Genomic DNA, 56332 nt, shown 5'->3' with positions numbered 1-56332 from the left:
GACAGCATCACCACGGATTATTCGGAAGCGCTGCTGGAGTTTATTACCCCGGTCTTTGCCAGCGCACACGAGGCCATCGCCTATTTGGATGTGGCGCATCGTTATACCTACAGCCAGCTCAACGGTGAGATGATCTGGCCCAATTCCATGCCGTGTATTTTGCAGGGTGAAATGAGCATTCCCATTGCCGATTATGGGCGCTCTAACATTGGCCAGCTAAAGCATGTCTATCGTCACGGTTTATGGCACCGCTATGGCCGCATGATGCAATGCATCGCCGGTATTCATTACAACTTCTCGCTGCCAGATAAGCTGTGGCCGTTATTGCAGCAGCAGGAAGAAAACCAACAACCGCTGCAGGATTATATTTCCAGCCGTTATTTTGGCTTGATTCGTAACTTCCGTCGTTATTCCTGGCTGTTGTCGTATTTGTTTGGTGCCTCACCGGCCTTGTGTGAAAGCTTTCTGGATGGCAAACAGCACGACCTCCAGCGCCTGCATCAACACACCTTGTACGCGCCTTACGCCACCTCATTGCGCATGAGTGACCTGGGCTATCAAAACGATGCGCAATCGGATTTGATCGTCTGTTACAACCGCCTCGATAGTTATATCGATACCCTCGGCAAGGCCGTCAGTATTCCGGTTGAGCGCTATGACGCCATTGGCTTACAGACCACAGACGGCGTCTACAAGCAGCTCAACAGCAACCTGCTGCAAATCGAAAACGAGTATTACAGTGATATTCGTCCAAAGCGCGTTGGAAAAAATGGTGAAAAACCGCTGCAAGCGCTGGATAAATACGGCGTTGAATACATCGAAGTGCGCAGCACCGACCTCAACCCCTTCCTGCCACTGGGGCTGGATGTACCGCAAATGCACTTTATGGATGTATTCCTGACCTGGTGTTTGCTGCAACCTAGCCCAGATATCGATATGGACGAATATCGGCGCATTCGCCGCAATCAGCAAACCGCCTTGATGGAAGGGCGTAAGCCGGGGCTGCAACTGGAAAGCGCTGGTGGTGAACGTAACCTAGTCGATTGGGGTCGCGAGGTATTGGAAGGCATGCGAGGACTGGCTGAGCAGATGGACGCCGCCAATGGCCACAGTTTCCATATCGACAGCCTTAATCAGCAGTTATTAAAGCTGGCCGATAGCGAACTGACGCCATCCGCTAAGGTGTTGGCCGCTTTGCGTGAGCAGTCACTCGAGTTCAGTGAATTCACCCGCCAGCAGGCCTTACAGCATCGAAAAACCCTTTCCGAGCCGTTGGCGGCCGAAGTACGCCAGCGCTGGCAACAACAAGCCGAGCAATCTTGGGAAAAGCAGTACGCTATCGAAGCGGCCGACGACCGCCCATTTGCGCAGTTTTTAGCCGAGTATCAAAAGCGTTAAAGCCCTAGGGGCCTGCTTAAGTACCCTAACAGGCCCTTAGTTCTGTACCACAAAGTTATTGAAATAGAGGTCATCGACATAGGGTGACCCTTCCAGCAGTACCATCAGTGCCCGCACTTCATCTAACGCCACCTTGCGCAGCGATTCTCGGCCCTGAGCGGTATTCATCACATCACCGTCTTGAGCACTGAGTAACATCACCAGGTTATTGCGAATATAGGGTTTATGGTGGCTGACGCGCGACGCGGCATCGGTACTACTGACCCGCAGCGCCACTTCCGTACGCAGGTATTTCATGCGACCTTCACTGCCGTAGTTGAGCACAAAGGCCGGCTCCAAATGAATGTACTTAGTGACCTTGTTCTCTGCTGGTGCTTCTTCTTCCGGCTCGTCTTCTGCCCAGCTGGCAGCAGCCCCCATCAGACTGATCAGCATCCATCCAATCATGGCAGCGCGGAACATATTGGCTCTCCTATGAACTAACTCACCGTGGTCACGTGTGTGGTTTGAGTCCTAATTTTAGCCTATCGCTATCAGCACGGTTGCCATACCCTGTTATTTCGCTGCCACAAGCCCTAAACTCGCGACGCAACTCGCCATTGGACGGATATCGTTTTATGCCTTCACACCCTGTTGTTCAGTTTTTTCAATCACCGCTCTGGCTAGGGCGCGCCGGCCTGTTAGGCTTCATCACTTGCGCCACCTTGCTGGCAACGGCGTATTACTTTGAATACTACCTCTACATGGACCCTTGCCCATTGTGCATGGTTCAGCGGTTGGCCTTTTTGCTGATTGGGCTGGGCTGTTTGGCGGTATTTTTGGCCCGTCATCGCCCTGGCTGGCGTTTGGCAACGCTGACCTTTACCTTGGCGGCGTCAGTATTTGGCCTGTGGAGCGCCGATCACCATATCTGGATTCAAAATCTTCCGGCAGACGAGGTGCCCGACTGCGGCCCGAGCTTTGACTACCTGATGGATACCCTGCCACTGTCTGAACTGTTAAAAATCATGTTACAGGGCGACGGTAATTGCGCAGAGATTTCCTGGAGCTTGTGGGGGCTAAGCATGCCGGAATGGACACGCTTGTGGTACGCCGGCTTTGTCGCTGTCGTTGGCGCTGCTTTGGCACTCAATCTTCGCCGCCGTTAAAGCACCAGATTTTGCCACAGTCGTGAGCGCCCTTTGGCTGTTCGTTAAAGCGCAGTGAGCACAACACCCTTAACTGAGTTTTGTCGCAGTCGTAGTCGCCCTTTGGCTGTTCAAGCTTCGTCATCGTTAAAGCGCAGTGAGCACAACACCCTTAACTGCCTGGCGCAGACCAGCGGTTAAGGGGCGCGACAGAATAAGCCAGTCATTGCTCAGATCAACAAAATCCCTTTCTGTACTTGCACCTACATTTCTCTGCCACATATATTGATGCCATGCGCGGACACACTGCTCCGCAGATTCACGGCCGGCAATGAGGCACGTTATGTTAGAGAATTGCAAAACCGCACAAGAACGCTGGGGCGGCGTTCACCGTTTAATCGACAAGTGGCTGAACGATCGCCAGCAACTGATCGTACAGTACTATGGGCTCAGTTCCTGCCAGCCGCTCGCCAATGACTATAATCTGGGCGAGGCCATCACCCGTTTATGTGAGTCCATCGTTGATTATTGCTCAGTCGGACACTTTGAAATTTACGAGCAGCTAATTAACGAAGCCAAAGAGTATGACGATGGCGGCCTTGATGTAGCGCGTGAGCTGGTACCTCGCTTAGACGAGCTGACCACACGTTGTGTCGATTTTAATGACACCTATGATCAGCATTGCTGTCTCGATGATCTGGCAAAATTGCCGCAGGATTTATCCAGCATTGGCGAAGTACTGGAAGAGCGCTTCGAACTGGAAGATCAATTAATCGAGAAACTGCACAATATTCATCGTGAGACTGCGACCGAATAAATCTCTGCCCGCAGCTTGCGACTCAATACGATAGGGATGGAGTATGTTGAGCAACAGGGCAATTCAAGCTAAACGGCCATCACACTCAGGTGGCCGCTGTTCTTTTTCTTCATTCCCTGTTGTTCTGCTGTTTACCAGCACCCTGCTGATTGGCTGTCAGCAAGGCCAACCACCCACTGCCAGCCAGGAAGTGGCCCGCCAGGGCGCCTATTCCATTCGCTTTTCCCATGACGGCAACAGCGCAATGGTCGGCAGTCTGCATCACGGCGGCAGCCTGTGGACTTTGCAACCGTTTGAGCGCCGCTACGATTGGAACCATGTGGCCGAAGGCTACAGCAACCTGACCAGCTCAGCGTTTTCTGCTAACGATCGCTATGTCGCTACCACAGACTTGCGCACCATAGTGTTATGGCAAGTCGACAGCGGCGAAGCCGTTTGGTTTTGGAATGCTCCGGGAGACATTGAAGACATCGCCGTAGGCAACAATGGCGACTTTGCTTTGCTGGCCATGCAAGACTACACCGCCACGCTATTCGATATAAAAAATGGCGGCATCCTGCGCCGTCTGGCCCATGACGGCATCGTTTACGACGTCAGCCTCAGCGACCAGGGACTACTGGCCGCCAGTGCCAGTGATGATTTACAGGCACGGGTATGGAATCTGCAAACGGGCGAGGTTCAGCAGCAGTTTGAGCACCCTAATCAGGTACGTACTGCTCAGCTATCAGGCGATGGTCGCTTGCTATTTACGTCGGCCATGAGCAGCCCTGGCAAACTATGGGACGTAGCCTCGGGTCGGCTACTGCACGAATTGGGCAATACCCGCGGCTATTTTAGTGCTGCGCGTTTTAATAACGGCGCCAGCCAACTATTAACCGGCACCACATCAGGACAAATCACCTTGTGGGACGTCAGCAGCGGCCAACAATTAAAGCAATGGCATGCGCAGCAGCGTAGCGGTTGGATCAACCGCAGCGTGGTGATTGAAGATGTCGCCTTTAACAATGGCAGTTACTTTGCAGCCGGGGCCAATGGTTTAGTGTTTACCCTGCAGTAAAGGCAGCCTAAGGAATTTCCTTCAGCTGTTGGTTACGTTCATTCATCAGATTCTGCACATTTTCGGCCTTTTCCATCATATCCTTCACGCTTTCAGGGTCGACCGTCATTGGTAGTGGTAAGGTTTTTTGCGGTACTGCCGCCTTGCTGTCGGACTTCTCTACGTCTTTTTTAGCCACTGCAACAGGCTGCAAGATATTGGCGGCGGTGTCGATCTTCACCTCATGTAAGGTGACTCCCTCTGGTGGCTCATCGCCAAAATGCCATTGGCCATTATCGTCTTGCCACTTGTAATAGGTCTGCCGGGTTTCGTCGGTAGATATCACGTTAATCGGTACATAGGTCTGGTTATTACCGGAGTTCAAATAACGACTCATCAGATAAGGGCCCATTAAAGCAGCGGCGACGGTCAAAACCATAAATCCCAAACGCACCTTACTCTTCATTTTCATTGACCGAATCCCACAATTACCACCATGGCGCAGTATAACCTATGCTGTACTGGCTGGAAGCACAGCGGCTATGTTCGCCGCTGAGCACAATCCCCTGAACAGCCAGGTGATGTATGACGGAACCGTCTGATGCTGAAATATTTCGCCCCGATGCCAGAGTAATTGGTTATACCGCGCCCGTTAGGGTGATGGTGGCCAATGCTAAAGGCGGCTGTGGAAAAACGACACTGGCAACCAACCTAGCCAGTTTCTTTGCTAAGCACTATCAAACCGCCTTAGTCGATTACGACCCACAGGGCTCCGCCATCGATTGGCTGGCGGTACGCAACCCACATTTACCAACGATTGAAGGCATTGCCGCGTTTAAAAAACACCAGCCCCATCTCAGTACTCGCTGCTGGAGTCTGCGCGTCGCTGCCAATACCACCCGAGTGGTGATGGACACACCTGCAGGTCTACACGGACAAGCCCTAGCCGATATGATTCAACATTGTGATGTATTGGTAATTCCAGTGATTCCTTCTGCCATCGATATTCGTGCCGCCACCGGTTTTATTCGTGACGTCATGCTGTCACATCCCTACCGCATGCATCCACGTCCACTGGCTGTCGTTGCCAACCGCGTGCGCAAAAATACCTTGGTGTACGCCAAACTAGAGCGATTTTTACATAGTTTAAAAATTCCTTTTCTGACGTCACTGCGTGATACCCAGTTTTATGTGCGCGCCAGTGAACATGGTCACGGTATTGTCGACTTAGAAGACGCCAAAGAGCGTGATGGTGCCGATTGGCAACCCTTATTAACTTGGCTTGATGGTACTGCACAGAAATTAGTAGCAGCCAACGACAGCACGGATGCGCTATCCTCTGCCGCAACATGGCAGGATTCCTGATTCGTCCATAGAGGAATGCTGCCCTTTTCGTATAATGCCCACATCGTTTATCGACAGCACAGAGGTATCACTATGGCCGCCGCGAAGAAGACGACCGCCAGAAAAACAACTGCTCGCAAGACAACTGCCCGCAAACCGAAAGCGGCTGCTTTAACGCCAGTACAACAACTGGAAAAGGATATCGCCGCACTGCAAAGCAAGCTGGAAAAGGCTCGGGACAAGCAGTTAAGTGATACCGAAAAAGCCGTTGCTAAGGCAGAAACTGCCAAACAGCGAGCGATGGAAAAGGTTAAAAAAGCCACCGAAGCACGGCAAAAAGCCAGCGCCAAGGTCAAGCTTAAAAAGACCGCCGCCAGCGAACGCCAGCTGGACAATGCCCGCCAACGCTGGGAACTGGCGAAGGCAGAAAAAGACGCCGCACAACAAGTGCTGGTTGATGCCAAGGCTGAATTGGCCACTTTGAAAGCCGAAGAAAAACAACGTACCGCTGTATTAAAAGCCATTGCAGTCATTGAGCGCGAGCAAGAGCGTAAAGACAAAGCCAAAGCTTCACCCGCTCGTTCAGCCAGCACAGCCAAAGCCCCAGCCAAAAAAGTGGCGGCGGCAAAACCTGCGGTGAAAAAGGCAAGCAGCACTGCTAAGCCTGCGGTCAAAAAAGCAGCCAGCAAAACGACAGCGGCCACAGCAAAAACGGCAAGCAAAAAAGTAACAACTGCCAGCACAGCAGCTCCAGCGAAAAAAGCAGTGAAATCTACGGCTAAAAAACCGATTGCTGCTGCCAAAGCCCCAGCGAAAAAAACCACGGCCGCTAAACCTAAGGCCAGTACCGCTAAGCCAGCGGCCAAAAAGGTAGCTAGCGCCAAGAAAACCACCGCGACACCGGCAGCGGCCAAAGCGACGACTAAAACAGCAGCCAAGCCTGCGGCCAGCAAAACTGCCGCAACAAAAACCGCTAGCAAAGTTGCTGCAAAGCCTGCGGCGAAAAAGACCGCTACGAAACCAGCAGCTAAGAAGACCGCCACTAAGGCAGCTGCAAAACCCGCTGCTAAAAAGACCGCTACCAAACCAGCCGCTAAGTCAGCACCAAGTCAATTAGAGCAAGCCACTCAGGCGCCAAGCACGGCTGACAACAATAACGCTCAGCAAGCGGCGCTCAGCAGCCAGCCAGCTGTTGTAGAAAGCACTGTGGTTCAGCCCACGCTGATTCCCGAAGTCGCACCGAGTACGGAAAGCGCTGCTATTGAGTCAGCGGCTAAACCAGCCCAGGTAGAAATGCCAAAGCCTGCAAGCGTCGACCAGTCTGCCAACAACGAACAGCCAGCCACGGCGGATAAACCTGCACAGACCAGTTCTGAGCCGGCCAGTGCTGAAGTCACGCCAAAACATGACGGCAGTGGCTCAATCGCCAGTTTGTTTGGCGACGACGAATAAGTCGTTAATACGCTTTACCGCCAGGTCATCATTGGCCTGGCAGCCCACCTGCCCCGCAACACCCAGCTCGCCATCAAACGTTTCTGAGCACAGTAACCACTGCCATAAATACGCCAGCCCTTGCTGCTCGGCTTCAATTTCCAGCTGTTGCAGGCGCGATCTAAGCGCTAATGATTTGTCCAGCTGACGCCGTATCCGCCGCAGAGGCACGACTGTTTGCTCACGCCACTGCAGGTAGTGTTCTGGCAATGCTTGCTGAGGCCAGCCTTGGCCACGGCTGTGCTGGAATAACTGAGTTAATAACAACAATACGTCGGCGCCGTGCTCGTCTTGCAGCTGCAACAAGGCCTGCTGAACTGGATCATGACGATAAATACCGACTGCGTACTGCCACAGTGGGTTATCCAGCGTATCTGTGGCACACTTCGGCGGCATTTTTTTCATCTCCACGGTTATGATCGAATTTAATCAGGTTACCCTGCTGCGCGGCGTGCAAACACTGCTCGATGGCGCCAGCTTACGTATTCACGATGGCCAAAAGCTGGCCTTAATCGGCGCCAACGGTGCCGGCAAATCCAGCTTGTTTGCCTTACTTAATGGCGAACTCAGCCTCGATGGCGGTGATTTACTGCTGCCGAGCAAGTGGCGCATTGCCCATATGGCCCAAGAAGTCGAGGCCAGCGAGCGCAGCGCTCTCGATTACGCCATCGACGGTGACCAGGATTATCGCCGCATTGAACAGGGCATTGCCAACGCCAGCGATGACAATGAGTTGGCCAAATGGCTCGACCAGATGGACCACCATCAGGGCTATGAAGTCACGCCAAGGGCCGAGCAACTGCTGCATGGCTTGGGCTTTAGCCAAAGCGACTTGCTACGCCCAGTCAAAGACTTTTCTGGTGGCTGGCGTATTCGCCTGAATCTGGCTCAGGCTTTGATGATGCCCTCAGACTTGCTGCTGCTCGATGAGCCTACCAACCACTTGGATTTAGAAGCCACCGTCTGGCTTGAACAGTGGTTAAAGAACTACCGCGGCACCTTGCTGTTTATTTCCCACGACCGCGATTTTATCGACGGTGTCGCCGATCATATTGTGCACCTGCACCAGCAAGCGCTGACGGTGTATCCGGGCAACTATTCTGCCTACGAGCGCATTCGTGCGGAAAAACTCGCACAGCAGCAAACCCTGTATGAAAAGCAGCAAACCCGTGTGGCAGAAATTGAAAAATTTGTCGCCCGCTTTCGTGCCAAGGCCAGTAAAGCCAAACAAGCTCAAAGCCGGTTAAAAGAGCTGCAGCGCATGGAGCTGATCGCACCAGCCCATGTCGATTCGCCCTTCCGGTTTGAATTCCCATGTTATGACAAGATGTCGAGCCCGCTGCTGGCCATTGATCACGCCAGCCTCGGCTACGACGGCAAAGCCATCTTGCCAGAGTGCAAATTATCGTTAGAGCCGGGACATCGCATTGGTTTACTGGGCCCCAATGGTGCCGGTAAATCGACCCTGCTCAAAACCCTGTGCCAGGAAATCCCGATGCTCAGCGGTGAGCGCAGCGAAGGCGAGCACCTGCGCTTGGGCTATTTTGCCCAGCACCAGCTGGAATCCCTCGATACCAGCGCCTCTGGTGTGACCATTTTGCAACGTCTTAAACCCCAGGCCAGTGAGCAGGAAATTCGTAATTTTCTCGGCGGCTTTGGCTTTCATGGCGATAAAGCGCTGGAAGTCATTGCGCCGTTTTCCGGCGGCGAAAAAGCCCGTATGGCGCTGGCCTGTGTCGCTTGGCAAACGCCTAACCTGCTGATTCTCGATGAGCCGACCAACCATTTGGATATCGAGATGCGCGAGGCCCTCACCCTAGCGCTGCAAAACTTTGCCGGCGCCATTGTCATCGTTAGCCACGATCGCCATTTGCTTAAAGCCACGGTGGACGAATACTGGCTGGTCGACCATGGCCAGGTGCAAGCCTTTGACGGCGACCTGGACGACTATCACCACTATATGCAACAGCGTGATCAGGCCCAGGGCGATGACCATAGCCCAGCGCCTGCAGCAAAATCGCCCAGCGTCGATCGCAAAGAGCAAAAACGCTTGGAGGCCGAACGCCGACAGCGACTAGCGCCGATCCGCAAGCAACAGCAAGCGGCTGAAAAGCAGATGGAAAAGCTCAGCAGCCGGCTGGCCGATATTGAATCCCAGCTGGCCGATAACGGCCTGTACGACGCTGAGCGTAAGGATGAACTCAATCGTTTGCTGCAAGAGCAAGGTCAGATTAAGGGCGAGCTGGAAGAAGTGGAAATGCAGTGGATGGAACTAACAGAGCAGTTAGAGGCTGAGTAGTGCGTTTTTCTTCAGGCAACCACCTCTACTTGAGGGGCCTTCTCCTGTAGTGGTTCAATAAATCCGGACGCCTGTACGAGCAGCCGGGATGGCTGCGAGAGCAAAAGGAGCACATGGACGTGCTCTTTTTGCGTTACAGCGACCGTCCGAATGCAAACGCAGGAGAACAGGCCTGCACAGTGCAAAGCGGGGAGTTTGCCCGGCCGGCGTGAGGGGCAAGGCCCCTCAAAGAGGGCTATGGATTACTTGCCTAAGCCACCTTCCCCCGCGGCCAACCAATCAACACGGAAATCAGCGCCATCAGGCCCAATAACCAGCAATACACTACTGTGGTCACCAGCTGTAGTGGCGACACACCCGCGATAGACGCCGCCAACAGCATTTGCGCGCCATAGGGCAAAATGCCCTGCACCACACACGAAACGATATCCATCAAGCTGGCGCTGCGCTTAGCATCAACGCCATAGCGCTCGGCAATATCCTTGGCCAGTGAACCAGAAATCAATATTGCTACTGTATTATTGGCCGTACAGGCGTTAGACAACGCCACCGCTAAGCTGATGCTCAGTTCACCGGCACGACGATGGGCCTTGGGCTGCTCGCTGCTGCGACTTAACCGATCAATCATATTCGCCAGCCAGGCCAAACCGCCGCCGGCCTTCATCATGGCGCCAAGGCCGCCAATCAGCAGAGATAAAATCAGGATTTCCTGCATACCTGTGTAGCCGGCATAAATATCCTTCGACCATTGGGCAACGCTGTAGTCGGCCACCTGGGTCAGGCCCACCACACCCGCCAAGACGATACCGGTGAGCAATACCACCAACACATTGAGGCCAGCGACCGCCAGAATCAGCACCGCCAAATACGGCAGCACCTTAATAAAACTGGCATCGTCACCTGGAGTAACCTGAGTATCACTGCCCTGGAAAAACAGCCAAACCAGGGTCAACAGCGCTGCCGGCAATGCGATGCGCAAGTTGAGTCGGAACTTATCCGCCATCGAGCAGCCCTGGGTACGAGTAGCGGCAATGGTGGTATCGGAAATAATCGACAAGTTATCGCCGAACATGGCACCGCCCATCACAGTCCCCACCGTCAGCAATAATGGCAGGTCCGTGGCTTCGGTCAGGCCCACGGCAATAGGAGCCACAGCAGCGATGGTCCCCATGGAAGTGCCCATCGCCGTGGCCATAAAGGCCGTCATGACAAATAGGCCCGGCAACAGCAACGACGATGGAATCAGCGCCAGCCCCCAGTTGACGGTGGCGTCAACGCCGCCCACCGCCTTAGCGACGCTGGCAAAACCGCCGGCCAGTAGGAAAATCAGCAGCATGGTGACCAGAGTGTGATCGCCACAACCCTTAATAAAGGTTTCAACCCGTTCATTAAGGCTGCCTTTAGCCAATAGCAGCGCCAAAATGATCGCTGGCAAAATAGCGACAGGCGCCGAGATTTCATAAAACGCAAAGTCGACCCCAGCAGCCTGATAATACAATCCGCTGCCAATAAATAGGGTCAAAAACAGCAGCATGGGCAGCAGTGCCCAAGGGGAGCGCTGGGTCATGATCTTGTTCCATTCCAAAAAAGCGCCGTATTCTAAGCCTTGCCCATGGAATGAATAATACTTTTTCGTTATTTGCTAATGCAGACAACAGCTATCAGAGCAAAGGATGCAATATACAGACTCAATCACATTGATTGATATAACTCACTGTGCTTAAAGCCCGGTGTTTGTTTTCATAGATGCAAGCATTAACCACAGCAAGGAGCGACCCATGAGCAAGACTTTTATCGGCTTGAAACAAGAAGACGTACAAGCCCTGGCGCAGCAGCTCAACGAGCTTCTGGCTAACTATCAAATTCTGTATATGAACGTGCGCGGCTTCCATTGGAACATCAAAGGCGAGCACTTCTTTGAACTGCACGTGAAGTTTGAAGAGCTGTACAACGACTTATTGTTGAAAGTGGACGAAGTCGCGGAGCGGGTACTGACTTTGGGTCACCAGCCATTGCACGCCTTTAGCGATTACATCGAGCTGTCGTCGATTGCTGAGCGCAAGCAGGTTAGCGATGGTCGTGAAGCGGTCGAAAGTATCGTCGATGGCCTAGCACAGCTGGTGTCACGTCAACGTACGGTACTGGCAGCAGCCTCCGACGCCGACGATGAAGGTACTGCTGCGCTGATGAGTGATTATATTTCTCAGCAAGAAAAACTGCTGTGGATGTACCGCTCGTACTTGGGCCACTAGTCTAGCAACGCTTTCACCCTTACTTGCAAGCCGCCTGCGGGCGGCTTGTTTGGCTATAGCGGCTCGTTGACAATGCTGCGACAGCAGCAGTGGCGCCTAAAGAGTTGGATCTCTTTTTTATGGCCCTGCACTGCATAAAATCGACACACTTTTATACAATGATGGCCACTGGTTAGCTCGGATTGAATGCGTATCTCACCACAAAGTAGTTACGCACCATGTAGGGAAATTTCTTGAACACCTCGTTTCCTCGGGGTGACTCATCGACCAAGTAATTAACAACTGTTCACTGCTACTCTTTGCTATCCATTTGAAACGGTTCCATGCCACACGAGCGACTGACACCACGGCACTGCATAAATATCTTTCCAAATGCCGGAATACCAAGCCAAAACGATCTTTTGGCTTATAGCAGACCCTGTGGTAGCTTTTTCCCACGCAGCTTCTCGGGCTTACAGGAATAAGCATGGACTACAACACCTTCGAACCCAGTGAAGACTTAGACCCCTTTATCAACTTCTATTGGACACTCGAAGTGCCATCGGAGGAGAGCCCACAGAAGCAGATCATTGTGCCCGATGGTGGTATTGAGCTGGCGTTTATTCTTGGTGATGACATTAAACGTTATATATCCGACACTGAGTTCGTCTTGCAGCCTCGTGCTATGGTGCTTGGCCAGACCAATAAGCCATTTTATATTCAGCCAACTGGCTACGTTCATAGCTTCGCCGCAAGCTTTACCCCTTTTGGATTTTCACTCTTTACCGATATACCGCTAAAAGCCCTTAGAAATAAAGAAACCCCCATTGCCGAAGTCTTTGGGCAGCAAGCTGCCGCACGCCTGGAGCAAGCCATTATCGATGCGCCGACCACAGCCGATCGAATTGAAGTGATCGAGACATTTTTGCTAGGGAGGCTAAGTAGCCAGAAGCTGATTGAAGGCGTGGTTCATAAAACTGTGCAGCTTATCTCTGCGTGCCATGGAGAGTTGTCGATTGACGACGCTGCCCACCAGGATGCTAGCCAAATGCGCCAGTTAGAGCGAAAGTTCTTACAACAGGTCGGCATGAGCCCAAAGAAGCTATGCAAGCTGGTACGCATGCAAGCCGCATTAAAGCTAGTGCTAAATCAAGAAGGTAGCCTGACGGACATAGCCTATCAAAGTAACTACTACGATCAATCACACTTTATTAAGGACTTCAAAGACTTTACTGGGGTATCGCCCAGCAAGTTCTTACTCGATAAGAGCACAGCGCTTTCAACGGCTTTTTACAAATAACTGCACCAACAAGTTGTGATTGTCGTTTTTTTACAATTGGCTCCTGGAGGTTTGCACTAGGTTTAGTGTCTTCGATGATGAACTCATCTATCCAAACTAAAAACAGGTGAATACATGAACAACCTTGCCGCTATATTTGAGATTCCAGCCACCGACTTAACACGAGCCGTGGCGTTTTATAGCGCCATCTTGGACGTGCCCATTGAGGTCATGGAGATGGAAGACATAAAACTTGGCCTCTTCCCTTACGATGAGCAATCCACGGTTGGCGTTATTATGCAAGGCGAAGGCTGTGTGCCCTCTAGCTCTGGTGTGACCCTGTATCTAAACGCAGGGGATGATTTGCAGCAGGTATTATCGCACGTTGAGCCCAATGGCGGAAAAGTTGTATTAGACAAAACCCCCCATGCGGATGAAAGTGGTTTTTTTGCACTGTTTCTAGATAGCGAAGGTAACCGTCTAGGGCTACATTCGCCTAACTAGCTCCCTAGTCTAAGAACTAAAATATGCAGCCTAACGGCTGCTATTGACGTACTTATCTCCTCTACTTTCCTGCTCAAAGTGGCAGTAGCCCGTTAATAGGAATACGTTTCTCTGAGTAGCTTAAAGCGCCATTATCTTCACTCCGGCGTTACCTTTTGTCGACCACTTCGAAAGGCCTCCTTCAACCATAACAGTCTCTCGGCACCAGAATCTGCCGACAGTATTAACTTATCTATCACTTGACTTAATGCTGTCATTGAGCGTAGCCTCAAGCACCGTATTAATATTATTGTCATTATGTTGTTGTAACTTCATAAAGACTGAACGAAAGGCATCACTAAAAAGAACGTTAGTTAAACTTATCCCTAAAGGACGTATCATGAGCAAGATTCTTCCCATTACAACACTGTCATTGTTAATTGCTGCATGTGGAGGTGCGAATAACGCCCAAGCAATAGATCTGAGCGAACTTTCCAGTTCCTCTAAGGAAAACGCAGTGGCCGTTCCTAACAACACTATTGCTCATGATGCCATAACGTTTAACCTTAGATTTGATGATGCTGATGCACCTTGGACGGTAGGCTATGCTGATTATCCTGGTGACTCTCAAGATATATACGATTTATCTTCTAAAGTAGGTGGGCTTCCCCAGCCCTTACACAGTCACAACGGCTTAAATATAGCAGGAACAAATCGCAGCGATGATTTGTTTATGTTTGCCGAACAAAAGCTGTCAAATTTAGAAAGCAACCAGGACTATGAAGCAACACTGACGCTGACCTTTGCTACTAATGCTCCCTACGGATGTTTTGGTGTCGGTGGTGCACCAGGAGAAAGTGTATACATCAAGGCTGGCATTGAACAAATACGTCCCAAATCAGAGTGGTCTGGTGCAGGTTATTACCAGATGAACATTGACAAGGGCAACCAAAAAATCCCTGGAAAACGTGTAAAAACGTTGGGAGACTTCGCTAATAGCCAAGAGTGCTACGATACGGAGTCTGACTATGAAGTTAAGACTGTGACAACAGAACTACCGATAGAGTTCACTAGTACCGAAGACGGCCACGCCTGGGCCATTGTGGCGACAGACTCGGGTTTCGAGTCTAGAACCAGCATATGGTACACCAATCTGGAAATTGAAATTCACAAGAGATAATCACTCGATATATACCTTTCAAGGCCAAGGCATTGGCTCTTTATCCCAGTGCCTTGATAGAACTTAATTTCCCTTCGACTAGGGCATGAGCCTCAATTAATTCATAGGTAGAGAAACTAATCGACATCCAATTCAAAAGCAGCCTTGCCTGTACTAGTCAAGTGAATTTGCGGGGTATTGTATAAATAACCTGTTCATCCGTACACCATCCACTCCAGTGTGATCCGTACGACTCTGCCTTCCCAAAATAGAGCTTCTGATCGTTGGAGAGCCCTTCAAGATGACTAACAAAACGTTTCAGCTCCGGCAATACCCGTTGCTGAGATACTGAGAGACCTTCCATATTTTTCAGCTGACTTAATCTTCTACCAAAAACGCTGAGCAGTCTTTCTCTTGGGCATGGGCTATGAGTAGCGTCTCTCCAGACCTCACACTCGAGCGCCTCCAATTGCAGATGTTCCTTGAGCATACATTTGAGTCTGGATTCATCCATTAGTGCACTTAGCGCCCGGAATAAGGGCGCGTGTTTTTGCACGTCCCGCCACGCTTTTCTTTAGCCTTAACGGCCGCTTGTCAGGTGATGACATCAATATCTTCCTCCTGCTTCATTCGAAGCATATACTGCAGTTATGGAAACAGACGCTAGTAAATAGCCTGGTCCATAAAAAACTCCCAACCAGGTTAGGGTGGGTGTAAGGATTATTTGTTATGAGCTTTCGTCAAGGTGCCATCCGACAATATCACCAACATCATCGTAGACGTTGGAAATCACCTCACAGTCGCAGAAACCACCGTGCTCGCCAAGCCAGGGAAGAACCACCCCTGAATCTATCTGTTTAGATTTTAGAAATGTAATTGTCTCTTTGAGAGAGTGATCGCATTCTGGAGCAGATTCACGGTTTAAAAACGACAGCAAATCCTTTAAATCATCAATCGCCATTGGAATAGATGCACGAAGCTCATCTTGCTCATTCTGTTTGTACCGATCCTTTAACCTCTTTTTCTGCTCTTTATCCATACTTAAGACTCATAACGCCGCAATCATGTACGACTGGAACGGAGGTGTTGTGTGCTAGCGTAACGTAAGCACGCAACAACCAGAGTGTAAGACATCACATGCATTGTCTTATTATGCGTTTAGTGCTCCGTACCGGTGTATACCCACATTGGCTCTGTTTTACCGGCACGCTCGAAGCCTAGTGCTTTATAGAACTCTATGGCCTCACCGTCAGCAGTAAGCATTTGTTGGTGAAAGCCACTGTAAACAGATTGCATAGCCTCCATCATTTTGCGGCCTATACCGCAACCATGATTCGAGGGATGAACAAGCATGTGGGGGTAATAGACCACCAGGTGGCCATCAGAGATTGCATTGCCTACACCAACCAGTTTTCCATCAACGCGAGCTGTAACCAGTGTGTGAGAATTGCGTAATGCTGGCAATAGCTGTTCAGGCTTTTCAGCCGAAGACCATTCGTTGGCCCGGTATAACTCTACAATTTCGTCTTCTTCAATCTCGCCGTTGAGTTCAACTTTAATATTCATATCTACCTCTATTCTGATTTTTCATGACGCCTTGTAAGTTGCCCCACCAGGGGTCGACTTGACCTTTTTGTTAAGCCTACTCATACCCGCATTCATTAACAAGCATGACGCCTTCTATGTTGCTATGTTGCTATGTTGCTATGTTGCTATGTTGCTATGTTGCTGCCAGTATAGATCGTTCAACCAAACTAGATAGAGTGAGCCTGATATCAACCCAACAAACGTAAGAAAATAAATATTTGCCTTCGTGCTGTCGACACCACGAAGGCAATAGCCAGGAAGCTAATACACTTGAATAACACAGTAAACGGACACACAGCGTCCCTTACTGTGAAATGCAATTTTGCTAGCTTGCTCAGCATTAACTATATAGCCAGCCCCAATGTACAAGGTTCTACGACTTGCGTTTTACTTTGGTCAATAGTGCCGCTACTTCACGCACCACCATCTCTGGCTCATCATACTGTGGATAGTGGAAGCTTTTATCCGTTAGCACCGCTTTGCCTTGTGGGAAGGCATTGGCCCAGTCTGCATGCAGTTGCCCCCACATCACCCGGGCTTCATCGGTAAAAAATAGTAATGGCGGTGTATCATACTGTTTGATTGACGCAATTACCGTTACTGGTATATCCGCAATCTGAGGATAGTCTGGCAGCGGACGTTTGGACCAAAAGTCTAAGTACTGATTAGTCATACCGTTGGCTAAGTCATCCTGTTTGACTTGTGCGATTTCGATCTCTGCTTTTTCCAGGTCAATTTTCCTCATAATATCAACATCATGCTCGGATGCTGGCTCAATCAGCATAAGACCTGACACTTTATCTGGATATGTGGCAGAAAATACACGAGCAATATGAGCACCGTAGGAGTGTGCAATGTACACAACTGGCTTTTTTATATTGAGAATTTGTAATAGCAGGTGTGCTTCTTTCGCGTACTCTTCAGAGCTGTAATTTTTTCTAAGACGCTCTGAGCCGCCATTGCCGATACGGGAGTAGCGAATCACTCGAGCGTGCTTGGCCAATTGAGCAAAAATAGGATCCCAATCTGACATACCTGCAGACCCACCAGCTTCTAGAAATACGGTGGGCTCTCCTGTGCCAGCTATCTCATACTCTACGTTGTATCCATTGACTGCTACAAACTTGGCTTCGGCCGACACCATGGAAGATAGTAGAAAACCAAGGGCACACCAGAACTTTTTCAATTGAAATCCTTAATATAAAATCAGCCGTTGATCCCAGTGGTAGAACATCTGAGATGCCCTAGAATTCTCACGAACTCTGGAACAACGGCACACCCATTATTAGTGACGCTTTGTATACAGGTTGTACTGTGATTCAAAGAGACGTCTGTGAATAACTGACAGTTATTCGATTCTATTACAGCCAATACACCGGTGACAAAAATGTTAACAGCAAAATGTAGACGGAACGTTTCAATGAGGTGAGTAATCCCCCATACTTACAAATGTGATTGCAACATAAGCGACGGGCACCGTTTACTCACCACCCCAAATTGACAGCTCTACTACGCGAGCAAAGCACTGCCACAATATTGAGCACGTCACATCAGCCTTACCGTATTTTTTAGAATGGCGGCTATTCAGCAGGAAAATACACGTAACACGATCAAGTCATTTATGATTCCTATTGCCATTCTTTGCCAGGAGCACTATGACACCCGACGATCAGTATCAATTTGAATACCAAGTATCGCCCGATGACACGGCCAAGGCACTGAGTATCGGCGCTGGAGATGATTTCCCCGATGTATTTGCAACTTCGCGTATGGTAGCGGTGCTTGAGTTGGCCGCAGCGCGATTGATGCAATCAGAATTACAGCCAGGTGAGTTGTCGGTTGGGGTCAATGTGAATGTCGATCATATAGCGGCAACGCCCATTGGCGCCAAAGTCACAGCTTGTGCTCGCTTCACTGGCATGCAAGGGAAACTGTACGCCTTTGAGGTGGAACTACATGACGCTGCGGGACTTGCTGGTAAGGGTACGCATACTCGTGCCGTGGTCAGCACAGAGCGTTTATTGCAAGGTGCCGCTAAGCGCGGCTAAGTAACGCAACAAAGCAGCTCTACTTTTTCTCGTTATAGCGACTAACTACAGACGTGCCGTTAGTTCGTGGGCGCCTTTCCATTATTGCACTACTAGTGTGTATCAGTACGCCACACCAATACGCTGATTAAGATGCTGCGCTGCTTCCAGCTCATCCACCATGGCCTTGGCATAATCGCTCACACTAATACGGCTATCGCCGTTGTCGTCAGTGAGCAGTTGCTCACCGCCAACTCGGTAGCTGCCCTGTGGCTCACCTGGGAATATCTCTGCGGCAGGGCTAACAAACGTCCAATTGATGGCGCTGCTGCTATTGCGAAATACCTCCAGTGCTTCGCCTTGTGCCAGCGCCTCTGCACGATAAGCCTCTGGAAACTCAGGCACGCTCACTAAGGTGACGCCTGGCGCTACTTCAAGGGAGCCGGCTCCGCCAACCCACAGCAGTCGCAATGCCGATGTGTTTGGCAGCTCGGCCAACAAGCGCTGAGCAGTATCTGCCACCAACTCGTGATTGCCTGCCGCGCGGCCGCCAATGGCGGCGATCACCACATCGGCTCCTTGTACTGCACTAGCCAGATCAGCTTGAGCATTGAGCAAATCAAATTCGCGCACACTAGCGCCCTGCTCTGTGATTTTGCCCGCCTCGCGTGCGATGGCCGTGACCTGATGGCCACGTGCCAAGGCTTCGCTAACGATGTGGCTGCCTATCCAGCCACTGGCACCCAATACCGCCACCTTGATTGGGTTGCTGTTAGTGTGAGCTGCGGTGTTTTGCATACTGATATCCTCGCTTAAAACGTATTAAGTAACTGATGCTGTTACAATGCGAGCAGTCTAATAGCTCAGATATACGAGATAAATTCACAAAATTGATGTAGTTTGTATCGAGATAAGATACTAATTGAACGCCTATGGACCGACTCAACGCCCTGCGCAGTTTTATCGAAGTGGCCGATGCCGGCAGCTTTACCAAGGCAGCAGAGCAGCTGCAATTAAGCCGGTTGCAGGTGTCACGCCACGTGCAGGAGGTCGAAGCTTGGCTGCAGCAGCGCTTATTGCACCGCACCACGCGCAAAGTTAGCCTCACCAGTGCCGGCGAGGAGGCCCTGCTGCGCTGCCGTCGCATTTTAAGCGAAACCGCAGCCCTCGAGGCGGCAGCGCTGAACCGCAGCCAACAGTTAACCGGCACCGTTCGCATTGCCGCGCCCATCGGCTTAACCCAACACATGCTGCTAGACGCCGTGACTCAGTTTAGCGAGCAGCACCCCGAGGTGAGGTTCGATATTTTGGCGTCGGATTCATTTAGCCAACTGGTCGATGAGCGGGTAGATATTGCACTGCGTTATACCGAACTGCCTGATGAGCAATTAATTGCCCGCAAACTGCTGAGCATAGAGTCGGTGATTTGTGCTTCGCCCGAATATCTGCAGCACTGTGCGCCGCTAGTCATACCGAACGATCTACGCCAGCACAATTGTTTTGTTCATTTGAAGGCCAGTCAGTGGAGTTTTGTTAAAGACAACCAACTACAAACCATTGAAGTAAGCGGCAACCTAAGTACCAATGATGTCATTACTTTGATGCGAGCCGCCTTAAAAGGCCAGGGTATTGTTCGACTGCCCTGCGATATTGCCAACCCCTTGATAGCTTCCGGCCAGCTACTGGTGTTATTGCCAGACTACCGCGTGCCAGGCAGTCATTTGTGGGCGGTGTATTTATCTCGCAGTTATCAATTGCCTGTGGTGCGGCAGTTTATCGATTTTCTAGCGCACTGTTGGCATGAGGATATTCTGCAGCCATGATGTGTAGCCGATGAACACGACGGGAGTCGCCTTGTGAGCGCTATGGTCATATCACGCACCATTCTATTTGGTGAGTGCGATCCCGCCGGTATCGTCTATACACCTCGCTTTACCGACTTTGCACTAGAGGCCACACATCAAGCGCTTACGAATATATTCGGAAAACCCAGTATCAGAATGCTCAATGACTCGGGCATAGTCACGCCAGTACGCCATAGCGAAGTTAATTATCTGCAGCCACTGCATTTTGACGATGTATTGCTGCAAGACGTTAGCGTGAGCCATATTGGCCAGCACTCCTATACATTCGCCATCAACGGGAGCGTAAATGGATCTCCAGCCTACAAGGCTAGTATTAGCTATGTTGTTTTATGCCAGCAACATTTAACTAAATCTGAATTACCCAGTTGGCTGCGTCATGCCCTACAACAACTTTTAGTTCAATCATAACACATCACTTTTTCAACCTGTTTACCGTCGTCACACAGCCATGATCTTACCGACCCAAGAAAAATTTATTAAAAGAAATACGACAACCTGACTTGCGGCCTAAAGAAGAGTCAGCTCATTCAGCCTGGACCATTAATAGAATTAACACTAGAAGTTATTGGTACTTTCTCCTTAAGTTTAAAGTACTTATCTACTTAGCTTTTGTCATTAGCTGTTTTGATTTTTATGTTGTCTTTCCTAAGCCACGACGTGGCAAATATAAGCGCCAACAACGTGGTTTATTTATGGATTTAGTTAGATGGAGATAACAATGAAAAAGATATTAACCGCAGCGGCGTTGATTGGCAGTGCCATTTTTAGCGCACAGGCCAGTGCCGATTACATGGAGTGTCTCATCGATACACGAGACCGAGATCAGTACACCCCAAACCATTGCTTCGGCTTAGTCTATGGTGCTAGTGAAGCTACTGCGGTCTTTCGTGTTGTTGGCAATGGCTCAAACATTGACAGTGTGCAATGGTCGGGTGCGGCTAAATCATGCGGCACATCTGGAAGAACGTGCACTATTGATATCAGGCCATTTCGCGGCCATAGAGCTGAAGCTTTGATCCTTTACAGCAATGGTACTTGGAGCAAAGTATCTGCCACGGCTTTTTTTGAAGACGGTCGCTAGCAAACTAGTAGGCTGAGCAGCCAAGTATTCGCGGGCTGCTCAGCCATCAAAATACAATGCCGATTCTACAATCAACTACTTCGGCTCAGCCTTCTTTTGCTGTGCAATTTCTGCCAGGTTTTGCTGATAAAAATCACTGAGATACTGATACAACTGCGGATGCTTTTTCTTTAGCATCACAGGGCGTTCAAAAAAGTATTCTGAGGTTACGGCAAAAAACTCCGCCGAGTTGGTGGCTCCATATTGATTGATATTGGTCTTACCATCCTCTACTTCTGCTACCTTATGGCGTACAAATTCAAACCATGGCGCACAATATTGATATTCTCGCACACGCTCAGGAAAACCATCACATTGACCGTCTGCCATATCTAGAATATGCACAAATTCATGAATTCCGACATTCTGTTTATCGTTGTCGTTTGCAAAACCCAAGCGCAAATGTGGTTTACTCAGTGCCATTTTTCCACTCATTGGGCCATGCCCGACCATGCCACTGATACGCGAATCTGGCTGACCACACTCGAATCTGTCGTTAAACGTACCTGGCAACAAAAATACCGCAGCCACATTAAGATAGGGCCAGTCGGCAAAGCCCCATACCGGTATCACGGCACTGGCAGCCACTAACAGGCGATCCAAGTCGTCTACTTCTACCTGAACGCCGCCTTCAACTGGAGTCGATAGTAAAAAACCGGTGCAGCACTGCTCAAACTTGAGTTTATCAGCAGGGTTTAACGCACGATAAAAGCTGACGTGCTGCTCTAACAGCTCACTCCAGTGTGTCGGCCAATCAAACTCTACTGCAGGCTGCTCTAGCCCAAGCCAGTATTTAAATCGCTGCCACAGAGACATATAAACTTCCTTTAACACAGTGAGCAATACCATAACCTAGTGAGGTTATAGGTCACAACAGTAGGAGCAGACTGGTGTTTGTCGATTCAATAGAGCTTTGCTATTGCAGCAACGTCATTACACAAACCTTGAAGCTGATCGATATCAGTATCTGCTAACTGGATGGTTAGCTCAACTACCGTTAATAATGAATAGTTAAAGAAGAATTCTGGAATTAATTTGAGCTATTCAAACGACATTGGTGATTTTATAAAAACGCCAGGGTAAGCAAAGCCTACCCTGGTATAAAGGCAGAATTAGCAGCTTGGGCCTTTTACCGCCGCATTACTGGTTGAACGCAAGCGCTCAATCATAGCTTGGCGTGCTTTTTCAGTATTGATACCCAAAACAACGTTTAATTTTTTACCGGTACCCGCATCAGTAAAGCTGGTTTTGCCGACCATAGGATCGAAGCTAATAGGATCGTAGCGGAATTCGCTGTTTTCCAAGCCCTCATCCAGCTGGTCTACATCAACGTAACCTTCACGAATGGTCATTTCCAGCGTATCAGGTTCCAGCAATGCAAGCGCAGCAATAATGTCCCACAGGCGAATAACGGCATCTAATGCAAAGTCACCGCTCGCTGAGCCATTGAAGCCTGGGAAGTCGCCACCTTCAAATTCGCGAATCGATTTAAATAGCTTGGAGGTGTAACAAGCTTCTGGCGTGGCACCTTCCGCTGCTAGGTCAACAATGCTGTGCGCTTCCAGCTTGGCCAAATCCGTTGAGTTGGTCGGTACCAGGTAGCTATCAATATTGTTGGCTGCCAGTAAATCAAACGATACTTTTGCACTGAGAGGGTCCAGCAGGATATTAAATTCCTGATGGGTACTGAAGTTTGTGTCAAAGCCAAAGGTTGGGTGAGAGAAAATGTTGCCGCCTTTATTGTTAGAGCGGTCTTCATCTTCTGCTGCCACAAATGGGATTTCACCCTCAAAGCCACCGCCCATCATAATAACTTTATCAATTTTGTTGAGTTGTGCCGGGCTGGCTTTTGATAATACACGAGCAAAAGTAGTCAGTTTGCCGGTATTTAATACGATCACATCGTCATTGTGACTATCTAGCTCAGCCAGAATCATATCTTCCGCCAGCTCGAACTTAAACGACATGCCATTATTGCCGTTATAGTGGTAATGCTCTTGCTCGGCACGTGGAATTAAGTGATCGGTGGCATACAGGGTTGAGCCATTGTCACGCCATGGGCCTGGCACGTACTGGCCGTACAGGTTAATCCCCATAACGTTACGACGTTCTAGGTTCCAGCTGCCATTAGTATTGGAGTTCGGCAGCTGGTAGTCGCTGATGGTGCCGACCACAGCATTACTGTCCGTTACCGCAGTCCCCTCAGCTTTAGCACCGTTGGCGCCATAATAAATTTCTTCCGGCGCATAATAAGCACCACGAATGACTTGAGTATCGCGGTTACCCAACCATTCCAAAATGTTGTAAACCGTGTTGGCACCGTGGGCGACGGTATTAAATGAATCTTCAACCACCGCCAGCTCAATTTTGTAGCGCGGATCTTTGGCCACCAGCATCAAGGCCACGGCATCATCAAAGTTATTAAAATCACCAATCCAGATGACAGGCTGGGCATCGGCGTTTTTGCTGGCAGTAAATACCTGGTTAACCGATTGTTCGGATTTTTTGTCTGAACTGCTTTTGTCGTCGCTGCCACAGCCCATTAGCAGTGCGGCGGAGGCGGCGCCTACTAAGGCGAATTTAACTGGTTTCATGATGAGAAATTGCTCTTGCCATTAACAGAATACAAGCAAATACCTGACCACTCAGACAAATTAATGCCTGCAGCACACACGGTCAGGCCTGAATACAATGATGCATTCACTGAATTATGCCCGTGGTTGAAGGGGCGGCATTTTAGGGATTCTTAATCTGATTGCCATCAAAATTTAATATTAGGCAGACTAAGACAGCCAAATTATCGGCTAAATAGAGAGCGCCGCCGCCCAAGGCAGCGGCAGACTGGGGGCTAAGAAGCGCTGGCCGACATCAGAATATCGGCGTATTCCTTGCCCTGGACGTGACTGGCCATCACCTCAGCGGCACTGCGCCCCTGTAAATCCACTGCGCCCAGGTTGCGACCTTCGCGAGCAAACAATGCGACAAACTGAGCAAAGGTGGCAGGCACCATATGGCGGTAGGCGCGAATCAAGGCAATATGATCTGGATCGGTGCCATCATGGCTATCGACCTGCATAAACTCACGCAACTGCTGCTCGCTCCAGTCGCCACCAAATACCTTTTCTTTGTCTTTCTTTTGCATAATGTCTTCCGCTCATTCAGTCGCCTGGGTGTTCCCAGATCGGTTATTTCACTTTTTTATACATCAAGTCCCACACACCGTGGCCCTTGTTTTCGCCGCGTTTTTCAAACTTGGTAAAGGGACGATGTTCAGGGCGAGGCACACACTGGCCAGGACCTGCGATATTTTCATAACCTTCGGCCGCATCCATGACCTCCAGCATATGCTCCATGTAGGGCTCCCAGTCGGTGGCCATATGGAAAATGCCACCCGGCTTGAGTATGCGACGCAAGGTTTGCGCAAACTCCAGCTGCACAATACGACGCTTATGGTGCTTTTTCTTATGCCAAGGATCTGGGAAAAACAGCTGCACGGTATCGATGCTGTTATCCGGCAGCAGCTTCAGCACTTCAATGGCGTCATCTTTGTAGGTGCGCAAGTTGCTAACACCGGCCTCTTCGGCCAGGTTCAGCAGCGAGCCAACGCCGGGCAAGTGCACTTCTACACCAATAAAGTCTTTTTCCGGTGCCGCCGCTGCCATGGCAGCCAATGACTGACCCATGCCATAGCCGATTTCCAGCACCACATGGCCATCACGGCCAAACACCTGCTTGGGATCAATCGGACCATCAGCCAACTCTAAGCCCATCACCGGCCACTGGCGCTCCAGTGCACCCTGCTGACCTTTGGTGAGGCGGCCAGCACGAATCACAAAGCTCTTGATGCCACGTCGGTATTCAGGCTTGTCCGCTTGCCCTGGGGTGCTGTCCTGCGTTGAAGAATGTTTTTCGTCAGTCAAACCACTAACCTTTATCTGTTAATTACGCCCGGCGAGAAATGCCGTCCGGCCATACCGATACACACCCAGGCCAGCAACCAGCTGACACCGCCTACCGGTGTGATCATCCCAATAGCGCTGACACCACTGACTGCTAGTGCATACAGGCTGCCGCTAAATAACAGCAGACCCACCAGCATCAGCCAAGCCGAACGCGCCAGCCAGGCACGACATGCCAACGGCATCGGCTGAGTCATGATCAGACCAATCGCCAATAAGGCCACGGCATGTACCAGATGGTATTGCACGCCTGTCTGATAGATATCGAGCCACTTGGGGTCGAGTCGTTGTTTCAAACCATGGGCGCCAAAGGCCCCCAAAGCCACACCGCTGAATCCGGCCGCGGCGGCCAGTCTCATTGCACTGCGTGCTCGCATGTTAGTTCCTGGTCGCTGAAAGGCGGCGCAGTATAACAACTGACCAATGCGACGAGTAGCGCCAGAGCATTGATGCCGCAGAATCCGTCAAGGCTTGTACAGGTTTTGCAGCGGATTTTACAGGCCGCTGGTATACTCGCCGCACATTGAGCAAGTGAGGCTGACATCGTGAAATACGCAGATCTGCGTGACTTCATCAAGCTGCTGGAAAAACGCGGCGAGCTCAAACGCATTCAGCAAGAGATCGACCCCCACCTGGAAATGACCGAAATCGCCGATCGCACCTTGCGCAAAGGCGGCCCGGCATTGCTGTTCGAAAACCCCAAGGGCTATGACATGCCGGTGCTGGCCAACCTGTTTGGCACCCCCGAACGTGTTGCCTTAGGCATGGGTGAAGAATCCACTGAGGCGTTACGGGAAGTGGGCAAGCTATTGGCCTTTTTAAAAGAGCCCGAGCCGCCCAAAGGCATGAAAGACGCCTGGTCGAAACTGCCGATCTTTAAAAAAGTGCTGGCCATGGGGCCGAAAGAAGTCAAAAAGGCCGCTTGCCAGCAAGTGGTGATCGAAGGTGACGATGTCGATCTCAGCAAAATACCGGTGCAGCACTGCTGGCCGGGCGACGGAGGCCCACTGATTACCTGGCCCTTGGTCATCACCAAAGGACCACACAAAGAACGCCACAATCTGGGCATTTACCGCCAGCAAGTGATTGGCAAAAACCGCGTCATTATGCGCTGGCTCAGTCACCGTGGCGGAGCACTCGATTTTCAAGAATGGCAGCAGGCCCATCCAGGTGAGCCGTTTCCGGTGTCGGTGGCTTTGGGCGCCGATCCCGCCACTATCTTGGGCGCCGTGACGCCCGTGCCCGACAGCCTCAGCGAATACGCCTTTGCCGGCCTGCTGCGCGACAGTCGCACCGAGCTGGTAAAAAGCATTGGTAATGAGCTGATGGTGCCAGCCTCGGCCGAAATCGTATTAGAGGGCGTGATTCACCCAGGTGATATGGCGCCGGAAGGACCATTTGGCGATCACACCGGCTACTACAACGAAGTGGATGATTTCCCGGTTTTCACCGTTGAGCGAATCACCCAGCGCCAAAATCCGATTTATCACAGCACCTACACCGGCCGCCCGCCCGATGAGCCAGCGATTTTAGGGGTGGCGCTGAATGAAGTGTTTGTACCCATTCTGCAAAAGCAGTTTCCGGAAATTGTCGATTTTTATCTACCGCCAGAGGGCTGCTCTTACCGCATGGCGGTGGTCAGTATGAAGAAACAATATCCTGGTCATGCCAAGCGCGTGATGATGGGTGTGTGGTCGTTTTTGCGCCAGTTTATGTACACCAAGTTTGTGATTGTGGTGGACGACGATGTCGATACCCGCAACTGGGAAGATGTGATCTGGGCCATTACCACCCGCATGGACCCGGCACGCGATACCACCCTGATCGACAATACGCCGATTGATTATCTCGACTTTGCCTCGCCGGTGTCGGGTTTAGGCTCAAAAATGGGCATGGACGCCACCAATAAATGGCCGGGCGAAACCGAGCGAGAATGGGGCACGCCCATCGTCATGGACCAAGCCGTCAAAGACAAGGTTGATGCCATCTGGGACAAGCTCGGAATCGACTAATGGCCAGTGTGACCTTTCAGCCGTCCGGCATCAGCATCACGGTTGAGCCGGGCGAAACCATCGCCGCCGCCGCAGAACGCCAGCACATTACGCTGCGTCTAAGCTGCGCTAATGGCGTTTGCCAAATCTGCAAAGCCGAGCGACTGACAGGCACCGTGCACTGTCGCAACTCACTGGCCCAGACAATACTTGAGCAACACAATCAGGTATTATGCTGCGCCTGCGAACCGATCAACCATATTGAGCTGTATATGAACGACGTCCATACCCGCGACCACAAACCCGAAGTGACTCTGGCCTGCCAGGTACCTGTGGTCGAGCTGTTGGCCGACAATATTTACCGCGTAGAATTGCTGGCCCCTGCCGGCACTCAGTTCGACTTTTGGCCCGGCCAATATGTGCTGTTACACGTCGTTGATGAGCAAGGGCAGCCGCAGCAATTTCCGTATTCCATTGCCAGCATCCCCACCAGCCTGTCGGGCGAGGGAGATGGCCGTCGTTTGCAGCTGCATATTGCGGCCAACAGCGATACCGCCAATGCCGTTATTCAACAGCTAAAAACCGCCGTGGTGGTTAAAGCCACCCTGCCAGGTGGCGATTGCATTTTGACCCCGGAGTTTATCCAGCAACACCGCCAGCAGCCGCTGATTATGGTGGCGGCCGGCAGTGGTTTTTCGCAGATCAAAGCCCTGACCGAAGCGGCCCTGGCCGTTAATCCAGAGCAGGAAATACATATTTATTGGTCCAACCGCGCCCGCATTGGCTTTTATTTGCCAGAGCTGCCACGTCAGTGGGCCCACGACTATGCCCATGTGCATTATCACCCGGTGATTGAGCAGCATGCCGACGATTGGGACGGCCGCGCCGGCTGGCTGTATCAGGTGATTCACGAAGACTTTGATGACCTCAGCCAGGTACAGCTATTTGCCTGCGGCTCTCCGACCATGGTGTACGGCACTCTGGATCAGCTAGCGCCTTTGGGGCTGAGCCAAGACAATATGCACTCAGACGTATTTTCCTACGCGCCACGCTAAGTAAGCCCAGTACTGTCTGGGCTACTAGCTCCCTTTCCGTTATCCATTTCATTGGCACTATTTCTCATCGTGTGATCTTGATCTGGCCGTCATCGGCTGGCATCGTCAGGGCAACATTATTGCAGCGCTGACGCTGTCTGGAGGACGTATGAACTGGGAGTTCCCCATCAACCCCGATGTGATTGTGCACGGCTATGTGCTGCCTTGGGGCATGCAGTTGCTGATGGCCATTTTGGTGTTTGTTATCGGTCGTATGTTGGCCAAGATGCTGACCCGTATGGCCGCAGGTACCATGCGTAAAGCCAAGCTCGACCCAATATTGGCGGAGTTCTTAACCACAGTGGCCGGATCAGCACTGACGCTGTTGGTGATCGTGCTGGCGCTGTCGCAATTGGGGCTGGATACCACCTCGTTAGTAGCGCTCCTGGGTGCTGCAGGTTTAGCCGTGGGTCTGGCACTGAAAGACTCATTGTCGCACTTTGCCGCCGGCACCATGCTGATCTTATTTCGGCCATTCAAAGTGGGCGATTATGTCGAAGTCGATGGCGTGGCGGGTTCGGTCAGCCGCATTACCATTTTCAGTACGCGCTTAACCACGCCGGATAACCGCGTAGTGACCGTGCCTAACGGCAATGTATTCGGCAATACCATGACCAACTACTCAGAAGAAAAACTGCGTCGTATCGACTTGGTGATTGGTATCGGCTACAGCAGTGATTTACGTCTGGCCAAGCAACTGCTGATCGATCTGTTAGAGCAACACCCAAAAATTCTGAAAGAACCGGCCCATACGGTGGCGGTCTCTGAGCTGGCCGATTCGTCGGTCAACTTTGTTGTGCGCCCCTGGGTCAATGCCAGCGATTACTGGCCAGTAAGGTTTGAGCTGATGGAAACCATCAAACTGCGCTTTGATGAATCCGGTATTGAAATTCCATTCCCGCAGATGACTATTCACTCCAACGGCAGCAGCGAGCTCTAACACAAACCCATATCGGTAGGCAGCTGGGCTCTTCGCCAGTGCGAGGGGCCTGCTACAACCATCGGTGAGCAGCCAGCAGAAACAGTCATCTCTGCTAGCTTTAGAGGGATGCACAAGGACCCCTCAATGCTCACCGACGCCACCAGTTTCAACAAGGAAACCGTTGCACGCCCACAACAGTGGCTCATGCCATTTGCCCTGTTGCTGATGGCAGAAGCATCACGCTGGTTCAGCGTGGGCGACGTCGCGATCTCAGCTATCTGGCCCGTCACCGCTTGGCTCTGTGTTGGCTGGATGACAGGTCAGCGTGGACTGTTTGCCATTCAGGTACTTACGCTGGCGCTGTGGTCTTATTTCTCCCAACAGTATTCGCTGCAGGTGTCTGCTGGCTTGGCGATCTCTACCGCCGCCGGGGCCGGCTTAGCCGGCTGGGGCTTAAGCCTGAACAAACGCCTCGCTAGTAAGGGCGCCAGCTCGGTGCGGCAGTTATCGCTGTTTTATGCGGTGGCGGTACTGACGGCCAGCGCCGTGGTGGCCTTGGGTGGCAGTTGGAGCATGCTACAACTGCCGACCATCGATCAGACCTACCAATGGCTCGATATCTGGTTGGCTTATTGGGCCTTTGAAGCCTTAGGAATGCTGCTGTTTCTACCGCTATTACTGGCCTTAGTGGTGCAACGCAGTACCTTTTTACGCCAACTACAAAGCGATTTTTCTCCACTGTCGATGCGTATTTGGGGGGCTTTATTTGTTGCTTTAGTCACACTCACCATGGGTTTTAAGCTACTGCAAAACCCCACCTACGCCAGCCTGGCATTATTGGTGTATTTCCCTTTACTGTTTTGGTTCTTTTTACGCGCATCTGCCAGTAGCAGTACCTTATTAATCGCACTGCTGGTGATTGGCCTAATCGTGGCCTTGTTACGCGGCTGGGCTGGCCTGACCGCCATCGGCAGCGTACGAGATCTACTCGAAGCCATTGCTCTGGCAATTGTCGTGACCTTAGCCGCCCAATTGGTGAATGTCATTGCCCAAGAGCGCAATCGTTTGTTGCAGCATTTTCGCCGTCAAAGCGTCACCGACAGCCTTACCGAGCTCGGCAATGGTAGAGCCCTCAGGCAGCAGCTGGAGCAACGGCTAAAGCGCAAGCAACAAGGCCTGCTGCTGTATATACGCATGATGGATATCGGCCCTATGACCGATCTATTTGGCTTGCTGGCACTGCAACAATTACAACAGGAACTAGCACAGGGACTACAACAGCAGCTACCCGAGCACAGCCACATATTCCGCCTGCATGAGGGCGATTTTGCTGCTTTGCTGCCATCAGCAGATCACAATCGCGATGCCCTGCTCAGCCAACTACGCCAGCTGCAACTTAGATTGGAACAACAAGCCTTTAATATCGAGCAGCAGCCACTGCGACTGCGTTTGGCGTTCGCATTGATTGCCATAGATGGCCAGCTAGACAGCGCCAGTCAATACCAACAAGCAGCGGCCCAGGTGGCGTATTTGGCCAGCCAGCAACCCAGACGCTGGTACATGCTGGCCGACAGCGCCGAGTTAGTTGCGCAACAGCACAGTAATGCACAAATCTTTCATCGTCTTCGTCAGGCCTTACGCGATAATCGCTTGCTGCTGTTTGCGCAACCTATTCGACCGCTGGCCCACACAAGCCAGGGGCACTATTTCGAAGTACTGTTACGATTAGCCGGAGACGAAGGGCAAATCATTAGCCCCGGGGCCTTTTTACCCGTAGCAGAACAATCCGGTTTAATGGTGGATATCGATCGCTGGGTCATCGATCAAACCTTGCAACAGCTGCCCGCTGAGCAAGTCGCCTGTTGCTCAATTAATTTATCTGGCGCCAGTTTATCCGCCGACGATACCTTAAGCTTTATTCGTCTGCGCTTGCAGCAGTGTCTAATTAGGCCACAACAGCTGCGCTTTGAAATCACTGAAACCGAAAACATTACCGATATGGAAACAGCTACTCAGCTGATAAAAGGTTTGCGTAAATTAGGCTGTAGTATTGCACTGGATGATTTCGGGACTGGGCTGGCCAGCTTTGCCTACCTTAAGCAGTTTGACTTTGACTGCATTAAAATCGACGGCCAATTTATACGCGATATTCGTGGCAACTTGGCAGATCAAGCGATTGTGCGCAGTATTTGTCAGGTCGCGCGTCAGCAGAAGCTGACTGTGGTGGCCGAGTTTGTTGAAGACGAGCTAAGCATTCCATTATTAAAAGAGTTGGGCGTTGATTTTCTACAAGGTTATGCCATTGGCCGACCGCAGCCCCTTATCCCTTGGCTGACAGACGGTTAAACACTTTTAATCAGTCAATACCGAACAAAATATCGTCCGCTTTCAGCCAAATGACTGAGACCTGGATATTTTTCTAGCGCAATTGACCTGCGACCAAAGCCCTAACGCCCACCGCTGGCAATTCCGACATTATGCGTGGCGCGTTCATCATCGCACCGACCCAATCCGCAATCAAAACAATAAGGCGGTTAGAAGGAGTTACTCATGCGCCGTTTTCACCCCTGGCTAGTGTTTTTTGCCTGTTGTATCTGCCCGGCTGTTTGGGCTGCTGACAGTATTAAATTAGGCCTTAATTATCCCAGTACCGGTCGCTATCAAGAGCAAGGCTTGGCCCAAGCCCGAGGTGCTTTATTAGCCGTTGAAGAAATCAATGCCAATGGCGGACTGAATGGCCGACCATTGGAGTTATTAACCGCCAACAGTGCATCTAAACCGGATAAAGCCATTGAGAACGTCGACCAGCTGGTAAAACAAGGCGCGGTGATGTTATTTGGTGGTGCTTCCAGTGCTGTTGCTGTCGCCGCCGGCAAGCAAGCGGCGAAACATAAACGCATCTATTTTGGCACTCTGACCTATGCCAATGGCACCACTGGGGTGGAAGGTCATCGCCATATGTTTCGTGAAAGCTATAACGCCTGGATGGCCGCTAAGGCTTTGGCTCGCTATTTAAAAGATGAGCTGCAAGGAAAACGACTGTTTTACCTCACTGCCGACTATAACTGGGGGCATTCCACCGAGGCATCGCTGCGTAACTTTACCGGTACCGAGAATACTGAACAGCACCCTGGCGTTCGTACCCACTATCCACGACCACGTGCCAGCCATTTTCAATTGGCCTTGCAACAGGCAAAGGACTCCGGAGCAGAAGTATTAATGCTGGTGCAATTTGGTGACGATATGGTCAATGCCCTGAATGAAATTGAGCGTATGGGTCTCAAAGACTCCATGACCATCATAGTGCCTAACCTTACCCACGGCATGGCTCGGCGTGCCGGTGCCAGCATTATGGAAGGCGTAATCGGCGCCGTACCCTGGAGTTGGCAAGTACCCGGCAAATACGGCTATGAACAGGGTCAAACCTTCGTCAATGCCTTTGTTAAACGCTTTAATACCTACCCCTCTAGTTCGGCCGCTTCGGCCTACAGCATTGTTTATCAATTTAAACAAGCCGCCGAGCGGGCCGGCAGCCTTAAAACCGAAGCGTTGATTAAAGCCCTAGAAGGTCATCGCTATATCGGTTTAAAAGACCAGCAATACTGGCGTGCCTTCGACCATCAAAATGTACAGAGCGTATACGTGGTACGTGCCCATCAGCGTCAACATGTTATGCAAAGCCCGTTGCGAGAAGACTTTTTTGAAGTGCTTATGCAGCTACCAGCGGAAGAAGCGGCACGCACACTCGATGAGTGGCAAGCGGTACGCCGTGGCGCGGGTAAATCGCTGCAGTTGCGCTAAACCTTCTGCGAGGGGCTTGGCCCCTCCAACACATTCATACTTGCAAAGCTCCTGTCGATTAGACACTCACCAGCGTCAATCGCTTTTAGCAGCGACTAGAAAATCCGTTTAAAAAGGCGGATGATAGATTGCTAATATCCGAATAACTCAGGGTCCTGATGAGAATACTGATCGCTGTATTTTGCTTGTTGTGCATCCTTGCTCAAGGAGGGATGGCCTATCTTTGGCAAGACCCTGATGTTGTTGCTGAATTCCAAACCATATTTAGTGTTTTTTACCAGGGTGGTATGCCGCTTTGGAGTGAAATGGCATTTGCTTTTGGCCGCAAATGGTTTCTGATCACGTCACTGTTATTCGGTTTTTGGCTGATAGCCGTGTTACCATTTAAAACACCTTATGTTTTGCGTATTACAACGATATGCGCTGCTCTGGCATTAGGGCTTATGTGGTATGCCATGTACCCCTTACACCTAATGCTAGGTGGTGCATATGCGGTGTAAACGGCGCAAAACAGCCAGACTAAATCAACAAGTGTGTCGCGTATGCCGTTAGGTCGATGGTTTAGTAGCACGGTTATTTCCATACTGGTTACTTTTCTACCTTTTATTCTTGTTTTTTTAGTACAGCTCGACTTTCAAGATATAGTCGAATCACTACGACGATTGGCACTGGCCAGTATCACCCTGCTGGTATTCTTTAGCGTGATTTCGCTTGCGGGTTGGTGCTGCATTGGTTGGCCCACCCATTATTTAAGCTGCCGATATGGCCAAGGCCGAGTGATTTGGTATTTGCTGGCTGTTGCTGTGTTTTTTATCGCCATGATCCTCTATAGCGGCCTTAACCTAGCTATTTTTTTCTCAGTGTTTGCTTTGGCCCAAGCACTGATATTTCGCTGGCGAGTATTTCGACGTTAATATTTTCGTATAGCTATCGATCAACTACTGTGCTCAGTTCCTTTGCTAATAGGTCATATACCAGACGAATACGCTGGCTGGTGTGAAGTTCACGGTGGGTAGCCAACCAAATAGGAATATCTGGGTTAAATTGCTGCGGTAACACTGCCACTAAGTCTTCAAATAATTCGCCAATATCATGTGGCAAAAAACCAAATCCTAAACCTTCACGAATGAGCTGTAACATGCAGTTACCACTGCCGGTTTGTATGCGAAACTGCTCGGCCTTTAACGACAAGCCTAGCTGCGCTAAGTATTCCAACATGGCCGCACTGTCATCCACGCCAATAAATAACTGGCCAGCCAAGTCGTTAAAGCTCTGCGGCATACCCAACTCAATAAGGACACTACGGGCCGCGTAAATACGGCCATGTAGATTGCCCAATCGTCTAGCAATCACTTCCGGTTGCTGCGGCTCGGCATGACGAATGGCTATATCGGCCTCGCGGCGCAATAAATCTCTCAGTTGATCGGACGCCACTACGTCCACTTGAATGCCAGGTGCTTGTTCACGCAGACGAGACAATATTTTCGGCAGGTGGTAAGTGGCCAACAGCTCGGTGGCGGTAATGCAGACTCGCCCCTCTATCGCCTGGGATTGCCCAGAGGCTGCCAGTGCCATGCGATTGGCCTGCTCGGCCATGGAGCGGGCATGCTGCAGCAACTCAACGCCAGCGCTGGTGAGCTGTAACTGGCGATGGCCGCGTTCAAACAAGGTCACGCCCAGTGCCTGCTCCAGCGCCGTAACCTGGCGGCTTAAGGTCGGCTGGGTTTGCTGCAGTGCCCGTGCCGCAGCCGATAACGAGCCTTCTTCGGCCGCCACAACAAAGGCACGTACCTGGTTCCAATCAAAGCCAACGCCATCCCAGTTCATCGATTTATGCATACCTAACCTGCAGATATCCGTATTCTATCCTTCATCTGCGTATGGTCAAATAATCACCAACAGCTACACGAGGACGCCTACATGGCCATCACATCGACCGACTTTTGGGATAAAACCGCTCAACGCTACAGCCAGCAAGCCATTGCCGACCCGGATACCTACGCTCGCAAGCTGGCCGCTACCCAGGCGCTGATGCAACCCGATATGCAGGTATTGGAATTTGGCTGTGGTACCGGCTCAACGGCACTGGAGCACGCCGCCCACGTGGCTCATATTACCGCCAGCGACATATCACCCGCCATGATCGCCATCGCCCGCGATAAAGCCAAACAGCAAGGCGTTAATAATATTGATTTCCAAGCGGCCAGCATCGACAGCTTTGATGCCCCTGAGAACAGCTTCGATATGATTTTGGCGCTCAATTTATTGCACCTGGTGCCAGATCGTGCTGCAGCTTTGCAAAATATTCAGCGCTTGCTAAAACCCGGTGGTCTATTTATTTCCAGCACGGCGTGTCTGGCGGACCGCATGTGGTATTTGCGCCCAGCGATTAAAATCATGCAGTGGCTGAACAAAGCCCCGGCAGTGAGCTTTAGCAAGCAGAAAGACTTTTTGGCGGAAGTTAACGCCGCTGGCTTTGATATTCAACAACAGTGGAGCCATGGCCAGGCCAACTGTGTTTTTTTGGTGGCGCGCAAACTCGATAGTTGAGGTGATTTGCTAGCAGATAGCTCGAAGGTCGAACTTGCCGCAGTCAAAGAACTACTGGCCTGAAAAGCATCGGCCCTCTAGTATTCGTGGTAAATAAGTCAGTACGGATTTAGCAAGTAGTGGATACAGATCTTCGCCTATTAGTTCGTGAGCTGGTCTTAGCATGCGTGCACCATAACCCTAGAGAGATAGCTGCTGCAACTGCAAAGCTACCGCTAAAAAATATGGCTAAGCTGGAGCAAGAAATCCGCTACCAGTACGATTTGGATGACGTTCACTCGGTTAGAATAGCGCATGCCGATGGTATGGATTTTTCCATCACTTGGCTGGATATTATCAGCAGCGACGGCTATCGGCGTGAGAAAGCATTAAGGTTGTTATCTGGCCCCATTCCGAGCAAGCTGCTAATGTACTTTGCTTTGAGAAGGTTCAATGACTGGGTTCCGCAAGTAAGAGCGGCCGCTTACGATACTGTCATGGATATTGCACTTCTATCCGACCCAACAGATGTTGCTGAAGCACTCATGGCGGCACTATCAACCTGGTCTAGTTGGCAGCGCATTGGACATTATGGCCGCATAATGCTGTTAAAGATCCTAGCAATCAAGGGTGTCGAAGAGAAGTTTGTTAGTCAATTAATTCAATCAAGGACGGGACCCACCAGCACGATTTTCACGCAAGTGAGCCGTGTTGATATTTTAGATGCTTATCTACATCAGGTTGCAACTGAATCCATCCAACCTACGCTGCGAGCTAAAGCCTATCGAGTTCTGTTGGAGTCAAAAACCAGCTGGGTGGAAGAGCGCAAGCAAGAGGTAGTGGATAAAACTTCCGGTTTGAGAAGATGCCGAACTATTTTAGGCGACCGCCATGTATCGGTTAACATTCCATGGCAGGTCTTACTCAAAGAAGCAGCTCTTGATCGATCATCTTTCGTGCGCCGGATCGCAGCTGAAAAGATAATTGCTAGCCGAGACTATAACAATCCGGATTACTTGGCTTTGGCACATGAGTTCGCACGCGACGACTCCCCAACGGTACGAGAGCGAGGTGAGTTTTTTGTTAAGCGCCACGCAGAGCAAAAAAGCAGCGCTTGCGATCACGACTATTAACTTTGCAGTTTCATCAACTCATACACCAACCGCGCCGCGACCTTTGCGGTGCGCTGGTCAATATCATAATCTGGATTTAGCTCGGCGATATCGGCCATCAGCCAACGTACGTTATGCTGCTGACATTGCTGTTGAATATCTTTTAATGCCGCCAGCATCTGTATCAAGGGCAGACCCAGTGCCGATGGTGCGCTCACCCCCGGGGCTGTGGCGGCCGGCAATACATCCAGGCAAATGGTAACGTAGAGGTAGTCTATATCAGCAAGAAATTTATTGATTAATGCCTGGTTTGCTTCCGTGCTGCAATCCACATCTAACACATAAGATACGTTTTTTAGTTGCGCAAAGTTAAACAGCGCTTGGGTGTTGGCCGCTTCACTGATGCCTAAACAGGCGTATTTAAATGCCAGGCCACGCTGAGCACAATCTTGGCTGACCTGATAAAACGGCGTGCCAGAGCTGCCGGCCCAGTGGGCACCGGGTGCCGGTTTGCGTAAATCAAAATGGGCGTCAAAGTTTAAAATACCGACCTTGGCCGACGTGTGGTGTTGGTCATCTAGGTATTGCCGACAGCCCTGATAACTGGCCCAGCCAATTTCGTGACCACCGCCTAAGCCAATAACAAACTGCTGCTGAGTCAGCGCTTGAGCCACTTGCTGCGCGTATTGCTGCTGACCCTGAGCCAGGGCATCCAGGTTTGATTCTGCCGCCACTGCAATATCGCCAGCATCGTGCAAGGGTTTATCGCTGTGCCAGGCCATGCTGGCCATGGCTTTGCGAATCGCTATTGGGCCTTGTTTTGCCCCAGGTCGGCCCTGGTTATATAGCACGCCTAAGTCCGAGGCCAAACCAACAAGGGTCACACCTGGCTGACTGCTGGCATCGAAGGGCCTTACCACTTGATGACAGCGCAACCCCTGATCGCCGTCTTCGGCGTCGATGCGCCCCTGCCAGCACTGATCAAATTCCTGACTCATATTGCCTCCTGCATATTGCTGTTGCGTAACCGCCCTTGATGCCATACCTGAGTTGGACGATAAAAATTAACGCCGTAGGCCAGCTCCGCCGGATGCTGAATATCCCACAAGGCCAAATCGGCCGCCATACCCGCTTGAATACCACCGACATCCTTTAACCCCAGCGCTTTGGCACCATTCAACGTCGCGCCTTTTAACGCCTCAGCGGGGGTTAATCCAAATAAAATACAGGCCTGATTCATCGCCGTTAATAACGACGCCAGTGGCGCTGTGCCTGGGTTTAAGTCGGTGGCCACGGCCATGGGAATATTATGTTGCCTGAGGGCAGCGATGGGCGGTCGTTGTTTTTCATTGAGGCAATAAAACGCTGCCGGTAATAATACCGCGACTGTGCCTTGCAGTTTTCCCACATCGGCCTCGGCCAGATATTCGATATGATCGACCGATAACGCATGGTACTGGGCCGCCAGCACGGCGCCCTTTAAATCGCTCAGCTGTTCAACATGGCCTTTGATCGGCAAGCCCAATTTGGCCGCCGTTTGAAATACCTGCTCACATTGCTGTGGGGTAAAACCAATGCCTTCGCAAAACACATCCACGGCATCGGCCAGCTCCTGGCGCGCGACTTCTGGCAGCATATCCTGGCAGACATAATCGATATAACACTGCTGGCCATGGCTGCGCTGTTTAAACTCAGGTGGCACAGCATGGGCACCTAAAAAGGTGGTTTTTACGGTCACGGCATGGCGTCGGCCCAATTCACGCGCCACCCGCAGCATTTTTAATTCGGTTTCGGTATCCAGGCCATAACCCGATTTAATTTCTACCGTAGTGACGCCTTCTTCCAGTAGCCGGAGTAAACGCGGCTCGGACTGTTTTAACAGCGCCTCTTCGCTCAACTCTCGGGTATGGCTCACGCTGGAAACAATGCCACCGCCTTTGCGAGCAATGTCTTCATAGCTTTCACCGCGCAAACGCCACTCAAATTCCTGCGCGCGATTACCGCCAAACACCAGGTGGGTATGGCAATCGACCAGACCAGGCGTCAGCCATTGGCCGCCGGCATCGAGCCGCTGTTTGACGTCATAGCCCTGGCTAGTGAGCCAGTCGTCGGTGCTGCCAGGCAGCTGACCGGCAAACACGATTTTATCGTCAGCAATGGCTACCACTGCCTGGGTACAGCTGCCGTAATCGTCCTCGCCCATGCCCGGCAAACCGCCTTGATTATCCGCTTGTGCGAAGGTCACTAGATTAACGTTATCAATCAAATAATCGATTTTCATAGCATTACGGCCAGCTCTATTAGACCCTTCCAGCCTACTTGTATATACAAGAGTAGACAAGTAGCATGAAGGTAATCGTCAGGGGATAACTATGGCCCAGCCCAGATACGCGCAAATCAAATCGCACTTGTTACAGCAAATAGAGCATGGAGAATTACAGCCTGGCTGTAAGGTTGCTTCCGAAAACCAACTGGCCGAGCAGTTTGGCGTGAGCCGTATGACTGCCAGACGGGCACTGGATGAGCTGTCGGAAGCCGGGTTCCTATTGCGCAGCCAAGGCTTGGGCACTTTTGTTGCCGACAGTCGCCCCATGAGTTCGATGCTGCAGATTCGCAATATCGCCGATGAGATTCGTGAGCGCGGCCATCAATGCCAAATTGAAGTGGTGACCTTAGAGCAGGTTGAAGCCAACGAACAGCAGGCCTATTGGCTTGGCTTGCAACACCCTGCCAGGGTATTTCATTCAGTATTGGTGTTTTTTGAAAATGGTCGCGCCATTCAATACGAAGATCGCTACGTTAATCCGCAGCTGGCACCTGAATATGTACAGCAAGACTTCAGCAGCATTACTCCCAACGAATATTTATCCCAGGTAGCGCCACTCACCGAAGCCGATCATATCGTTGAGGCACTGTTACCAACGCCAGACATAGCCAAGCAGCTGGCCATTGCCGAGAGCCAGCCCTGTTTAAACATTACCCGTCGAACATTTTCTAAGGCCGGCATTGTGAGCTTTGCCAGCTTAATTCATCCAGGTGATCGCTATCGCCTGGGTGGCCATATTCATGTCAGCAGCCACGTATAAAAATCAGGAGCAGCACCATGACCAACGACCCTCGCCACGATGCCAGCCGCGTGATTAAAGCGCCAACAGGAAGCCAGTTAACCGCCAAGTCCTGGCTGACCGAAGCCCCCTTGCGCATGTTAATGAACAACCTCGACCCAGACGTTGCCGAGCACCCACAAAACCTGGTGGTGTACGGCGGTATTGGCCGAGCGGCGCGTGATTGGCAGTGTTACGACAAAATCGTTGAAGTGCTGACCCGATTGGAAGATAACCAAACCTTATTGGTGCAAAGCGGCAAGCCCGTAGGTGTATTTGAAACCCACGAAAATGCTCCGCGGGTACTCATTGCCAACTCCAACCTAGTACCTCACTGGGCCAATTGGGAGCACTTTAACGAGCTGGATAAAAAAGGCCTGATGATGTACGGCCAAATGACCGCCGGCTCGTGGATTTACATCGGCTCCCAAGGCATTGTGCAAGGCACCTACGAAACCTTTGTCAGCGTAGCGAAAAAGCACTTTAATGGCGATGCCAAAGGCAAATGGATTTTAACCGGTGGCCTGGGCGGTATGGGTGGCGCTCAGCCTTTGGCTGCGACCATGGCGGGCTTTTCCATGCTGGCCGTCGAAGTCGATGAAAGCCGTATCGATTTTCGTTTAAAAACTCGTTACCTAGATAAAAAAGCCACCAGTCTGGATGATGCGCTTGCCATGCTGGAGCAGGCCAAAGCAGACGGCCAAGCTATTTCCGTGGGCTTATTAGGCAATGCTGCCGATATTTTCCCTGAACTGGTAAAGCGTGGCATCACGCCAGATGTCGTCACCGATCAAACCAGTGCCCACGATCCACTCAATGGTTATTTACCCCAAGGCTGGACACTGGAACAAGCTGCCGCAACACGCAAAGAAGACGAAGCCTTGGTAGTAAAAGCGGCGAAAAAATCCATGGCGGTGCAAGTACAGGCGATGCTGGATTTACAACAAGCCGGCGCTGCCACCTTGGATTACGGCAATAACATTCGCCAAATGGCATTGGAAGAAGGCGTAACAAATGCCTTTGATTTCCCCGGGTTTGTACCGGCCTATATTCGCCCCTTATTCTGCCAGGGCATTGGTCCCTTCCGTTGGGCTGCCTTAAGTGGCGACCCAGAAGATATTTATAAAACCGATGCCAAAGTTAAAGAACTGATTCCAGACGACCCTCATTTGCACAATTGGCTGGACATGGCCCGCGAGCGCATTCAGTTCCAGGGGCTACCGGCTCGTATTTGTTGGGTCGGTTTAAAAGATCGCGCGCGCTTGGCACTGGCTTTCAATGACATGGTGAAAAGCGGTGAATTAAAAGCGCCAGTTGTGATTGGCCGGGATCACCTCGATAGCGGCTCGGTGGCTTCACCTAATCGTGAAACCGAAGGCATGCAAGATGGTTCGGACGCCGTTTCCGATTGGCCGTTATTAAATGCCCTCCTCAATACCGCCGGTGGCGCCACTTGGGTTAGCTTGCACCACGGTGGTGGTGTAGGCATGGGCTTTAGCCAGCACTCTGGGGTGGTCATTGTATGTGACGGTAGCGATGATGCTGCTAAGCGCATTGGCCGAGTATTGTGGAATGACCCAGCCACCGGTGTGATGCGCCATGCCGATGCCGGTTATGAGATCGCCATTGACTGCGCGCAACAGCAAGGGCTGGATTTACCGATGTTAAACCCAAATACAACAGGCCAGCAGCCGGAGTAATTTGCATGTATGAATTAACCATTACCCCCGGCACGTTAACCCTGGATCAGCTGCGCGAAGTTAACCGCCGGCCTGTTAAGTTAAGCCTGGATGCAGCTTGCCATGCTGGCATTGAAAAAGCCGCCAATACCGTTGCCGACGTTATCGCCGAGCAGCGTACTGTGTATGGCATTAATACCGGCTTTGGTTTGCTGGCCAATACCAAGATTAAACCCGAAGAATTAGAAACTCTGCAGCGCAGTATTGTGTTGTCCCATGCCGCTGGCATCGGTGAATTTATGCAAGACAGCACCGTGCGCTTATTAATGGTGCTTAAAATTAACTCACTGGCACGCGGGTTTTCAGGCATTCGTCTGCGTGTTATTGAGGCCTTAATGCAGCTGGTGAATCGTGAAGTGTACCCGGCCATTCCACAAAAAGGATCGGTTGGTGCCAGCGGCGACTTGGCGCCACTGGCTCATATGAGTGCAGTGTTATTGGGAGAAGGCGAAGCCATTTACCAAGGTGAACGCATTAATGCTCGCCAAGCGCTGGAAATTGCTGGCATGGAGCCCATTCAGTTGGCTCCGAAAGAAGGCCTAGCATTATTAAACGGCACCCAAGCCAGTACCGCCTTTGCTTTGCAGGGGTTATTTCATTGTGAAAATGCCTTAAAAGCCGCCACGGTAGTGGGTGCCTTGGCAGTCGATGCCGCCATGGGCTCACGTGTGCCCTTTGATGCACGTATTCATACCATTCGTGGTCATCAAACCCAAAGCGATATGGCCAGTGCCTATCGGCATTTATTGCAAGAATCGGAAATTGGCGCCAGCCACAGCGGCTGCGATAAAGTGCAAGACCCTTATTCACTGCGCTGCCAGCCACAGGTTATGGGAGCGTGTTTGCAGCAAATTCGGTTTGCATCACAAGTGCTGGTCACCGAAGCCAATGGCGTGTCGGATAACCCACTGGTATTTACCGATGAAGGCGATATTTTATCCGGCGGTAACTTCCATGCTGAACCCGTTGCCATGGCCGCCGATATGTTGGCCATCGCCCTGGCCGAAATCGGCTCGTTATCGGAGCGGCGCATGGCACTGTTGATTGATTCCAATCTCAGTGGCTTACCGCCCTTTTTGGTCGACAACGGTGGTGTAAACTCGGGCTTTATGATTGCCCAGGTTACCGGCGCAGCCTTAGCCAGCGAAAATAAAACCCTGGCACACCCAGCCTCAATTGACTCTTTACCAACATCGGCCAACCAGGAAGACCATGTATCTATGGCAACCTTTGCTGGTCGACGATTAAAAGACATCTTCGAAAATGTGGTGGGTATTTTAGCCGTAGAATGGCTGGCCGCTTCCCAAGGCATCGACTTTCGCTCACCGCTAAAAACCAGCAAACCGCTGGAGCAAGCCAAGAGCATTTTGCGCAGCAAGGTGTCGTTTTACGATAAAGATCGCTACTTCGCACCCGATATCGAAAAAGCCGCCGACCTCATTCGCCAGGAAAAACTGGCACAGGTGCTAGAGAGTGAGGTGTTAGGTTTTTAAATCACCACAATGAAGTAGGCTCATAATGAGCCTACTTCAATTCGACAGCCCATCATGTATGGATTTTCCGCCAGATATTTAACACACACGAATGCCCAAATGAGTCTCGAAATGACACCAGCGCTATACAATAAATTCTTCGTTCAAAAGCAGGATGAACGACGCATGCTGTTTAGAAAATTAGCGGACAAATACCGTATCAACAAGGCCATCTATCCTGGCAGCTTCGTTCATATTACTCCATCTTTATTTATACCTGAGATGACCTACATCGATAAAGATAAACGCATGCCAAAGTTCTTTAACGATAGTAACACCCATGCCTACATTAACAACCATAAAACTTACGATGAACCCGCGAAAATACATTGGTATATGGACGACTTCTCTACCTTCAATGAACCGAAGGAGGGTCAGTTTGATATGATGTTTTCATTTTACTCAGGATTCATCAGTCAATACTGCAAGCAGTTACTAAAGCAAGGTGGATTACTAGTCGCAAACAACAGCCATGGAGATACAAGCTTAGCCATCGCCGATTCAGATTATGAACCGATTGCCATAATTCTCCGGGATGGAGATGATTTTATTATTCAATCCAAGGATATCATCGACTACTGCACTAAGAAAGACAATACACTGATCGATGTTGACAAGGTACGAGATCGCATGATCGGTGAGAAACTTAAGAAACCTGCTTTTGCTCATATTTTTAGAAAACAGACATGAGTGACAAGCCATTACTAAAATAAAAAATACCAAAGTTTTTTATAAAACGGCAAGTACCAATGGGTAAACTCAAAAGTCACTGCTCGTTATACTTCTTTATATAGTCTTTAGTTAAGTCTTCCAAAATACGATCTCGTTTCATTCTAATGATAATCTCTGACATGTCTTTGGCAAACACTCTACAAGGCGACTTTCGGGAAAATGCAATATACATCTTGTCTTCAGTCAGGTACTTATCTGCAGCTATGATCTTTCTGGAGTATCCCATAGAATTAACCAGCAACATTCCCGAGTAATAACCACCTATGGCATAGTCAGCTCGTCCCAATACCACTAGAGAAAGTGTTTGTTCCCTCGATGACACTGCATCAATATTTAGTTCTTTACCCGCATAGTCATCAAATTCCTCACCGAAACTATTTCCTCTTTGAACAACGCCAGTCCGTCCTTTCAAATCCTCCATACTAGAGAAGTCAAACTGATTATCTGAATTCATAAATATCGCAGCGGGATCTAGTGATATCTCAGGCTGAACATAAAGCAGCCACTGCTGTCTTTCATTATTGAACCAAGGGCCAATTAACATATCGATCTTTCCGCGTTTGACCTCTTCCTGAGCTCGACGCCAATTTCCTTGCTCAACGGCCACTGACTCGACCCCCAACTCATCCAGTACCGCTTGGGTGAAGGCTATATAACTGCCTACCAAGGTACCAGCAGTAGGCGACCATGTGACAGGGGCATAGTTTGGGTTGCCTGTCATGGTGACTAGCGTGCAATCCTCTTTGGATAGCGCTATAGAAAGTTCACTTGCAAGCAGTAGTGCAATGGCCAGCGGAAGCTTCATAGTTTTACTCTATAAGAAAATATAACTACATCAACTGCTACTGATTATAGTTGCTAGGAGTCACGGCTGGGACAAGCTATTTTTAATGGCTCTGCCATTCTGCTAAATATCATTTTCACCATGCTACCAAGGCACGATCCACCTTATTGAACAGCCAGAAAATGATGAAACTTAACTAAAATCTAAGTTATCAATTTAGGATTTATAAAGTTCGTTACTGGATATTTATTTTCGCGGCTTTGCTGGTACCTAATAACACCATTAGTCGGCATAAGCTCACTGCTTATGCCGACCCACCATTATTGATAGCTAATACTTAGCTTGAAGTTTGATTTTTCAGCATAGCCATGCACGCCGATATAGTAATCACCCTTACCGCTAAGCTGGCAAGTTTCTTCACTGCCCTGCTCATAAGGACGGCATTGATGGTTATCTTCATCTGGTTGACTGCCTCGCTGGACATATAAATCAGCATCACCATCACCCTGCATTACTACCTTGAGTTCGCCGATTTGGTTAACGTATGGACCATAAAATAGCCACTCGCCTTCGGCTACCGAACCTGATTGTTGATCTTTTTTCGGCTTGCTCAGCACTTCTTTGGGTTCTAAACCAATAAACATGGTTGGGTTTTCGATCCATTTTTCATCCGGGTAGTTTGGATCTGGATTCATCTCGCTAAGACGATAATAACCATTGTACTTTCCAGCCCAGCCCCAGTTGACATGTACCTTATCCTCTTGGTTATACCCATCAATAACAAACACGTGGCCTGTACCATCTTGACTTTGTGCCATGTAAAGCACAGGACGACCTTCGTTTAGCTCTTCCTTTACCAATAACAGCCACTCATCATCGTCATACATAACCCAGTCACCCGCCTGCTTAGTCACGGTTTTCATACTGCGACGAGACTTGCCATAGTTCAGATGATAACGAAACAGGTTTTCAATCAGCTTACCCGATGCTTCTGTACCTTCCTTAATACCAAATTCTGCGTTTAAACCAACACCGATTCGATAAATAAAGTCGGTTAAGTTCTCTCGTTGTTCACGGCTGGCTCGATAAAGCGAATCTGGCATATTGCCAAAGTCGATCTGGTAGCTTGAAAAATCGACACTCAGCTCCTTTCCACCCAGATCCCACCAATAGTTAACCTCACCACGTCCGACACTAGGATATTCGTGAAATTTGAGGATTTGTGCCACAGCGATAGCAGCACAGCCAGGGTAGGTTTGCTGGCCTTGCAGTAGTGGAGTACCTTGGTTGTAGGGTGAGCCCTGCCCCCACTGAGTCGTGGTCATAGGTTCAATAGCAGCAGCATAGTCCTCTGCATAGGCGTATATGGATGCCAATGCTAGCGTGGTTGCCAGCACAGCTTTTTTAACAGTCTGAATCACAAAAATCTCCAAGGTCAAATTACTCCCCACTTTTGGGGAGAGACAAGTGTAACAGACATAATGACAACCTTAATATTTATTAGCCTGGCTTAAGTAATCGATGCTATCTCTGTCTAGAACTTGATTAGCCATGGACTAATGTTTGACCAAATTGGTAATTTATGATTACATTTCATCGAATAGTAATTAATAGCTATAAACACCTACTCCATCTCATTGTAATTTAGCTAAGAACAAATGAAGGGTAACTATGTAATGGAGAAAATATCGACAGATTTAGACAATTTTTTTATTTTTCTATGTATTAATATTTACATTTATAGTCACAGTATTTTTATCTATGATTTACTGGATACTCTTTGTTTATATGGGATATATTCAGCATATTATCTTTTTCAGGAACTAACAAAATACAAAAACATATATTTGTGCGATCAATCTATTAAGATTGAAGGCAATGAAGATGTTATTGATGTACCCATGTACAAGATATCTCATATTGAGAAAGAGTGTCGGCGTTCACCAGACTATAGAATAGTGTTTCTCGATAAGGATATTTTTAAAGGATACGTGATATTTAGAGCCAAATCTGACGATGCTTTCTTTCCCTCTTACCCTGGCCTAAATAAACTGGTCGATAAAATAGAAGAATATCATTGCGGGTTGCACCATCATGTAAGAAGAATTAGATATCAGAGAAAGTATAAACTTAAACACCCTAGTAGTGGTAGTTAATATGCCAACATGCCAGGCTCAGTTAGCCAAGCTAGTTCTTAATGGATTGCAAGAGGCGAGAAAGTTTGAATCGGTTACACTGTATGGCAATGTGGCAACTAGTGGCTATGATGAACTATCTGATATCGATGTTTTGGTGGCAACCAATACAAATAATTGAAGGCTTATTAGATGGCTAACAAGCCTTCAATCAGAGCATTTTTATTCTGTAGGCTCGACAGCAGGTAAGCGCGATACCAGCAACTGATTAATTTTATAGTCTTCTATATCCACTACTTCGAACTTAAATCCCGCATAGATTACAAAGTCAGTACGCTTAGGGATCTTACGCAGCATAAACATCATAAATCCGGAAATCGTCTCGTAATTTTCAGTTTCAGGGAATGACTCAATCTCCAGTACCCGCATCACGTCCTGTAAAGGTGTTAAACCATCAATTAACCAAGAATCTTGATCACGTTTGACGATCTGCTCTTCTTCGCCAACCACCAGCTCCCCCATGACTATACTCATCACATCTTTAAGAGTGACCACACCGACCACTAGTGCATATTCGTTCATTACTACAGCAAAGTCTGAACCGGTGGATTTAAACTGTTCCAGTACTTCGTACAGATTAAGGGTATCCGGAATCATGGTAAGTGGTCGCACCAGTCCGCGCGTATTAATATTTAGCGACTGATCCTTGAGTAGCTGTAACAGCAAGTCGCGACTATCCACGCCACCAATGACCTTATCGAGCACTTCCCTGCATACCAAAAAGCGTGAATGCGGATGCTCAATTAACTTTTGTTGAATGCTTTCCAGTGGCTCATCATGCAGGAAAAACACCAAGTTCTCACGGGCCGTCATCGCCGATGTGACCGTACGCGATTCCATCTCAAACACATTTTCCAGCAAGTGACGCTCATGCTCTTGTAACACGCCCGCTTGTGCTCCAGCATCCATCATCGCCATGATATCGCCTGATGTGACGTCATTATCGCGCATGGTTGGCAGGCGCAATAAGCGAAAAAACAAGTCGGCCAGGCCATTAAAGAACCACACCAGTGGTTTAAATACGGTAATCAATACCAGCATAGGCTTGGCTACCGTGACTGCTATGTGCTCTGGTGCAATCATGGCAATGCGCTTAGGGATCAAATCGGCAAACAAGATAAATAGAGCCGTGACCAAAAACACCGACGCTGCAAATGCCGTCATGCCAAGCCAAGGCTCTGGTAGGACTAATGACAGCGGCACCGCCAAATAAGGAGAGAAGAACGACTCGCCAATAATGCCGCCCAAAATAGCCACAGCATTCAGTCCGATTTGCACCACGGTAAAGAAGTTTCCAGGCGATTCCTGTAGATGAAGAACATGGGTGGCACGTGCATCGCCCTTACTACTGAGCTGCTGTAAGCGTGGCTTGCGCGCCGCCGCCAAAGCAATTTCAGATACCGAGAAGAAGGAGCTACCGACCACCAGGGCCATCATCATTAACAGGGTTTCAGACGGAGTCATAACATCACCAACAAAGGTAACAGGCTGTACCCGCGAATCGCGTATCTAGCCGTCAGAGCAGAACATAGAGGGCTATCGGGTAAGCAGAGATGGTGGCGAGCCAGGTCGCTAACACGTAGGACAATTTTCGCTCGGTATAGTAGCGCTAACTTGGGCAAACACAAGCAGATTTGCTGCTGACTTCAATGCATAGCCAGATTGGCAGGTGGAGGCTACCTGAGGGCCGATGCTTTGCCGCCTGGCACCTGAAAAAACACAGGTAATCGTTTATTCTCGTTCGGGTCTTTAAGCAAACTTGATACTGGAGTATGTGATGGTAACGCTACTCGGAGAGGACTGGAGTTTTGCTTGTGAAACTCTGGCCGAAATGCGACTACGTTATACAGGGTATGGCAACCACTTGTTTGATCAAATACAGCTGCAGATCCCCACTGTATTTCAGAAGCTGAAGTTCTATCGATCTATTCATCACCAGTCTGAAGATGTATTTGCTGTGTATGAAGATTCGACTACATCATTCGCAATACAACTTGATCCAGATTCTAAACATATATGTCTATGGAACGAGCACATGCATGTGGAACTCGGCTATTGGTGCGAAGACGTCTACCAAGAAGCCATCACCATCATCACTCACCAGCTGCTTACTTAGTCACTGAAAAACAAATGCCAATTATCAATATAGTGTTTCACTGAAGCTAACACATCCCAGCATGCACGCTTCAGCTATTACCCAAGCCCTCTCTTTAGCTCCCTACTATGAAGCAAACATAGGCGAGAAACGTATCTCAGCGCATGGCAGAGAGCTTTCTGGCGTCAATCCAGCCACGCTTTGGCGGAAGGAACTAAGTGACAATCGCCTTCACGCTGAGCAAATCCTGTTGGAAGACTTTTTGCTGATAATGAATATGGAACTATCTGCGCACAAGAGCTTCTTTTACGACTTTGTTCAATCAGGAGGAAGCGTCGATTACTTTATTGGATGGTTCAGTACCGGCAGCCTCAATATGAGTCTGCTGCTCGATGCGGACTTAATGCAAAGAACTGCAGAACTCGGTATTAACATCGTGCTCTGCGCCTATGCAAGCAATGACGAGTAAACGCCACCGCTCACGCGTTACAGAACCCATCACATCCTAGGCCACCACATTTTTAGTGTCGCCACCGCAATTCCCAGCAGCATAAATCCTGTTAGCGGCAATAAAGTGCCAATAAAAGCCCACTGCTGAGCACGTGTGACCTTTGCTTGCTGGCAATAAAAGTACCATTGCAACATGGCCAACGGCAGCAGATATTGCGCCAAGCCCAACACTGCCAGAAACGGGCCGGTAAAACTCTGAAAGTCGATGCCCATTCCACCGGTTAATACCAGCCAGCCCATCAAGGCGATGCGAAAAAACCACACGGCACTGGCCGCCATAAATAGGCGCAACGCCCAGCGACGATGGGCCGCAAGCTGCCCCAACATAACATGGCGCAGTGCCAGAGCGGCAAAGGCCAAGATCAAGATGCCATCGATCGAAATGGTAATTTGCGACCACAGGTTGCCAATACTATGACGCGTCCAGGTCATATACAGTCCGCCCACGGCACTCACCACCGCCGCCACTAAATAACTGCGACCTAACCAGCGATGAAACTTAGGTGCCTTGTTTCGTATCGCCGGAATCAATTGCACAGGGCCGCCGCCAATGACAACAGCAGCGAGCAATACATGGGCAACTGCCGCCAAGTTTCCTAAGCTATCGCCCGGGCGAAAACCGGCGGGTAAATGTAAGTCCTTTAAACCTTCAAGACCCGACTGAGCCACCGGCGGAAAAAACACCGCCACTATATAGATAAAAAATAGAGCGTGGCCCAAGGCTGCCAACACAAACCAGGCGCGCACGGCCCAGTCCAAAGTGCGTGTTGCCGCCAAGGGCGTAGAGGTTGAGAGTGGCAATACAGCATCAGTCATAAGATGTCTCCAAAAACCAGCATTGAGCTGACATGGCTGCCAACCCGTGTTGATCTTTATGCTCGTTTTTTTCACATCTAGGCACATCCATCTAGGGCAGGAAATTGTCCTCCGCCAAAAGGAGGAGAACAAGGCGATATGCTCCACCTTAAGGCTCATGACGGCGACGCACGGCTGATATAGCATGACGCTATGAAACCAACTTGGCTCAGCGCCCTTCTTCATTCATCTGATACTTCCCAAGTCACCCAATGGCGACCTTGGCGAGGACCATTCGCTCGCTGGCCACATGTGGCCGATTTGCTGCTGGCCCTACTCGCGCTGCTGCTGACGTTATTATTGTGGTCGCGCCAGAATCACAGCGTGCTGGCGTTGCAATCGTTTGCCGATATTGCAGCCTTTCAATGCGCCTTTATTGCCAGCTTCGCTTTGCTATGGCGGCGTAGTCATCCGTGGCAGGTGCACATAGTTGTCGTGCTGGCATCCGTTGTATTAGAGCTGGGCCTGCCCGCCGAAGGACTGGTGGCGTTGGCGTTTTCGCTGTTTGCCTTAGGTCGCTACGAAGCGAATAACCGCGCCAGCTGGCTGGCCTTTGTGGCTGCTCTGCTGTATTTGCTGATCGATCAGGGCTTGCTGCAAAGGCCCACGGTATCAGGCACGGTCGCGACCATGCTCGGCTGGGCCTTGTGGTACAGCGGTCGCCGGCTGCGCTTTCGCGGTGAATATTTGCGTTTGTTAGAAGAGCGAGCCGCCGCCTTAGAGCGCGAACGCCACGCCGATGCCGAGCGCGCCGTCGTAGCTGAGCGCAACCGCATCGCACGAGAAATGCACGATGTGGTGGCCCATCAGCTCAGCATGATGACAGTACAAGCCGGAGCGGCCCGCACTGTGATTCAGTCCAACCCAGACGCTGCGCGTGAAGCCATGACTGCCGTCGAAGCGGCAGGGCGCCAAGCGCTAAAAGAAATGCGCCAGCTACTCGGTGTGTTGCGCCCGGCCAGTGAACAAGCACAGCATTCACCGCAACCAGGCCTGGATGATTTAAGCGCGTTAATCGAGCAGGTGCGCGGTGTTGTCGCGCAGCTCAATTACCAGGCCGATGCGAAGCTGCTCAATCAGCCGCTATCGGCTAATGTCGCCTTAGCCGCTTATCGCATCGTGCAGGAATCGCTCACCAATATCGTCAAACATGTGGGCAGCCAAGCACAGGTCGATGTTTGTGTGAACATAACCGCCGGACATTTAGACATTCAGGTCCTTAACCACGCTCTTGATGAGCCAGTCCCGCTAAACCCAGCCCAAACGACTGGCCTAGGCATTCAAGGCATGCAAGAACGGGCGAGCGCGTTAGGCGGGCAGCTCAGCGCCGGGCCCAACATAAAGGGTGGCTTTGAAGTTCGTGCCACTTTACCGATAACACCAGGGAGTCAATGATGCTGCGAGTAATGGTGGTGGATGATCAGGCCTTGGTGCGCCGAGGTTTTGCCTTAGTACTGCAAAACGAAGCCGATATCGAGGTAGTTGCCGAAGCCGGCGACGGCATCGAAGCGGTGCAATTGGCACAGCAACATAAGCCCGATATTGTGTTAATGGATATTCGCATGCCAAACATGGATGGCTTGCAGGCCACGGCCAAGCTATTGGCGCTAGCAGAGTATTCATGCCGAGTGATTATTCTCACCACCTTTGATCCAGACGAATATGTTTTTAATGCCCTGCAAGCGGGCGCCAGTGGTTTTGTGTTAAAGGATATTCCACCAGAGTCTCTGGTCGATGCGGTGCGAACCGTCGCCGACGGCGGTGCCATGTTATCCCCCAGTATTACCCGGCGTTTAATTGGCCAGTTTACCCAAACCGATCACAGCCAAAACAACGAACATCAGTTGCTGCTGGCCCAGCGCCTTGAGCGGCTGACAACGCGAGAAAGACAAGTATTACTGGCCATTGCTGAAGGACACAGCAATGCCGAAATTGCCCAGCAGTTATTTATTGGCGCAGCCACAGTAAAGACACATGTCTCCAGTGTGTTAGCAAAGTTGGGCCTTCGCGATCGCGCTCAGGCGGTGGTATTTGCCTACGAAAGTGGCTTGACCGTTAGTGGAGGACGAGATATTGGCTATTAATGCCCATAATTCACTGTATCCAATATCAGCCACCACAGGTGGGCTGTTAACCGTATTGCTCACGCTCGGTGCCTATGGTCATTTTGCTGCTATATGGTTGCAGCTGGTCGATAGCACTGATATTTGGCGCAGCGCCTTATTGGCATTGCCCGGCCTAATGCTTGCTGCCACCGCGGTGATTAATTTCCTGCTGTTTAAGCCTTTATGGCAGGCCAAACACTGGGCATTGTGGGGTGGCTTAACCGCTAATGCTATCACTCTGTGTTATTTAATTTGGCTGATGTGGCGCGGTGTTCCTAATCACCCTATCGGTGTTTTTCTGACGCTGCAGCTATCCTATGTCATCATGTTGTCCGCCACGGCCGCAGGTTTGCGTTGGCCGAATTCTTCTAACTCGTAATTAATTTATGTCTGAGCCATCCTTGATCAAATTAATTTAGCACCATGATCCCTATATTTCCTAAGGGCACCTCTAAATAATTCGGTGCCCTAGATATTTGTAGCCTAGTGGTATCGCCTAGGGCTTTTCGTCGAGGAGTTGCCACTCAGTTATTGAATTATGTATTGACCAACTTACATTGGGAATGCGCGACCGTGTCGACCGCCTGTGCCAATAAGCCTTCCGTAAACCTGTATTTACAGCAGGGGTTTTCAATCGTCAGTCAAAGCCTGATACCCGAGGGCATTGAAGTTGTTCATTTCAAAAAGCTGGCTGATTAGATGAGCAAACCGTGTTAATGCCATCCAACAGAGCGACAGAATTTCTTGCGTGATAATATGGACAGCCCCAATAAGGAAGAAAGCATGCAGGACTTTCAGCGCCAACTTATCGATCTCGCTCATCACCTTTTTCAGCTAACCGTCGATGAATTGTTACCTATTGGCGAGTCGTTTGCCTCCGAGGTCATTCGCTTTCGCTCGGGCGATAAACACTATGTATTAAAACGTCCTTTTACTTTTGCCAAGGCACAGCGTGAATATTATTGGCTGAAAAAACTCGCGCATTTGTCTTTTGTACCTCATGTATATGGCTTTGCTCAGCACAAAGAGCAAGGTTACATCCTGATGGCCTCGCTGCCGGGCATGCCACTATCTAATTTTTCTGAGGCATCGAGTGATCAGCTGCAGGCCTTAGGGCAGGATATGCGTCAGCTTCATAAGGTTTGTGCCGACGACTTTGACGGTTGTTACAGCTGGCACAGACTTCTAAAAGCCAATGTTGAGCGCTACATTGCGACCATTGAAGGGCCACAGCGAGACCTCGCACATCAGGCCGCTGATCGGTTTATATCTGCTTTGCAACATCTGCCAGATAGTCACCAAGCCAGTGCGGTGCACTTCGATTTACGTGCCGGAAATATTTTATTCGAGCAAAATCGCTATAACGCCATTATCGATTTTGAAGCTATGCGTGGAGGCCACCCTAGCATGGACTTTTTTAAGTTTCTGTCGCCACCCTCGGATTTATCCGAGACGCAGCTAGACAATTTGCTGCAAGGTTATGGCGCTGTGGATTGGCTGCACAGCAGTGAGCAGCTGCGCAACATGATCAACCAATATCAGATCTATCATGGCCTCGCCGGACTGGCTTGGTGTTGTAGCCGCCAGCTAGCCAGTGGCGAGTTTTATCAGCGCAGTCTCGATTATCTATCTACTCCGGCTTAGTCGCAGTAGCTCGATAAAGTTATTCACAAGCAATGCGAAAACTATCATCAAGATCCCAAGGCAAAAATAGTGTGCTGATCGCCAATTGTGCACTGAGATCACACACCGCTTTACGCGCATTGGCATCTGAGAGATAAGCTTCGTCGTATTCCGCACTGAATACCGCCTTATTGTTATCACTAAAGGCCTTCAGCACGTCACATTCTTGATATTCATGGCACTGCTCGTTGACGGCAAAGTCAAACCAAGGTTGCAAGGCTGCCACTTGATCCAAATCGTTTTTCAGCCCCACGGCCAGCTGGCGCTCATGGGCAGCGCTAGCAATGGCCTGGTTGTAACTGAGCTGATCGGCAGCACTTAAACCGAGGCCGTTATTATTGCTATAACCATCGACATTATCCGGCTCGACCGCATCACAGCCTTTAGTGGCGGCCAAATCGAGCCGGCTTTTCATGATGGTTAATACCTGCGGCGAGCGAATGTCGAGCCACTTTTCATCTTCCCAGCCATCCAACGTATTGCCCAGTACCGACGGCGGGAATTGATCGGCATCGTCGCGCCATTCTTCCCACGAACCGGCAGAGAAATAACATACCACTTTACGACCAGCAGCTTTTAAATCGGCAATGGTGGCGGCGGGAGTGTCGAATAAATCGAGGTCGTACACATCAACTGGGTAACCGGTATTAACGCTGCCACTTAGCTGCCATTGCCAGCTTAGACCCGGGGGAAACTGCGGCCATGATGACGACTCCACTGTGTCTGTCGGCGGCACTGTGGGGGTGTCCGTGGGCTGTGAATTTGAGTCACTGTCGGCCGACATACAGCCCGACAACATTAGCTGAGACAGCAATACTACAGCGCCAGCTAGACACCTTTGTTTGAGGTAATTAGGCATTAAATAAGTCATGGGTTCCGTCCCTCCTAACAGGTGGAAACCCCACTATAGAAACACCCTATGGCCATCGCCACCGCGACCCAGTTCTCAGGGTTGGAACACATGACGGCAAAAAAAGTGTTGTGCCTGAACAGGCAGCAAACAGCCCCTGCATTGCAGGGGCAATGGGCGTTTAGCGCAACGCCAGTTGGAAGTGTTTACAAGCAGAGCTCTGATCACCATCCAGCAGCAGCACTTCAGCCAGCTGGGCGTGCAGTTCAGGCATGCCTTTAATACGCAGGCCGGTTTGCAAATACTCGCGGGCTTTTTCCAAATCGTTCTGACGCAACGCCAGTCGCGCCAAGGTCAGCAACAACACAGGGTCATTGGGGCGCTCCTTTAAACAGCCTTCAGCAAACAAGCGCTGCTTTTTGGTGTCTTCGCCTTTTAACCTGCCATACCAGTCGATCAAATCGTCATGCCAGACGTTCTTTAAGGCATTGCGCAGCTCTACTTCAGCCAGAATATCCTTGCCCTGATCTGCCAGCAGCTGCACATACTGCAGCACGATTTTATAGCTGTAGCGACAATGACGCGGCATGTCGTGGTAGACCTTTTTCAGCTCAGCAGCGATATCCTCGTGATGACCCTTCGCCGCCCGTTGCAACAGTTGCAACTGCACTTTTTCTTCCAGTGCCTTGAGTTCTTCCGACGGGATCTTGGTGGCCTTACGCAATACCGGCAGCAGCTCATTTAGCGCCACCCAATCCTCTAACTCCTGATAGGTTTTAACCAGCAGCTTGAGCACATAGGCGTGCTTAGGGTGCTGGCTGCGCAGCTTTAACAATACCGCCAGTGCTTGTTCCAGTTGGCCACGTGATTGCAGCAATTGCACATGGGAGATACCCACCGCCAGCTCCGAGCCTTTAGTGCTTTGGCTAGCGGCGTTAAGCAATTCATCGGTCGTATCGTGTTTGCCTTGCTCGTAGGCAGCACGTGCGGCGGCGAGATAGTTAATCAACGGGGTATCGGCATCTTTGGCCACCGTCGATAGTTGGCGTTCCGCTGTTCGCCACTGCCCCTGCGCCAGATTTAGCAAACCTCGCGTGGTCATGCGCCGGGCGCGCTGCAACTTGCGCTGACGGCGCCATTCGTTAAAGCGAAAGTCGTTACCCAACATCACCAAGCTCAATCGGGCCAACACGTACAGCACCGCCATGGCGACCAACACCAGCAAGCAAAAGGCCCACACGGTGGTTTCGACGGTATAGGTATGCCAGCTGATCAACACATAACCTGAATCCAGGTTGACCCAGCTGCCCGCCACCAGACCTGCGGCCAGGGTCAGCAACAGAAAGATAAGCCAGGTTTTCATGCCGCAGGCTCCTGTACCACAGGCTCAGGTTGACGCGGAGTGACGCTACCGCGACGTTGCTGCTCAACCAGTTGCTGCAATTGCAGCAATGACGCTGAAATATCGGGAGCATCC

The 56332-nt window shown here is 50.3% G+C and carries 58 protein-coding genes (2 of these 58 only partly in view); 35 read left to right on the top strand and 23 right to left on the bottom strand.

Annotation, left to right across the window (positions count from 1 at the left end; translation table 11 throughout):
* Nucleotides 1–1398, top strand: partial view of a glutamate--cysteine ligase gene (gene gshA, locus AC55FS_RS02345; protein ID WP_496934459.1) — the 3' portion only. The gene continues 165 nt to the left of window position 1, outside the view; the window shows 1398 of its 1563 coding nt (coding positions 166–1563); its start codon lies off the left edge, out of view; its stop codon occupies nucleotides 1396–1398.
* Between the two features lie 36 nt (nucleotides 1399–1434).
* Here gshA and AC55FS_RS02340 read toward each other — a convergent pair whose 3' ends face one another.
* Nucleotides 1435–1860 (bottom strand): flagellar basal body-associated FliL family protein, encoded by a 426-nt coding sequence (locus AC55FS_RS02340; protein ID WP_496934458.1) that lies wholly within the window; start codon nucleotides 1858–1860, stop codon nucleotides 1435–1437.
* A 155-nt stretch (nucleotides 1861–2015) separates the two neighbouring features.
* Here AC55FS_RS02340 and AC55FS_RS02335 point away from each other — a divergent pair, with 155 nt between their 5' ends.
* From AC55FS_RS02335 to AC55FS_RS02325, 3 genes are all read left to right on the top strand, one after another.
* A complete protein-coding gene (locus tag AC55FS_RS02335; protein WP_496934457.1) occupies nucleotides 2016–2546 on the top strand; it encodes a disulfide bond formation protein B in 531 nt (176 codons plus the stop codon).
* A 322-nt stretch (nucleotides 2547–2868) separates the two neighbouring features.
* The gene (gene rsd / locus AC55FS_RS02330; protein ID WP_496934456.1) at nucleotides 2869–3342 is read left to right on the top strand and encodes a sigma D regulator; all 474 of its coding nucleotides are present in this window, start codon (nucleotides 2869–2871) and stop codon (nucleotides 3340–3342) included.
* A 43-nt stretch (nucleotides 3343–3385) separates the two neighbouring features.
* On the top strand, nucleotides 3386–4399 hold the full coding sequence (locus AC55FS_RS02325; RefSeq protein ID WP_496934455.1) for a WD40 repeat domain-containing protein: 1014 nt from the start codon (nucleotides 3386–3388) through the stop codon (nucleotides 4397–4399).
* A gap of 7 nt (nucleotides 4400–4406) precedes the next feature.
* Here the strand turns inward: AC55FS_RS02325 and AC55FS_RS02320 are convergent, their stop codons facing one another.
* Entirely contained in the window at nucleotides 4407–4850 is a 444-nt protein-coding gene (locus AC55FS_RS02320; RefSeq protein ID WP_496934454.1) for a DUF4124 domain-containing protein, read from the bottom strand.
* A 113-nt stretch (nucleotides 4851–4963) separates the two neighbouring features.
* Here AC55FS_RS02320 and AC55FS_RS02315 point away from each other — a divergent pair, with 113 nt between their 5' ends.
* Complete coding sequence (locus AC55FS_RS02315) at nucleotides 4964–5743, top strand: nucleotide-binding protein (protein WP_496934453.1); 780 nt, start codon at nucleotides 4964–4966, stop codon at nucleotides 5741–5743.
* Between the two features lie 72 nt (nucleotides 5744–5815).
* A complete protein-coding gene (locus AC55FS_RS02310; RefSeq protein ID WP_496934452.1) occupies nucleotides 5816–7174 on the top strand; it encodes a hypothetical protein in 1359 nt (452 codons plus the stop codon).
* Here the strand turns inward: AC55FS_RS02310 and AC55FS_RS02305 are convergent.
* Nucleotides 7142–7609: a TIGR02444 family protein gene (locus tag AC55FS_RS02305; protein ID WP_496934451.1), complete on the bottom strand. Its 468-nt coding sequence runs from the start codon at nucleotides 7607–7609 to the stop codon at nucleotides 7142–7144. The two genes, AC55FS_RS02310 and AC55FS_RS02305, sit on opposite strands and share 33 nt — an antisense overlap.
* 19 nt (nucleotides 7610–7628) lie before the next feature.
* Here AC55FS_RS02305 and AC55FS_RS02300 point away from each other — a divergent pair, with 19 nt between their 5' ends.
* Entirely contained in the window at nucleotides 7629–9512 is a 1884-nt protein-coding gene (locus tag AC55FS_RS02300; RefSeq protein WP_496934450.1) for an ATP-binding cassette domain-containing protein, read from the top strand.
* Nucleotides 9513–9762: 250 nt separating this feature from the next.
* Here AC55FS_RS02300 and AC55FS_RS02295 read toward each other — a convergent pair whose 3' ends face one another.
* The gene (locus AC55FS_RS02295; protein WP_496934449.1) at nucleotides 9763–11079 is read right to left on the bottom strand and encodes a Na+/H+ antiporter NhaC family protein; all 1317 of its coding nucleotides are present in this window, start codon (nucleotides 11077–11079) and stop codon (nucleotides 9763–9765) included.
* A 211-nt stretch (nucleotides 11080–11290) separates the two neighbouring features.
* On the opposite strand from AC55FS_RS02295, the gene AC55FS_RS02290 reads away from it, so the two are divergent.
* The 4 genes from AC55FS_RS02290 (at nucleotide 11291) to AC55FS_RS02275 (ending at nucleotide 14685) form a co-directional block, all read left to right on the top strand.
* Nucleotides 11291–11764: a Dps family protein gene (locus AC55FS_RS02290; RefSeq protein ID WP_496934448.1), complete on the top strand. Its 474-nt coding sequence runs from the start codon at nucleotides 11291–11293 to the stop codon at nucleotides 11762–11764.
* Nucleotides 11765–12230: 466 nt separating this feature from the next.
* Nucleotides 12231–13043: a DUF6597 domain-containing transcriptional factor gene (locus AC55FS_RS02285; protein ID WP_496934447.1), complete on the top strand. Its 813-nt coding sequence runs from the start codon at nucleotides 12231–12233 to the stop codon at nucleotides 13041–13043.
* A gap of 114 nt (nucleotides 13044–13157) precedes the next feature.
* Nucleotides 13158–13526 (top strand): VOC family protein, encoded by a 369-nt coding sequence (locus AC55FS_RS02280; protein WP_496934446.1) that lies wholly within the window; start codon nucleotides 13158–13160, stop codon nucleotides 13524–13526.
* Nucleotides 13527–13905: 379 nt separating this feature from the next.
* A complete protein-coding gene (locus tag AC55FS_RS02275) occupies nucleotides 13906–14685 on the top strand; it encodes a hypothetical protein (RefSeq protein ID WP_496934445.1) in 780 nt (259 codons plus the stop codon).
* 706 nt (nucleotides 14686–15391) lie between these two features.
* Here the strand turns inward: AC55FS_RS02275 and AC55FS_RS02270 are convergent.
* The 3 genes from AC55FS_RS02270 to AC55FS_RS02260 form a co-directional block, all read right to left on the bottom strand.
* Nucleotides 15392–15703, bottom strand: a complete 312-nt coding sequence (locus AC55FS_RS02270; RefSeq protein ID WP_496934444.1) for a DUF2695 domain-containing protein — start codon at nucleotides 15701–15703, stop codon at nucleotides 15392–15394.
* A gap of 119 nt (nucleotides 15704–15822) precedes the next feature.
* The gene (locus AC55FS_RS02265; RefSeq protein ID WP_496934443.1) at nucleotides 15823–16230 is read right to left on the bottom strand and encodes a GNAT family N-acetyltransferase; all 408 of its coding nucleotides are present in this window, start codon (nucleotides 16228–16230) and stop codon (nucleotides 15823–15825) included.
* A 394-nt stretch (nucleotides 16231–16624) separates the two neighbouring features.
* A complete protein-coding gene (locus AC55FS_RS02260; RefSeq protein WP_496934442.1) occupies nucleotides 16625–17437 on the bottom strand; it encodes an alpha/beta fold hydrolase in 813 nt (270 codons plus the stop codon).
* A gap of 469 nt (nucleotides 17438–17906) precedes the next feature.
* On the opposite strand from AC55FS_RS02260, the gene AC55FS_RS02255 reads away from it, so the two are divergent.
* Nucleotides 17907–18299 carry a thioesterase family protein gene (locus tag AC55FS_RS02255; RefSeq protein WP_496934441.1) on the top strand — a complete coding sequence of 131 codons (393 nt, stop codon included), beginning with the start codon at nucleotides 17907–17909 and terminating at the stop codon, nucleotides 18297–18299.
* Between the two features lie 102 nt (nucleotides 18300–18401).
* On the opposite strand, the gene AC55FS_RS02250 is transcribed toward AC55FS_RS02255, so the two are convergent.
* The gene (locus AC55FS_RS02250) at nucleotides 18402–19076 is read right to left on the bottom strand and encodes an NAD(P)-dependent oxidoreductase (protein WP_496934440.1); all 675 of its coding nucleotides are present in this window, start codon (nucleotides 19074–19076) and stop codon (nucleotides 18402–18404) included.
* 134 nt (nucleotides 19077–19210) lie between these two features.
* On the opposite strand from AC55FS_RS02250, the gene AC55FS_RS02245 reads away from it, so the two are divergent.
* The 3 genes from AC55FS_RS02245 (at nucleotide 19211) to AC55FS_RS02235 (ending at nucleotide 21224) form a co-directional block, all read left to right on the top strand.
* Nucleotides 19211–20101, top strand: a complete 891-nt coding sequence (locus AC55FS_RS02245) for a LysR family transcriptional regulator (RefSeq protein WP_496934439.1) — start codon at nucleotides 19211–19213, stop codon at nucleotides 20099–20101.
* Between the two features lie 42 nt (nucleotides 20102–20143).
* Nucleotides 20144–20551 (top strand): acyl-CoA thioesterase, encoded by a 408-nt coding sequence (locus AC55FS_RS02240; RefSeq protein ID WP_496935932.1) that lies wholly within the window; start codon nucleotides 20144–20146, stop codon nucleotides 20549–20551.
* Between the two features lie 310 nt (nucleotides 20552–20861).
* A complete protein-coding gene (locus AC55FS_RS02235) occupies nucleotides 20862–21224 on the top strand; it encodes a hypothetical protein (protein WP_496934438.1) in 363 nt (120 codons plus the stop codon).
* 75 nt (nucleotides 21225–21299) lie between these two features.
* Here AC55FS_RS02235 and AC55FS_RS02230 read toward each other — a convergent pair whose 3' ends face one another.
* From AC55FS_RS02230 to AC55FS_RS02210, 5 genes are all read right to left on the bottom strand, one after another.
* Nucleotides 21300–22079: a M90 family metallopeptidase gene (locus tag AC55FS_RS02230; RefSeq protein WP_496934437.1), complete on the bottom strand. Its 780-nt coding sequence runs from the start codon at nucleotides 22077–22079 to the stop codon at nucleotides 21300–21302.
* 296 nt (nucleotides 22080–22375) lie between these two features.
* Nucleotides 22376–23857 (bottom strand): nucleoside hydrolase, encoded by a 1482-nt coding sequence (locus AC55FS_RS02225; RefSeq protein ID WP_496934436.1) that lies wholly within the window; start codon nucleotides 23855–23857, stop codon nucleotides 22376–22378.
* Nucleotides 23858–24111: 254 nt separating this feature from the next.
* The gene (locus tag AC55FS_RS02220) at nucleotides 24112–24405 is read right to left on the bottom strand and encodes a PA4642 family protein (protein WP_496934435.1); all 294 of its coding nucleotides are present in this window, start codon (nucleotides 24403–24405) and stop codon (nucleotides 24112–24114) included.
* A gap of 43 nt (nucleotides 24406–24448) precedes the next feature.
* On the bottom strand, nucleotides 24449–25183 hold the full coding sequence (gene trmB, locus AC55FS_RS02215; protein WP_496934434.1) for a tRNA (guanosine(46)-N7)-methyltransferase TrmB: 735 nt from the start codon (nucleotides 25181–25183) through the stop codon (nucleotides 24449–24451).
* An 11-nt stretch (nucleotides 25184–25194) separates the two neighbouring features.
* On the bottom strand, nucleotides 25195–25599 hold the full coding sequence (locus AC55FS_RS02210) for a DUF423 domain-containing protein (RefSeq protein ID WP_496934433.1): 405 nt from the start codon (nucleotides 25597–25599) through the stop codon (nucleotides 25195–25197).
* A 168-nt stretch (nucleotides 25600–25767) separates the two neighbouring features.
* On the opposite strand from AC55FS_RS02210, the gene ubiD reads away from it, so the two are divergent.
* The 7 genes from ubiD (at nucleotide 25768) to AC55FS_RS02175 (ending at nucleotide 33944) form a co-directional block, all read left to right on the top strand.
* A complete protein-coding gene (ubiD, locus tag AC55FS_RS02205; RefSeq protein WP_496934432.1) occupies nucleotides 25768–27234 on the top strand; it encodes a 4-hydroxy-3-polyprenylbenzoate decarboxylase in 1467 nt (488 codons plus the stop codon).
* Nucleotides 27234–28268 carry a 2Fe-2S iron-sulfur cluster-binding protein gene (locus tag AC55FS_RS02200; RefSeq protein WP_496934431.1) on the top strand — a complete coding sequence of 345 codons (1035 nt, stop codon included), beginning with the start codon at nucleotides 27234–27236 and terminating at the stop codon, nucleotides 28266–28268. Before ubiD ends, AC55FS_RS02200 begins: the two co-directional genes overlap by 1 nt.
* Before the next feature lie 148 nt (nucleotides 28269–28416).
* Entirely contained in the window at nucleotides 28417–29247 is an 831-nt protein-coding gene (locus AC55FS_RS02195) for a mechanosensitive ion channel family protein (RefSeq protein WP_496934430.1), read from the top strand.
* Between the two features lie 126 nt (nucleotides 29248–29373).
* The gene (locus AC55FS_RS02190; RefSeq protein ID WP_496934429.1) at nucleotides 29374–31575 is read left to right on the top strand and encodes an EAL domain-containing protein; all 2202 of its coding nucleotides are present in this window, start codon (nucleotides 29374–29376) and stop codon (nucleotides 31573–31575) included.
* 204 nt (nucleotides 31576–31779) lie between these two features.
* Nucleotides 31780–33030, top strand: a complete 1251-nt coding sequence (locus AC55FS_RS02185) for an ABC transporter substrate-binding protein (protein ID WP_496934428.1) — start codon at nucleotides 31780–31782, stop codon at nucleotides 33028–33030.
* 158 nt (nucleotides 33031–33188) lie between these two features.
* Nucleotides 33189–33530, top strand: a complete 342-nt coding sequence (locus AC55FS_RS02180) for a hypothetical protein (protein WP_496934427.1) — start codon at nucleotides 33189–33191, stop codon at nucleotides 33528–33530.
* 42 nt (nucleotides 33531–33572) lie between these two features.
* Nucleotides 33573–33944, top strand: a complete 372-nt coding sequence (locus AC55FS_RS02175) for a hypothetical protein (protein WP_496934426.1) — start codon at nucleotides 33573–33575, stop codon at nucleotides 33942–33944.
* Nucleotides 33945–33957: 13 nt separating this feature from the next.
* Here AC55FS_RS02175 and AC55FS_RS02170 read toward each other — a convergent pair whose 3' ends face one another.
* On the bottom strand, nucleotides 33958–34869 hold the full coding sequence (locus AC55FS_RS02170; protein WP_496934425.1) for a LysR family transcriptional regulator: 912 nt from the start codon (nucleotides 34867–34869) through the stop codon (nucleotides 33958–33960).
* Between the two features lie 81 nt (nucleotides 34870–34950).
* On the opposite strand from AC55FS_RS02170, the gene AC55FS_RS02165 reads away from it, so the two are divergent.
* Nucleotides 34951–35580 (top strand): class I SAM-dependent methyltransferase, encoded by a 630-nt coding sequence (locus AC55FS_RS02165; protein WP_496934424.1) that lies wholly within the window; start codon nucleotides 34951–34953, stop codon nucleotides 35578–35580.
* Nucleotides 35581–35699: 119 nt separating this feature from the next.
* Entirely contained in the window at nucleotides 35700–36692 is a 993-nt protein-coding gene (locus tag AC55FS_RS02160) for a hypothetical protein (protein WP_496934423.1), read from the top strand.
* Here the strand turns inward: AC55FS_RS02160 and hutG are convergent.
* Both hutG and hutI read right to left on the bottom strand, forming a co-directional pair.
* Nucleotides 36689–37669: a formimidoylglutamase gene (gene hutG, locus AC55FS_RS02155; RefSeq protein ID WP_496934422.1), complete on the bottom strand. Its 981-nt coding sequence runs from the start codon at nucleotides 37667–37669 to the stop codon at nucleotides 36689–36691. The two genes, AC55FS_RS02160 and hutG, sit on opposite strands and share 4 nt — an antisense overlap.
* On the bottom strand, nucleotides 37666–38952 hold the full coding sequence (hutI, locus tag AC55FS_RS02150) for an imidazolonepropionase (RefSeq protein WP_496934421.1): 1287 nt from the start codon (nucleotides 38950–38952) through the stop codon (nucleotides 37666–37668). Before hutI ends, hutG begins: the two co-directional genes overlap by 4 nt.
* Nucleotides 38953–39043: 91 nt before the next feature.
* Between hutI and hutC the strand changes: the two genes are divergently transcribed.
* The 4 genes from hutC (at nucleotide 39044) to AC55FS_RS02130 (ending at nucleotide 43736) form a co-directional block, all read left to right on the top strand.
* The gene (hutC, locus tag AC55FS_RS02145) at nucleotides 39044–39757 is read left to right on the top strand and encodes a histidine utilization transcriptional repressor HutC (RefSeq protein ID WP_496934420.1); all 714 of its coding nucleotides are present in this window, start codon (nucleotides 39044–39046) and stop codon (nucleotides 39755–39757) included.
* Between the two features lie 17 nt (nucleotides 39758–39774).
* Nucleotides 39775–41475 (top strand): urocanate hydratase, encoded by a 1701-nt coding sequence (hutU, locus tag AC55FS_RS02140; protein WP_496934419.1) that lies wholly within the window; start codon nucleotides 39775–39777, stop codon nucleotides 41473–41475.
* 5 nt (nucleotides 41476–41480) lie between these two features.
* On the top strand, nucleotides 41481–43007 hold the full coding sequence (gene hutH, locus AC55FS_RS02135; protein ID WP_496934418.1) for a histidine ammonia-lyase: 1527 nt from the start codon (nucleotides 41481–41483) through the stop codon (nucleotides 43005–43007).
* 111 nt (nucleotides 43008–43118) lie between these two features.
* Entirely contained in the window at nucleotides 43119–43736 is a 618-nt protein-coding gene (locus AC55FS_RS02130; RefSeq protein ID WP_496934417.1) for a hypothetical protein, read from the top strand.
* A 76-nt stretch (nucleotides 43737–43812) separates the two neighbouring features.
* On the opposite strand, the gene AC55FS_RS02125 is transcribed toward AC55FS_RS02130, so the two are convergent.
* The 3 genes from AC55FS_RS02125 to paeA form a co-directional block, all read right to left on the bottom strand.
* The gene (locus AC55FS_RS02125; RefSeq protein WP_496934416.1) at nucleotides 43813–44583 is read right to left on the bottom strand and encodes a substrate-binding periplasmic protein; all 771 of its coding nucleotides are present in this window, start codon (nucleotides 44581–44583) and stop codon (nucleotides 43813–43815) included.
* A 299-nt stretch (nucleotides 44584–44882) separates the two neighbouring features.
* Nucleotides 44883–45983: a C10 family peptidase gene (locus AC55FS_RS02120; RefSeq protein WP_496934415.1), complete on the bottom strand. Its 1101-nt coding sequence runs from the start codon at nucleotides 45981–45983 to the stop codon at nucleotides 44883–44885.
* A gap of 936 nt (nucleotides 45984–46919) precedes the next feature.
* Complete coding sequence (gene paeA / locus AC55FS_RS02115; RefSeq protein ID WP_496934414.1) at nucleotides 46920–48221, bottom strand: polyamine export protein PaeA; 1302 nt, start codon at nucleotides 48219–48221, stop codon at nucleotides 46920–46922.
* Nucleotides 48222–48534: 313 nt separating this feature from the next.
* Between paeA and AC55FS_RS02110 the strand changes: the two genes are divergently transcribed.
* Both AC55FS_RS02110 and AC55FS_RS02105 read left to right on the top strand, forming a co-directional pair.
* On the top strand, nucleotides 48535–48873 hold the full coding sequence (locus tag AC55FS_RS02110; protein ID WP_496934413.1) for a hypothetical protein: 339 nt from the start codon (nucleotides 48535–48537) through the stop codon (nucleotides 48871–48873).
* A gap of 61 nt (nucleotides 48874–48934) precedes the next feature.
* Entirely contained in the window at nucleotides 48935–49321 is a 387-nt protein-coding gene (locus tag AC55FS_RS02105; RefSeq protein WP_496934412.1) for a hypothetical protein, read from the top strand.
* 29 nt (nucleotides 49322–49350) lie between these two features.
* On the opposite strand, the gene AC55FS_RS02100 is transcribed toward AC55FS_RS02105, so the two are convergent.
* A complete protein-coding gene (locus tag AC55FS_RS02100; protein ID WP_496934411.1) occupies nucleotides 49351–50178 on the bottom strand; it encodes a DUF2306 domain-containing protein in 828 nt (275 codons plus the stop codon).
* Nucleotides 50179–50370: 192 nt separating this feature from the next.
* Here AC55FS_RS02100 and AC55FS_RS02095 point away from each other — a divergent pair, with 192 nt between their 5' ends.
* From AC55FS_RS02095 to AC55FS_RS02075, 5 genes are all read left to right on the top strand, one after another.
* A complete protein-coding gene (locus AC55FS_RS02095; RefSeq protein WP_496934410.1) occupies nucleotides 50371–51612 on the top strand; it encodes a sensor histidine kinase in 1242 nt (413 codons plus the stop codon).
* Nucleotides 51609–52301 (top strand): response regulator, encoded by a 693-nt coding sequence (locus AC55FS_RS02090; protein WP_496934409.1) that lies wholly within the window; start codon nucleotides 51609–51611, stop codon nucleotides 52299–52301. Before AC55FS_RS02095 ends, AC55FS_RS02090 begins: the two co-directional genes overlap by 4 nt.
* On the top strand, nucleotides 52291–52701 hold the full coding sequence (locus AC55FS_RS02085; protein WP_496934408.1) for a hypothetical protein: 411 nt from the start codon (nucleotides 52291–52293) through the stop codon (nucleotides 52699–52701). Before AC55FS_RS02090 ends, AC55FS_RS02085 begins: the two co-directional genes overlap by 11 nt.
* A gap of 107 nt (nucleotides 52702–52808) precedes the next feature.
* Nucleotides 52809–53021, top strand: coding sequence for a GNAT family N-acetyltransferase (locus tag AC55FS_RS02080; protein ID WP_496934407.1), 213 nt, complete (start codon nucleotides 52809–52811; stop codon nucleotides 53019–53021).
* Nucleotides 53022–53105: 84 nt separating this feature from the next.
* Nucleotides 53106–53966 carry a phosphotransferase family protein gene (locus AC55FS_RS02075; RefSeq protein ID WP_496934406.1) on the top strand — a complete coding sequence of 287 codons (861 nt, stop codon included), beginning with the start codon at nucleotides 53106–53108 and terminating at the stop codon, nucleotides 53964–53966.
* A gap of 19 nt (nucleotides 53967–53985) precedes the next feature.
* Here AC55FS_RS02075 and AC55FS_RS02070 read toward each other — a convergent pair whose 3' ends face one another.
* The 3 genes from AC55FS_RS02070 to AC55FS_RS02060 all read right to left on the bottom strand — a co-directional run.
* A complete protein-coding gene (locus AC55FS_RS02070) occupies nucleotides 53986–54876 on the bottom strand; it encodes an endo alpha-1,4 polygalactosaminidase (RefSeq protein WP_496934405.1) in 891 nt (296 codons plus the stop codon).
* A 160-nt stretch (nucleotides 54877–55036) separates the two neighbouring features.
* A complete protein-coding gene (locus AC55FS_RS02065) occupies nucleotides 55037–56218 on the bottom strand; it encodes a heme biosynthesis HemY N-terminal domain-containing protein (RefSeq protein ID WP_496934404.1) in 1182 nt (393 codons plus the stop codon).
* Nucleotides 56215–56332, bottom strand: the final stretch of a protein-coding gene (locus AC55FS_RS02060) for a uroporphyrinogen-III C-methyltransferase (protein WP_496934403.1). Its footprint extends 1178 nt past the window's final position; the window shows 118 of its 1296 coding nt (coding positions 1179–1296); its start codon lies beyond the right edge, outside the window; its stop codon occupies nucleotides 56215–56217. Before AC55FS_RS02060 ends, AC55FS_RS02065 begins: the two co-directional genes overlap by 4 nt.

It is taken from the genome of Bacterioplanes sp. CLAM21, from assembly GCF_059641015.1.
This window is presented reverse-complemented; position numbering and strand designations above follow the sequence as displayed.

Excerpts from the sequence above, each read along its gene's own strand:
- AC55FS_RS02340 (WP_496934458.1), bottom strand. The coding sequence starts at position 1,860 with ATGTTCCGCGCTGCCATGATTGGATGGATGCTGATCAGTCTGATGGGG.
- AC55FS_RS02335 (WP_496934457.1), top strand. The coding sequence starts at position 2,016 with ATGCCTTCACACCCTGTTGTTCAGTTTTTTCAATCACCGCTCTGGCTA.
- rsd (WP_496934456.1), top strand. The coding sequence starts at position 2,869 with ATGTTAGAGAATTGCAAAACCGCACAAGAACGCTGGGGCGGCGTTCAC.
- AC55FS_RS02325 (WP_496934455.1), top strand. The coding sequence starts at position 3,386 with ATGTTGAGCAACAGGGCAATTCAAGCTAAACGGCCATCACACTCAGGT.
- AC55FS_RS02320 (WP_496934454.1), bottom strand. The coding sequence starts at position 4,850 with ATGAAAATGAAGAGTAAGGTGCGTTTGGGATTTATGGTTTTGACCGTC.
- AC55FS_RS02315 (WP_496934453.1), top strand. The coding sequence starts at position 4,964 with ATGACGGAACCGTCTGATGCTGAAATATTTCGCCCCGATGCCAGAGTA.
- AC55FS_RS02310 (WP_496934452.1), top strand. The coding sequence starts at position 5,816 with ATGGCCGCCGCGAAGAAGACGACCGCCAGAAAAACAACTGCTCGCAAG.
- AC55FS_RS02305 (WP_496934451.1), bottom strand. The coding sequence starts at position 7,609 with ATGCCGCCGAAGTGTGCCACAGATACGCTGGATAACCCACTGTGGCAG.
- AC55FS_RS02300 (WP_496934450.1), top strand. The coding sequence starts at position 7,629 with ATGATCGAATTTAATCAGGTTACCCTGCTGCGCGGCGTGCAAACACTG.
- AC55FS_RS02295 (WP_496934449.1), bottom strand. The coding sequence starts at position 11,079 with ATGACCCAGCGCTCCCCTTGGGCACTGCTGCCCATGCTGCTGTTTTTG.
- AC55FS_RS02290 (WP_496934448.1), top strand. The coding sequence starts at position 11,291 with ATGAGCAAGACTTTTATCGGCTTGAAACAAGAAGACGTACAAGCCCTG.
- AC55FS_RS02285 (WP_496934447.1), top strand. The coding sequence starts at position 12,231 with ATGGACTACAACACCTTCGAACCCAGTGAAGACTTAGACCCCTTTATC.
- AC55FS_RS02280 (WP_496934446.1), top strand. The coding sequence starts at position 13,158 with ATGAACAACCTTGCCGCTATATTTGAGATTCCAGCCACCGACTTAACA.
- AC55FS_RS02275 (WP_496934445.1), top strand. The coding sequence starts at position 13,906 with ATGAGCAAGATTCTTCCCATTACAACACTGTCATTGTTAATTGCTGCA.
- AC55FS_RS02270 (WP_496934444.1), bottom strand. The coding sequence starts at position 15,703 with ATGGATAAAGAGCAGAAAAAGAGGTTAAAGGATCGGTACAAACAGAAT.
- AC55FS_RS02265 (WP_496934443.1), bottom strand. The coding sequence starts at position 16,230 with ATGAATATTAAAGTTGAACTCAACGGCGAGATTGAAGAAGACGAAATT.
- AC55FS_RS02255 (WP_496934441.1), top strand. The coding sequence starts at position 17,907 with ATGACACCCGACGATCAGTATCAATTTGAATACCAAGTATCGCCCGAT.
- AC55FS_RS02250 (WP_496934440.1), bottom strand. The coding sequence starts at position 19,076 with ATGCAAAACACCGCAGCTCACACTAACAGCAACCCAATCAAGGTGGCG.
- AC55FS_RS02245 (WP_496934439.1), top strand. The coding sequence starts at position 19,211 with ATGGACCGACTCAACGCCCTGCGCAGTTTTATCGAAGTGGCCGATGCC.
- AC55FS_RS02240 (WP_496935932.1), top strand. The coding sequence starts at position 20,144 with ATGGTCATATCACGCACCATTCTATTTGGTGAGTGCGATCCCGCCGGT.
- AC55FS_RS02235 (WP_496934438.1), top strand. The coding sequence starts at position 20,862 with ATGAAAAAGATATTAACCGCAGCGGCGTTGATTGGCAGTGCCATTTTT.
- AC55FS_RS02230 (WP_496934437.1), bottom strand. The coding sequence starts at position 22,079 with ATGTCTCTGTGGCAGCGATTTAAATACTGGCTTGGGCTAGAGCAGCCT.
- AC55FS_RS02225 (WP_496934436.1), bottom strand. The coding sequence starts at position 23,857 with ATGAAACCAGTTAAATTCGCCTTAGTAGGCGCCGCCTCCGCCGCACTG.
- AC55FS_RS02220 (WP_496934435.1), bottom strand. The coding sequence starts at position 24,405 with ATGCAAAAGAAAGACAAAGAAAAGGTATTTGGTGGCGACTGGAGCGAG.
- AC55FS_RS02210 (WP_496934433.1), bottom strand. The coding sequence starts at position 25,599 with ATGCGAGCACGCAGTGCAATGAGACTGGCCGCCGCGGCCGGATTCAGC.
- AC55FS_RS02200 (WP_496934431.1), top strand. The coding sequence starts at position 27,234 with ATGGCCAGTGTGACCTTTCAGCCGTCCGGCATCAGCATCACGGTTGAG.
- AC55FS_RS02195 (WP_496934430.1), top strand. The coding sequence starts at position 28,417 with ATGAACTGGGAGTTCCCCATCAACCCCGATGTGATTGTGCACGGCTAT.
- AC55FS_RS02190 (WP_496934429.1), top strand. The coding sequence starts at position 29,374 with ATGCTCACCGACGCCACCAGTTTCAACAAGGAAACCGTTGCACGCCCA.
- AC55FS_RS02185 (WP_496934428.1), top strand. The coding sequence starts at position 31,780 with ATGCGCCGTTTTCACCCCTGGCTAGTGTTTTTTGCCTGTTGTATCTGC.
- AC55FS_RS02180 (WP_496934427.1), top strand. The coding sequence starts at position 33,189 with ATGAGAATACTGATCGCTGTATTTTGCTTGTTGTGCATCCTTGCTCAA.
- AC55FS_RS02175 (WP_496934426.1), top strand. The coding sequence starts at position 33,573 with ATGCCGTTAGGTCGATGGTTTAGTAGCACGGTTATTTCCATACTGGTT.
- AC55FS_RS02170 (WP_496934425.1), bottom strand. The coding sequence starts at position 34,869 with ATGCATAAATCGATGAACTGGGATGGCGTTGGCTTTGATTGGAACCAG.
- AC55FS_RS02165 (WP_496934424.1), top strand. The coding sequence starts at position 34,951 with ATGGCCATCACATCGACCGACTTTTGGGATAAAACCGCTCAACGCTAC.
- hutG (WP_496934422.1), bottom strand. The coding sequence starts at position 37,669 with ATGAGTCAGGAATTTGATCAGTGCTGGCAGGGGCGCATCGACGCCGAA.
- hutI (WP_496934421.1), bottom strand. The coding sequence starts at position 38,952 with ATGAAAATCGATTATTTGATTGATAACGTTAATCTAGTGACCTTCGCA.
- hutC (WP_496934420.1), top strand. The coding sequence starts at position 39,044 with ATGGCCCAGCCCAGATACGCGCAAATCAAATCGCACTTGTTACAGCAA.
- hutU (WP_496934419.1), top strand. The coding sequence starts at position 39,775 with ATGACCAACGACCCTCGCCACGATGCCAGCCGCGTGATTAAAGCGCCA.
- hutH (WP_496934418.1), top strand. The coding sequence starts at position 41,481 with ATGTATGAATTAACCATTACCCCCGGCACGTTAACCCTGGATCAGCTG.
- AC55FS_RS02130 (WP_496934417.1), top strand. The coding sequence starts at position 43,119 with ATGACACCAGCGCTATACAATAAATTCTTCGTTCAAAAGCAGGATGAA.
- AC55FS_RS02125 (WP_496934416.1), bottom strand. The coding sequence starts at position 44,583 with ATGAAGCTTCCGCTGGCCATTGCACTACTGCTTGCAAGTGAACTTTCT.
- paeA (WP_496934414.1), bottom strand. The coding sequence starts at position 48,221 with ATGACTCCGTCTGAAACCCTGTTAATGATGATGGCCCTGGTGGTCGGT.
- AC55FS_RS02110 (WP_496934413.1), top strand. The coding sequence starts at position 48,535 with ATGGTAACGCTACTCGGAGAGGACTGGAGTTTTGCTTGTGAAACTCTG.
- AC55FS_RS02105 (WP_496934412.1), top strand. The coding sequence starts at position 48,935 with ATGCACGCTTCAGCTATTACCCAAGCCCTCTCTTTAGCTCCCTACTAT.
- AC55FS_RS02100 (WP_496934411.1), bottom strand. The coding sequence starts at position 50,178 with ATGACTGATGCTGTATTGCCACTCTCAACCTCTACGCCCTTGGCGGCA.
- AC55FS_RS02095 (WP_496934410.1), top strand. The coding sequence starts at position 50,371 with ATGAAACCAACTTGGCTCAGCGCCCTTCTTCATTCATCTGATACTTCC.
- AC55FS_RS02090 (WP_496934409.1), top strand. The coding sequence starts at position 51,609 with ATGATGCTGCGAGTAATGGTGGTGGATGATCAGGCCTTGGTGCGCCGA.
- AC55FS_RS02075 (WP_496934406.1), top strand. The coding sequence starts at position 53,106 with ATGCAGGACTTTCAGCGCCAACTTATCGATCTCGCTCATCACCTTTTT.
- AC55FS_RS02070 (WP_496934405.1), bottom strand. The coding sequence starts at position 54,876 with ATGACTTATTTAATGCCTAATTACCTCAAACAAAGGTGTCTAGCTGGC.
- AC55FS_RS02065 (WP_496934404.1), bottom strand. The coding sequence starts at position 56,218 with ATGAAAACCTGGCTTATCTTTCTGTTGCTGACCCTGGCCGCAGGTCTG.